This is a genomic window from Nocardia sp. NPDC051929 (assembly GCF_044548645.1).
GTDB lineage: Bacteria > Actinomycetota > Actinomycetes > Mycobacteriales > Mycobacteriaceae > Nocardia > Nocardia sichangensis.
The window spans coordinates 160347-216690 of record NZ_JBIUCG010000002.1 but is presented as its reverse complement, the minus strand read 5'-3'; the positions used below and the strand labels follow the sequence as shown (position 1 = coordinate 216690).

Below are 56344 nucleotides of genomic sequence, written 5' to 3'. Positions count from 1 at the left end.
TTCGGTGGTGGTCTGGTGACCGTCCGCATCGACCGCGTCGTCACCTCCGGCGACTTCTGTCTCGACGGCGGAACCTGGGCGGTGGACAACAACATCTGGCTCGTCGGCGACGACGACGAAGTGGTCGTCATCGATGCGGCCCACGACGCCGATCCGATCGTCGCGGCGGTCGCCGGGCGCACCGTTCGCGCGATCGTGTGCACCCACGGACACAACGATCACGTGACGGTCGCCCCCGAACTGGCCGAGCGCTCGGCGGCGCCGATCCTGCTGCATCCCGGCGACGAGCCGCTGTGGCGCATGACCCACCCGGACACGGCCTACCGGCCGCTCTCGGACGGCGATCGAATCGCGGTGTCGGACAGCGAGCTTCACGTCCTGCACACCCCCGGCCACTCCCCCGGTTCCGTCGCATTGCATCTGCCCGATGCGAAGGTCGTGTTCACGGGCGACACATTGTTCGCCGGTGGACCCGGTGCGACCGGCCGATCGTTCTCCGATTTCGGCACGATCATCGAGTCGATCCGCGAACGCCTGCTGACGCTCCCGGAGGAGACCACGGTCCATACCGGGCACGGCGATTCCACCACCATCGGCGCGGAGAAACCTCTCCTCGCCGACTGGATCGCCCGCGGCCACTGACCGCCGCGGGCGGCACCCGGCGCCGCCCGCGGCGGCACCGCGCGGATCAACCGGGGAACCGGCGATCCAGCTCCAGGTTCAACCGGAGCACCTCGACTCGCGGCTCGCCGAGGAACCCCAGCGTCCGGCCGCTGGTGTGCTCGGCGACCAGCGCCCGCACCTGCTGTTCGGAAATCCCGCGCGCCTTCGCGACCCGGGGCACCTGGATGGCCGCGTACTCCGGCGAGATGTTCGGGTCCAGCCCACTCCCGCTCGCGGTGACGGCATCGGGGGGCACCGCCGGATCGGCGGGCGCGTCGCCGTGGATCGGGACGACTCGTCCGGCGGAATAGTCCCGTCCCGGTTCGGCGCATTCGACTCGGACGCCGCGAAAGGCGGCGACGAATGGCTGCGCCGGGCACGCCTCGTTGACGCTGACGACCTGACCGGGATGCGAAACGTCCCCGTCGGCGTCACGCGGTCCGATCACCGAGAGCACCGCGCCCACACCGCCTTTCGTGCAGAACGGACGACTGCCGTCGACCCCCTCACGGTCGCCGATCTCCTTGCTGCGGGCGCAGATCGTGGTGAGCAGGCTCGCGCGTGCCGGAGTGTCGACGATGTCCTCCGGTCCGAGATTGCTCGCCGCGGTGGACCGAGGATCGTAGCCGTCACCGGCGGCGGAAGGGCGGCTCTGGAAGTACCGCACCAGGGCCGCGCCGTCGGATCCGGTGAACGATTGCCCGATCAGGCCGGATCCCACGGTCGTTCCGTCGACGGCGACCAGCGACCCGTCCGCCTTCTCGTGCAGGCCGGGCAGCTGGGCCACCGCGAAAACGGCCAGCGGGTAGACGATTCCGGTGATCGCCGTGAGCGCGAGCAACGCGCGCAGGGCGGCGAGATGCTGCCGAATCCAGGTTGAAAGGCGCATGTCAGGACATCCCGGGGAGGAACTGGACCACGAGGTCGATGAGTTTGATGCCGAGGAACGGCGCGATGATGCCGCCGAGCCCGTAGACGGTCAGGTTGCGGCTCAACAGTTTCGACGCGTTCGACGGCCGGTAGCGCACACCGCGCAGCGCCAGCGGGATCAGCGCCACGATGACGACCGCGTTGAAGATCACCGCGGACAGGATCGCCGACTGCGGACTGGACAGCCGCATGACGTTGAGCAGGTCCAGGCCGGGAAACAGCGTCACGAACAGGGCGGGGATGATCGCGAAGTACTTGGCGATGTCGTTGGCGATGGAAAACGTCGTCAGCGCGCCACGCGTGATGAGCAGTTGCTTGCCGATCTCGACGATCTCGATCAATTTGGTCGGATCGGAATCCAGATCCACCATGTTGCCCGCCTCTTTGGCGGCCGACGTGCCGGTGTTCATCGCGACGCCCACATCGGCCTGTGCCAGCGCGGGCGCGTCGTTGGTGCCGTCGCCGGTCATCGCGACCAGCCGTCCGCCCTCCTGCTCCCGTTTGATCAGCGCCAGCTTGTCCTCCGGCGTCGCCTCGGCGAGGAAGTCGTCGACCCCCGCCTCGTCCGCGATCGCCTTCGCGGTCAACGGGTTGTCGCCGGTGATCATCACCGTGCGGATGCCCATGCTGCGCATCTCGTCGAACCGCTCGCGCATGCCCTGCTTCACCACATCCTTGAGGTGGATCACGCCGAGCACCCGGGCGGCACCGCCGTCGACCTGGCCGACGACCAGCGGCGTGCCGCCCGCGGCGGAGATGCCGTCGACGGTGGCGCCGAGTTCCGCCGGCACCGAACCACCCTGCGATCGCACCCATTCGGTGACCGCGCTCGCCGCGCCCTTGCGCAGCAGACGGCCCTCGACGTCGACGCCGGACATCCGGGTCTGCGCGGTGAACTCCACCCACCGCGCGTGGCGCAGCTCGCCCGGTGTGCGCTCCCGCAGGCCGTAGGCCTGTTTGGCGTAGACCACGACCGAGCGGCCCTCCGGGGTCTCGTCGGCCAGGCTGGAAAGCTGTGCGGCGTCGGCCAGTTCCGCCTTGCTCACGCCGGGCGCCGGGACGAAGTCCGCCGCCTGGCGGTTGCCGAGCGTGATGGTGCCGGTCTTGTCCAGCAGCAAGGTGTTCACGTCTCCGGCCGCCTCGACGGCCCGCCCGGACATGGCGAGCACATTGCGCTGCACCAGGCGATCCATGCCCGCGATCCCGATCGCCGACAGCAGCGCGCCGATGGTCGTGGGGATCAGGCACACCAGCAACGAGACCAGCACGATGCCGGTGACGCCGTGCGCGTCCAGCGCCACGGTGTCCGGCACGCCCGGATTGTTCGACTTGCTGAAGATCGCCATCGGCTGCAGCGTGACCACCGCGAAGACGAAGATGATGGTCAACGCCGCCAACAGGATGTTCAGCGCGATCTCGTTCGGGGTCTTCTGCCTGCTGGCCCCCTCCACCAGGGCGATCATCTTGTCGATGAAGCTCTGCCCCGGTTCCTGCGTGATCCGGACGATGATCCGGTCCGACAGCACGGTGGTACCGCCGGTCACCGCCGACCGGTCACCGCCGGATTCCCGGATCACCGGAGCGGATTCACCGGTGATCGCCGACTCGTCGACCGAGGCGATGCCTTCGACGACGTCGCCGTCACCGGGGATCACCTGCCCCGCCTCGACCACGACGTGATCACCGCGGCGCAAGTCCGGGGCCGCGACGCGTTCCTCGACCACCCGCGCGCCCGGCGACCACTCGACCAGTCGCCGCGCGACGGTGTCGGTCTTCGCCTTGCGCAGCGTGTCGGCCTGCGCCTTGCCGCGCCCCTCCGCGACGGCCTCGGCCAGGTTCGCGAAGATCACCGTGAGCCACAGCCACACGACGATCGCCCAGGCGAAGAAGGTCGGGTCCGCCAGCGCGAGCACGGTCGACCACACCGCGCCCAGTTCGACGATCAGCATCACCGGGTTGCGCCACAGCGTGCGCGGATCGAGCTTGCGTACCGCGTCCGGCAACGAGGTCAGCAGCATCTTGGGATCGAGCACGCCGTTCGGGACACTCTTGCCCCTCGGCCGCTCGGGCTCGGCCTGTGCCGAGACGTTCTCATCGATCGCGGGACTCGACATGTCAGTGGATTCCTTCGGCGAGCGGCCCGAGCGCCAGCGCGGGCAGGAAGGTGAGCGCGACCAGGATCACCGTCACGCCGACGACCATGCCGACGAACTGCGGACGATGGGTCGGCAGCGTGCCGATCGATGCGGGAGTGGTGCCCTGCCGCGCGAGCGAACCGGCCAGCGCGAGCACGAAGATGATCGGCAGGAAGCGCCCGAAGAGCATGGCCAGGCCCAGCGCGGTGTTGTACCACTCGGTGTTGCCGGTCAGGCCCGCGAAAGCGGAGCCGTTGTTGTTGGCGACCGAGGTGAACGCGTAGAGCACCTCCGACAGTCCGTGCGGCCCGGAGTTGAGCATGCTCGCGCGCTGCCCCGGCATCGCCATCGCGGCGGCCGTGCCGACCAGTACGATCAGCGGGCTGATCAGGAAGTACGACGCGGCGAGCTTGATCTCGCGCGGCGTGATCTTCTTGCCCAGGTACTCCGGGGTGCGACCGACCATGAGGCCCGCGACGAACACCGTGATCACCGCCAGGATCAGCATGCCGTACAGGCCCGACCCGGCGCCGCCCGGCGCGACCTCGCCCAACTGCATGTTGAACATCGTCATCAGACCGCCGAGGCTGGTGTAGGAATCGTGGAAGGAATCGACCGCGCCGGTGGAGGTCAGGGTGGTAGCACCGGCGAAGGTGGCCGAATTCGCCACACCGAAGCGCTGTTCCACGCCCTCCATCGAGGAGCCGATCGCGGTCGGCACCGTGCCGTGGTGCTGGAGCTGGAACAGGTTGGTCAGCGTGACGCTGAGCAGTGCGATCGTCCCCATCACCGCGACGATCGCGTAGCCCTGCTTGCGGCTGCCCACCATCCGGCCGAAGGTGCGCGGCAGCGAAAAGCTGATCACGAGCAGCAGGAAGATCTCCACCCAGTTGGTCCAAGTGGCCGGGTTCTCGAACGGGTGCGCGGAGTTGGCGTTGTAGAAGCCGCCGCCGTTGGTGCCGAGTTCCTTGATCGCCTCTTGGCCGGCGACCGGGCCGCCCGTGATGGTCTGCTCGGTGCCGCCCAGCGTGTGCGCCACCTGGTCGTGCAGATGGAAGTTCTGGATCGCCCCGCCCGCCACCAGCACGAGGGCGAAGACGAAGGCGATCGGCAGCAGGATGCGCAGCGTGCCGCGCACCAGGTCCACCCAGAAGTTGCCGAGGTCACCGGTGTGCCTGCGAGCGAACCCGCGCACCAGCGCCACGGCCACCGCCATGCCGACCGCCGCCGAAACGAAGTTCTGTACGGCGAGCCCGGCCATCTGCACCAGGTGCCCTTGAGTGGATTCACCGGAGTAGTTCTGCCAGTTGGTGTTCGTCACGAAGCTGACCGCGGTGTTCCACGCCAGCGCGGGCGTCATCTCGGTGCCCGGATCGTTCAGGTGCAGGGGCAACCTGCCTTGCACGAGCTGGAAGAAGAAAAGGAAGAGAATGCCGACCGCCGAGAAGGCCAGCACACTGCGCGCGTACACGGGCCACGGCTGCTCGACTTCGGGATGCGCGCCTATCGCGCGATAGACGAGACGTTCGACGCGAGAATGCGCACGTCCCTCGTAGACCCGGTACATGTAGTCGCCCAGCGGCACGTGTACCAGCGCGAGCGCCGAGATCAGGGAGGCCACGAAGGCGATCCCCGCGGTTGTCGTGCTCACTCAGAACCTCTCGGGAAACAGCAGCGCCGCGACCAGGTAGACCGCGACGCCTGCGGCGAGAACGAGACCGATCAGGTTCGCGGTCACAACTTCTCCACCCCGCGCTGGATCAACCCCAGCAGCGCGAACGCCGCCACGGTGAGCGCGGTGAACACCACGACCGACATAGCTCGACAACCTCCATCCGCGCGCCGGGCTTCGGCGCGACAGAGCGAGTGAAGCGCCCCGATGGCGCGTTGGGTCGTTTCCTGACGACTTCTTGACGCCCCGGCACCTGGCATTTGCGGTTCGTTGACGGGCCCGCGATGCCCGCAAGTATGGCGTCAAGGAACACGGGCGGACCGTCAACACACCGTAAAAATCGAGGTCGGCCCGCCTGGCGGCGGTAGAAGTGGAGAGCCGGCCAGGCGGGACGATTCCAGCGCGACCGGCGCCGGGAAGGAAGAGAGGATCGCAATGTCGGCAGTGATCTTTGTCGTCGCATTCGTCTGCTGCGCGCTGGTCATTCGCGCATTCGGCGCTCGTGCGCAGACGCCGCGGCTGCAACCGGTGCGGATCGAGGCCGATGATGTGCGGCGGTGACGTGGGGCAGCGCGCCGGGACGACCCAGGGGTGTTCGGCCGGGGCGGCGCGACGCGCGATGATGAAGGCGTGAAACGCGGTCAGCTGCGTATCTACCTCGGCGCCGCGCCGGGAGTCGGCAAGACCTACGCCATGCTCGGCGAGGCGCACCGGCGACTGGAGCGCGGTCGCGACGTGGTGGCCGCGGTGGTCGAAACACACGGCAGGGAGAAAACCGCGGAATTGCTCGATGGCATCGAACGCATCCCCCCGAAGCTGATCGAATATCGCGGTAGCACGTACCAGGAAGTCGACGTCGAGGCGGTGTTGCGCCGCGCCCCCGCGGTGGTGCTGGTCGACGAGCTGGCGCACACCAACGTGCCCGGCAGCACGCACGAGAAGCGCTGGCAGGACGTGGCGCAGCTGCTCGACGCGGGGATCGACGTGATCTCCACGGTCAACGTGCAGCATCTGGAGAGCCTCAACGACGTCGTCGAGCAGATCACCGGCATCCAGCAGCGCGAAACGGTGCCCGACGCCGTGGTGCGCGGGGCGGATCAGGTGGAGTTGGTCGACATCACGCCGGAAGCATTGCGGCGCAGGCTCTCCCACGGCAACGTGTACGCCGCCGAGCGGATCGACGCCGCGCTGCGCAACTACTTCCGCGCGGGAAACCTCACCGCGCTGCGCGAACTGGCGCTGCTGTGGCTGGCCGATCAGGTCGACGCCGCGCTCGCCAAGTACCGGGCCGATCACAAGATCACCGAACTGTGGGAGGCGCGCGAGCGCGTCGTCGTGGCGGTGACCGGCGGTCCGGAATCGGAGACGATCGTGCGCCGGGCCGGCCGGATCGCCACCAAATCCAGCGCCGACCTGGTGGTCGTGCACGTGGTGCGCGGCGACGGCCTGGCCGGGGTCTCCACCGAGCGGCTGGCCCGGCTGCGCGAGCTGGCGGCCAGCCTGGACGCCTCCCTGCACACCGTCACCGGCGAGGACGTGCCCACCGCCCTGCTCGAGTTCGCCCGAGAGGCGAACGCCACCCAGCTGGTGCTCGGCACCTCCCGTCGCTCGCGGTGGGCGCGCATCTTCGATGAGGGCATCGGCTCCACGGTGGTGCAACGCTCCGGCAAGATCGACGTGCACATGGTGACGCACGAGGAGGCCCACCGCGGATTCCGGTACGCGGCCCTGCATCCGCGCCGCCCGGTGGCGGCGTGGCTCGCCGCCGTCGCCGTACCGGCCCTGGTGTGCGCGCTGAGCGCCGCCTACCTCGACGAGGTGCTGGATCTCGGCGGCATCAGTGCCGTGTTCGTGGTGGGCGTGGTCGCTGTCGCGCTGCTCGGCGGCGTCGTACCCGCCTCCTTCTCGGCGCTGCTGTCGGGCCTGCTGCTGAACTGGTTCTTCGCGCCACCCCGCTACAGCCTGACCATCGCCGAGCCGAACAGCTTCATCACCGTGGTGGTGCTGCTCATCGTCGCCGTCGCGGTGGCCGCGCTGGTCGATCTGGCCGCGAAGCGAACCGCGCAGGCGCGCAAGGCCTCCCGGCAAGCCGAACTGCTGACCATGTTCTCCGGCGCGATCCTGCACGGCGCGGATCTGCCCCGGCTGCTCGAACAGATCAGGGAGGTGTTCGGGCAGCGCGCGGTCGCCCTGGTGTCGGGTGACCAGGTCCTCGCCGAGGTGGGAGTGGGCCCACCGCGGCGGCCCTCCGACGCGGACACCGTGGTCGAGGCGGGCGATGCCGTGCACTGGTTGCTGCTGGCCGGCCGCCCGCTGGCGGCCGCCGACCGTCCGGTGCTGAACGCGGTCACCAACCAGGCCGTCGCTCTGGTCCGGCAGGCTCGCCTGGCCGAGGAGGCCAGCGCCGCCGCGGCCCTGCTGGAGGCCGATCGCCTGCGGCGGGCGTTGCTCTCGGCGGTCGGCCATGACCTGCGCACCCCGCTGGCAGGCGCCAAAGCGGCGGTTTCCAGCCTGCGCAGCGACGACATCGAGTTCTCCCCGGAGGACACCGCCGAACTGCTGGAGACCATCGAGGAGTCGGTGGATCAGCTCACCGCGCTGGTCGGCAATCTGCTCGACTCCTCCCGGCTCGCGGTCGGCGTGGTCACGCCGCAGGTGCGGCGGGTCTACCTGGACGAGGCGGTGCACCGCGCGCTGGTGAGCGTCGGGATGGGTGCGCGCGGGCTGCGACGCGCGGCGATGGACCGGGTGCGGGTCGAGGTCGGCGACGTCTCGGTGCTCGCCGACAGCGGCCTGCTGGAACGGGTGCTGGCCAATCTGATCGACAACGCGCTGCGGCACGCCCCACGCGCGGGCACGGTCCGGGTCACCGCCGAACGCGCGGGCGACCGGGTCGCGATCGCGGTCATCGACACCGGTCCCGGCGTACCGCACGGCACCGAGGAGCAATTGTTCGAGCCTTTCCAGCGGCGCGGCGACCGGGACAACACGACCGGCGTCGGGCTCGGCCTGTCGGTGGTGCGCGGGTTCGTCGAAGCGATGGGCGGCACCGTGCACGCCGAGCCCACACCCGGTGGAGGATTGACCATGCTGGTCGACTTGCCCGGCGGCGAGGCGCCGGACGCGAACGGCACGGGCGTGGCACACGAGACGACGAGCGCGGGTGAGTGAGGTGTCCGCGACGACACAGGAGGCGGCGGTTGTGACGAAGACGCCCGATGCGGTGGCGACGAAGGTGCTCGTGGTCGACGACGAACCGCAGATCGTGCGCGCGTTGCGAATAAATCTCTCGGTCCGCGGCTACGAGGTGATCACCGCGGCGACCGGCAGCGCGGGCCTGCGCGCGGCCGCCGACCGGCATCCGGACGTCGTGATCCTCGATCTCGGCCTGCCCGACATGGACGGCATCGAGGTGCTCGCCGGATTGCGCGGCTGGACCTCGGCGCCGGTGATCGTGCTGTCGGCGCGGACGGATTCCGCCGACAAGGTCGAGGCGCTCGACGCGGGGGCCGACGACTACGTCACCAAACCGTTCGGCATGGACGAACTGCTGGCCCGGCTGCGCGCCGCGGTCCGGCGCGGCGTCACCGATCCCGATGCCTCGGCGCCGGTGGTGACCACCGACTCGTTCACCGTCGACCTGGCCGCCAAGAAGGTCACCAAGCGCGGCGAGACGGTGCACCTGACCCCCACCGAGTGGGGCATGCTCGAAATGCTGGTGCGCAATCGCGGCAAGCTGGTCGGGCGGCGCGAGCTGCTGCGGGAGGTGTGGGGCCCGTCGTACGCCACCGAGACCCATTACCTTCGGGTCTATCTGGCGCAATTGCGCCGCAAACTGGAGGACGATCCGTCACGCCCCAAGCACCTGCTCACCGAGGCGGGCATGGGATACCGGTTCCAGGAGTAATCCCGGCCACGGTCCGCCGACCGCGCGGAATGGCCCGTCCTCGCGCGGCGTTGCCAGGCCCGCGAACTGATTGCGACGACAATGGCAGGATCGAACCCATGGCTGAACAGACCGCTACACCCGTCACCGCCCCCGCGGCGCCGAGCGCGCCGGAGCCGACCACGTTGTGGGTCGAGCGCACCGGGACCAGGGCCTACACCGGCCGCAGCTCCCGCGGCGCCGAGGTCCTGATCGGTTCGCAGGGCGTCCCCGGTGTGTTCACCCCCGGCGAGCTGCTGAAGATCGCGCTCGCCGCCTGCTCCGGCCTCAGCGCGGACTTCCCCCTTTCGCGCAAACTCGGCGACAACTTCGACGCCACCATTCGCGTCTCCGGCGACGCCGACCGGGAGAACGAGGTCTACCCGCAGCTGGACGAGGTGTTCGAACTCGACCTCAGCGACCTCGACGAGGAGGCTCGTGAACGGTTGCTGGTCACCGTGCAGCGCGCGATCGACAAGGTCTGCACCGTGGGGCGGACGTTGAAAGCGGGATCGAAGGTGACGCTGTCGTTCGACATCGAGGCCTGATGGACGAGGCCGTTCGGTTGAGCGCCTGGGTGCACGGACTGGTCCAGGGTGTCGGTTTCCGCTGGTGGACCCGGTCCCGCGCGCTCGAACTGGGACTGGCCGGGCATGCGACGAATGCCAGGGACGGCCGCGTGCACGTGGTCGCCGAAGGTCCGCGACCGGCTTGCGAGCGGTTGCTGGCCCTCTTGCGTTCCGAGGACACACCTGGTCAGGTCAGGTTGGTTGTGGAAAGCTGGGAGCCCGCGCGGGGTGATTTGACCGGTTTCGAGGAGCGGTAGTGGTGGTTCGGGCGACGAGGGGGGCGCAGCGATGAGCACGCGAAATCCGGGGGACGAGCGCCGGGACGAGCCCGAGCGGCCGTCCGGCCCACAGCGCCCGGCCGAGGACCGGCAACCGCCGACGCCGACGCCCCCCGATGAACAGGACAGGTCGGCACCTGCCGCCGGTGGCGCCCACCGATCGACCCCCACGTCCGCATCGGGTGACGCCGATCAGCCCGAAAACGACTGGTCGACGCCCACTTCGGCGCCATCGAGCGGGGCCGGTCCCGGCGATCGGCCGCCCGCCGCGTCCCCTCCTCGCCCCGGCAGTATCCAACGCCAAGAAGCGGGCGTGACCCGCCCCCGCCCGCCCACGGTGGCCGAGGCACGAGCGCGCGACAAGGCGCGCAAGCGCGCCGAGGAAGTCCAGCGCGCGGCCGCCGCGGCCGAGGAGGCCAAGAAGCGCACCCGCAAACGCGTCATGATCGGCGGAGTCGCCATCGTCGGCGTCGCTGCCCTGGTCGGCGGCGGCTATCTGGCCTATCGCGCCTTGGCTGCCCCTGACCGGGTCACGGCCCAGTGCATGAAAATCGAGAACGGCCAAGAAATCGTGGTCGACGACTCTTACTGCGGCGACGGCCGTCCTGGCTTCGTCAACGACACCGGCATCAATCCCGGTTTGATCATCCTCGGCGGCGGGCCGCAGTACCGCTACTACTACGGCGGCACCGGCACGATCGGCAAACCGCCCGTCGGCGGCACCACGATCAAGCCGAAGAGCGCCGAGATCAAGACCAAGAGCGGCACCACCATCCAGCGCGGCGGCCTGGGTAGCAAGAGCGGCGGAGGATCGTAGATGCGGCGTGTACGGGATACGCCCCGGCCGGGCTGGCAGCAGATCATCGAGAGCCAAGGCCTGGTCTACGGTGCCCCGGGGCGGGACGCGAGCGGTCAGCCGCGGCCGTACTGGGACGAGTCGGTGCACTACGAGTTCGAGATGTCGGAGATCCTCGCCTTGGAGGCCGACGTCGAACTCCTGCACTCGATGTGCCTGAACGCGGTGGAGCACATCGTGCTCACCGAGCGGTACGCCGATTTCGGCCTGCCCGAATGGAGTTGGGGCCCGATCGCCGAATCCTGGCGGCGTTCCGATCCGCACGTGTACGGGCGTTTCGACCTGCGCTACGACGCACGGCGTCCGGCGAAACTATTGGAGTACAACGCCGACACGCCGACCTCGCTGCTGGAGGCGGCCATCGTGCAGTGGCACTGGCTGACCGACCGCTACCCCGGCGGCGACCAGTGGAACTCGTTGCACGAGAAGCTGGTCGAGCGGTGGGGCGAGTTGCGTGACGTGCTGCCCACGTCGCAGCTGCACTTCACCTGGTCCGGTGCTGACGCCACCGGCGAGGACAACGTCACCACCGCCTACCTCCAGGAGACCGCGGCCGAGGCCGGTTTCGACACCATCGCGCTGCCGATCGAGGAGATCGGATTCGATTCCGAGCTGGAGCGTTTCGTCGACCTGGCGGAGGCTCCGATGGAGGCGGTCTTCAAGCTCTACCCGTGGGAATGGGTGCTCGATGACGATTTCGGCAAACGCGTCGTGGACAGCCTGCCGGAGACCATGTGGATCGAACCGCTGTGGAAGACGCTGCTGAGCAACAAGGCGATCCTGGCGGTGCTGTGGGAGATGTACCCGGGTCACCCGAATCTGCTGCCCGCCTACCTCGACCAACCCAACGAGCTCACCGAGTACATCCGCAAACCGAAGCTGGGACGCGAGGGCGCCAACATGACGATCGTCGGCGCCGGACTGGAGACCGCGACCGGCGGCGTCTACGGCGAGGAAGGCTACGTGTACCAACTGCTCGATCCGCTCCCGGAATTCGATGACATGCGTCCGGTGCTCGGCGCGTGGATCGTCGGCGACGCCGCGGCGGGGCTGGGTATCCGCGAGACCGCGGGACTGATCACCGACGACGGCTCCGCATTCGTCCCGCATCGCATCGCCACCGACTGAGCATCGTCACCGTCAAGCACGAACCCATCTCGGCCGCATGCCGATCCATCTCGGAAGGATCAAGATGACCGCAGTCGCCCTGGAATCGGGGTACTGGAACTCGCTCGGCGAGGGCGTGGGCGCGATCGTCCTCTATGCCCTCGTCGGCTTGGTGCTCATGCTCGTCGGCTTCTACGCCATCGACCTGACCACGCCGGGCAAGCTGCGCAAGCTGGTGGTGGCGGGCAAGCCGAACGCCGTCATCGTCACCGCGGCGGGCATGATCAGCATGGCGTTCATCGTCGTGCTCGCCATCTTCGCCGTAGGCGGCGGCGGCAAGCTCTCCGAGGGCCTGATCGCCGCCCTGGTGTTCGGCCTGGTCGGCATTGTCGCGCAGGTCATCTCGGTGCGCGTCATCGAACGGGCGCTCGGCATCGACATCGGCGCCGCGCTGCACGCCGACACCTACACCACCGAGGTGCTCGTGGTGGCGGCCGCGCATTTCGCGCTCGGGCTCGTGGTCGCCTTCGCGATCCTGTAGGCGTCGTCACGGCGGTGCGTGGTGTCGGCAGGACGCTCGGTGCCCTGCCGACACCGCGTTCCGGAGTGCGGCCGATGGTTCAGTGCTCGTCGCCGTGGGCGAGACAGTACGCCGCCGCCGCGAGATATTGGCGGCACTCCGGGCCGTGACCGGCGTGCACGCTGCGAATGAACAAGGCGCGATCCATGTCGAGATCCGTCGACGGCTCCGCGGAACAGTCCCGGTACCGGGTCCGCCACAGATCCTGTATGTCCAGCGATGTCTGCATCGTGCACCTCCCGTGCTGCGTATCAGTGCGAGAAGGCTTGCAATGTCCTTATATCGGGGGCATACCCGCTCCCGACCCGCGGCAATCGGTGCGGGTCATCGGGTCACCAACCGCCAGTCGTCGGGCAAGCGCGCCGCGGTGATCTGCGCGCCTTCTGCCTCGAGGTCGACGGTGGTCGCACCGAGCCGCAGCGCGCGCAGCGACACCTTGCCCCACCGCGCGGGCAGCTGCGGTCGAACGGTGAGCGTCCTGGTCGGCGCGTCGGGATCGAGCCCGAGGAACGCGCGCACCAGCAACAGCGGCGCCGCGCTGGCCCACGCCTGTGGCGAGCAGGACGTCGGATACGGCACGGGCGTGGCGAATCGAGACCGAGGGAAGCCGCAGAACAGCTCCGGCAGGCGTCCGTCGAACACCGCGGCCGCGTCCAACAAGCCGGTGGCCAGCCGAGTGGCCAGCTCCACCGCGCCGGGAACGTGCCGGTAGCGCAGCAGCCCCGCCACCGCGATCGCCGTATCGTGCGGCCAGACCGAGCCGCAGTGATAGCTCATCGGATTGTAGGCGCCCATGTTCGACGCCAGCGTGCGCAACCCGAAGCCGGAATCCATCTCCGGGGCCGCCATCCGCGACACCAGCTCCGCCGCGTGCTCGTCGGTGGCGATGCCCGACCAGAGGCAGTGCGCTACATTGCTGGTCAGCGCGTCGACCTGGCGCTTGCCGCCGTCCAGCGCCACGGCATACCAGCCGCGATCGGGCAGCCAGAACTGTTCGGCGAACTTGACGCGCAACTCCGCGGCGCGTTCGCGTAGCTGGCCGGCCAGCCGCAAGTCGTCGAAAGCCTCCGCCAGTTCGGCCCTGGCCAGCAGCGCGGCGTGCACGTACCCTTGCACCTCGCACAGGGCGATGGGCGCTTCGGCGATATGGCCGGTGGCGTCGTTGATTCCGTCGAAGCTGTCCTTCCAGCCCTGGTTGACCAGGCCGCGATCGGTGGCGCGGCGGTACTCGACGAAGCCGTCGCCGTCCCGGTCGCCGTAGTCGGTGATCCAGTGCAGCGCGGCGTCGGCGGCGGGCAGCAGGTGCCGGATCGCCTCCGGGTCGGCGCCCCAGCGATGACATTCGGCCAGCAGCATCACGAACAGCGGTGTGGCGTCGGCAGTTCCGTAGTAGATGTGGCCGCCGAACACCTGTCCGCCCGCGGGGCCGCGGCGCATCTCGTGCATGATGCGGCCGGGTTCCTCCTCGGTGAGCGGATTCACGTCCTGCCCTTGCAGCTCCGCCAACTGTTGCAGCGTGCCCAGCGCGAGATCGATCTCCAGCGGCAGCGCCATCCACGCTGTGAGCAGGCTGTCGCGGCCGAACAGGGTCATGAACCACGGTGCGCCCGCGGCGACGAAAGGCCGCGCGTCGCCGGATTCGTCGTGCATCTGCAAGGCGCCCAAGTCGCTCTCGGTGCGGCGCAGCACCCGGGTGAGCGCCGGATCGGAGGCGGCGATGTCGGTGGCGGTGTCGCGCCACGCCTCGATCTTGCGGCCCGGCGCGCTGACGTTGTAGTGCTCGCCCGGCGAGATCGCCTGGAAACGCTGGTTGCCCACGGTCGGCTGGGCGATGATCTCGGCCTGCCAGCATTCGCCGACCGGCACGATCACCCGCCACAGCAGCGAACCGGGCATCACCTCGGGCTCCACGGTCGCCGAGATCGAGATGCCCCGGCTGCGGTCGGCGTGATCGTGCAGCACCAGTTCCCCGTCGGCGACCGTCACGTCCGCCCGCCCGTGTCCTGCGCGTCCTTCCTTCACCGCGAACAGGTCGACGAAGTCGGCGTCCACATGCAGTTCCAGCAGCACCGCGGTGGGCTCGCGGCCCATGTTCTCCAACGTGATCAGCTCGTGCATGCCGTCGGCCACGATCCGTTCGCGCACCACCAGCAACGTGCTGTCGGCCAGGCCCGCCTGCGGGGGCCTGCGCAACACGAACCTGGCGGCGAACGCCTCCGGACTGAGCACCGAAAGCGACTCGGCGGGTTTGCCGTTCACCAGCAACTCCCAGCGCGACAGCACGCGGGCGTCCCGGAAGAACAAGCCGTGCGGCTTACCCGGTTCGACGTCGCCGAGCCGATTGGACAGGCAGAAGGTGCCGCCTTCCACCAGGGTCACCGAGCCGCACCCCCCGAACCCGGTGGACTCACCGGAGTTCAGGGGGGCGGGGCTCACCGGTACGGAATCGGTCACGCCAAGCCGCTCGCCGCGATCCGGATCGGCGAGGCGGGCGCCGGGTCGTCGAGTGGCGTGGTCACGGCCGCCGCGGTATCGAGCGGCACCGCTCCGGACCGCTTCTTGGAGCGCAGGACCCGGCGATACACCTGCTCGTACCCGAAACCGAGCGTGTCGGAGCCGAACTTGGCCTGCACGTGCGCCCGGCAGGCGTACGGATCCAGCGCCCTGACCTCTTCGATGGCCGCGGGCAATTCGGCGGGATCCTCACAGATCCGGCCGGTTACGCCGTCGACGATCACCTCGGACACCGCCCCGCCGCGCAGCGCGACCACCGGCGTGCCACAGACCATGGATTCGATCATCACCATGCCGAACGGTTCCTCCCAGCGGATCGGGAACAACAGGCAACGCGCGTTCGCAAGCAGCTTACGCTTGGCCGTCGCGTCGGCGAGACCGAACACGTGATCGTTTTCCGTCAGCAGCGGTCGCACCTTCTCCTCGAAATAGGCCTGCTCGGGACGCTCGCTGCACTTGCCGGCCAGCACCAGCGGGATACCCGCGGCATGCGCGGCTTCCAGCGCCAAGTGCGGGGCCTTGCACTCGTTGAACCGCCCGAGGAACAGCGCGTAGTCGTCCTTCTCGACGCGGAACGGCCAATCGTCGACGTGCAGTGCGTTGTGCACCCGTCCGGACCAGTTGAGACCCTGCGCGAGCTCGCGCTGGCGGTCGCTGATCGCCACCAAGGCGACCTCGTCGCCCAGATCCTGGTAGTAGCGGTAGATATCGTCCTCCACCGGCCCGTGGACGGTCAGCACCGTCGGAAGGCCCATGTTCTGGAAGACGGTCGCGTTCAGCGGCCCCGCGAACGTGTGGTCGTGCACCAGGTCCACACCGGAAGTGGCCGCGAGGTTCTCGATCGCGCGGCGCACCCGCAACGCGTGCACGACCTCGGGAAACGGCTCTCCGAGGCGTTCGGGCAGCGCCCGGTCCCACACCGGCACGAACTTGGCCTTCGTCCCCGGCTCCCCCGCGCCCAACAGCGTGACGTCGTGGCCGCGAGCCACCAGCGCGTCGACCAGATCGGCCACCACGGCCTCGACGCCGCCGTATGCCTTGGGCGGGACGTCGAAGTACGGTGGCACGACCATCGCGATGCGAAACGGGCCGCTGGAACGATCTGTCGACAGGTAGTCGGACGACGGCATCTCCAGATCGGACGACGCCTGCGCGGAAATCGGCACGGAAAGCGCGCTCATGACCCTCCTTCCAGGGACAACCAAGTAGCACTCGCATTCACCCAGCACTCGGAGTACCGGGCGCCGAACTGAACTAAGTGGCCCCCGCGGCGGAGGTGAAGACCTAGCTGCACCGCCGTCCATGGGGCTTGGTTGGCCTGGTCACGCGGTCGGCATGATCAGGGGGGCCGAGTGGGAGGTACCTCAGGGGGTGCCGTTCAAACCAAACAGTTCGGGAAAAATCCCCTCCCGCAGCGTTCGTTCGGCTACCGATGGGTAGTCCGGTGGCCCCGCGTTGTCCGCCGGACCATGGGAACGACGTCCGGGGTCACTGATCCGGCAGGCAGCGACCGGGATCGGGCAGGTCGGCACACGGCGCGTTGCCGTGCGCGCGCAGCACCTCTTTGCCGGTCTGATCGGTCAGGAAGTGCAGGAAGCTCGCGGCGAGCGACCCACCGGGCAACTCGCCGTTGCTGTAGGCGTACTCGACGCCCCACAAGGGATAGGCGCGCCGCACGGCGGCGTCCCGGCTCGCGCCGACGCCCTCGATCGCGATGGTCGGCAGTCCGGCTCCGACGGCCTCGGAGAATTCCGAATAGCCGATGGCCCCTGGTATTTCGGCCACCGCTTTGCGCATGTCGGCGGTGACCTGCACCTCGCACTGCGCGGGCGCGGTGACGACCGTGCCCTTCAACGCCGTGCAGCTCACGTGCGGGCGCTCCGGCTGCGTGCCGCCGAGCAGCCTGCGTTCGAAGATGGTGCGCGTGCCCGAGCCTGGTATGCGGTTGACCAGCACCACCGGCAAGTCCGGACCGCCCACCTCGCGCCAGTTGCCGATCCTGCCCCGGAACAGATCCTGGATCTGGGCGGCGGTGAGGTCGCGGACGCCGACGCCGGGATGCGCGATCATGGTGAACAGCGACAACGCCAACGGCCGGTGCACCAGTGTCGGATAGCCGCCGCCCTTCGCACCGTCGGTGACGGCGAGCAACCCGGGATTGCCCGCGCCTTCTTCGGCGAGCCGGTCCAGTCCGCGCTCGGATCCTTCGAAGCCGTAGGTGAAATCGGCGCCGACGCAACTCTTCCGATACTGCTCGGCGGCGTCTTCGATCACCTGGGCGAACGCCGAAGACCCGATCACGGTCAGTTTGCCGGAGGCGCACTCCAGCGGCGTCGGCGACGGCTCCAGTGCGGACACCACCAACTGGACGACGATCACCAGCACCAAGAAGACCGTGAGCGCGACCATCATCAGGGAAACGCCGGTACGGCTGCGGGTCTCGGTGATCCGCCCGCCTTTGATGCCGCCGCGCAACGCCGGCGGCGGGTATTCGCCCACGCCCTCCGAACGCTGCAGGATCGCCAGAATCTTGTAGTGATCGCCGGGGGCGAGCGGCACCTTCGGCAGGTCGATCACGCCGATGTGCCCGCCGGTGTCCTCGCGCACCGCGATGCCGGAATCGGCGTCGAGGTTGTCGGCCAACGCGGGATCGCTGAGTTCGTTCACCGCCATGCCGATCACGCGGCGCTGCGGAAAACGCAGATGCAGGCCGATCCGCGCGGCTTCCGGCGCTTTGTAGTCGTGGCTGTCGATGGTCGTGATGCCGCTGTTCTCGACGCGCACCAGAACGACCGAGATGTCCTTCAGGTCCGGACTGGCGCCGTCGAGTGAGGGGCGCAGTTGCGGGAGCACACCGGGAAACACCGATTCGATCTCACCGGTGACCGGCGTATCCATCTGCACCCGATAGCCCAAGCGCCTTCGGCCGGCGAAGACGAACTCCCACAGGAACGCGCCGATGGGCACCGCGATACCGATGAGCGCGAGTACGATTTCGAGCGGAAAGTCGCCCACCAGTTGATCCCACCCCTAGCGATTCGTGTGACCCTTATTCTGTGCCGCAATAGCCTTCGGACACAGGCGAAGTCGTATTGTTCGGTACAAGTTAACCCGGCGGTCACGCTTGCGCGCGAGTCCACGCCAGCAGATCCGCCAGCGGCCAGGTATTGATCACACGTTCCGCCGCGACGCCGTTCGCGAGCGCGCGCTCGCAACCGTACCCCTGCCAGTCGAGCTGGCCGGGTGCGTGCGCGTCGGTGTCGATCGAGAAGTGACAACCCATCTCAGCGGCCAGGCGCAGCAATCGCGAAGGCGGATCCAGTCGTTCGGGCCTGCTGTTGATCTCCACGGCGGTGCCGTAGGTGCGGCACGCCTCGAACACCACCTCGGCGTCGAACGTCGACTCCGGCCTGGTGCCGCGTCCCCCCGTGACCAGGCGGCCGGTGCAGTGACCGAGCACGTCGACGTTGGGATCGGCGACCGCGTACGCCATGCGCTTGGTCATGGTCGCGCTGTCGTCACGCAGACGCGAGTGCACGCTGGCCACGACCACATCCAACCGGGCGAGCAGATCCGCCTGCTGATCGAGGGTGCCGTCGTCGAGGATGTCCACCTCGATGCCGGTGAGGATGCGGAACGGCGCCATCCGGTCGTTGAGCTCGGCCACCACGTCCAGCTGCCTGCGCAACCGGTCGGCGGACAGGCCGTTGGCCACGGTCAGGCGCGGGGAATGGTCGGTCAGGGCGCAGTATTCGTGCCCGAGCGCCGCCGCGACTCGCATCATCTCCTCGATCGGGCTGCCGCCGTCGGACCAGTTCGAGTGGGTGTGCAGATCGCCGCGCAGCAGCTCGCGCAACGGCTTGCCCGGCGCCCCGATCGGCTGCGCGGCCGCCCGCAACTCGCTCAGGTACCGCGGCACCACGCCCGCGTACGCCTGCTCGATGACGGCGGCGGTCTTGGGCCCGATGCCGGCCAGCTCGGTCCAAGTGCCTGCCGCCCGGCGCGCCTCGCGCTCGTCGGCGGACAACTCCGCGACGACGTCGGCGGCGCGCCGGTAGGCCTTCACCCGGTGGGTCTCCGCCCGGGAGCGCTCCAGCCAGAAGCCGATCTCTCGCAGCGCCGCCTCCGGACCGGGCGCCGCGGCGGCGTCCGGCATCCCGCTCGATTCCTCCTGACCGGGCACCGGGTCAGTGCACCCGGCTGTATTTGACGAAGGCCACCCCGTCCTCGAACACCGTGCTGGTGATCACCCGGAACTTGGCCGGTTCCGGCAGCCGCGACCCGGCGCCGAACAGCGCACGGCCGCTCCCGAGCACGATCGGGTAGAGCTTGAGGAAGATCTGGTCGATCTCCGGCAGCAGCGCCTGCGCCAGTTCCCCGCCGCCGCACAACCAGATACCCAGCCCGCTCTCCCGCTTGAGCGTGCGAACCTTCTCGATCGGGTTCTCCGAGATCAGCTCCACGGCCGCGTCGGGACTCTCGGGCAGGGTGGTCGAGACCACGAATTGCCGCAGATGCGCGTAGGGAGTGGAGGTGCCGGTGCGGACGCCGAAGTCGTGCGTCTTGCGTCCCATCAGCACCGTGTCGAAGTAGCGATTGCGCTCCTCCAACCCGATCGCCTCGCGCACCTTGGTCGGCAGCGTCTCGGGATACTGCGCGTTGATCGAGGGACCGTGGTCGCCGCCGACCGGGAAGAAGTCGACCGAGCCGTCCTCGGTGGCGATGAAACCGTCGATCGTCGACGCGACGTAATAGGTGAGCTTGCGCATGCTTCCCTTCCTCACGGTCGGCTGACATTCCGAACCGCCCTGAGGAAACGGTAGCTCGCCCGCGCTAACGACGACGAGGCTTCGGCTGGCAGCGCGGGCAGGAGTAGGACGAGCGGTTCATGAACCGCTCGCGGATGATCGGCGCACCACACCGGCGACACGGCTCGTGCTCCCGACCGTATACGGCCAGGGAGCGTTCGAAGTAGCCCGACTGGCCGTTGACGTTCACATAGAGCGCGTCGAACGACGTACCGCCCGCGGCGAGCGCTTCGCTCATCACAATGCCGACTTCGGCGAGCAACCCGCGCACCGCGGGTCTGGACAGCCCGGAGGCGGTCCGTCCCCCGTGGATCTCGGCCCGCCACAGCGCCTCGTCGGCGTAGATGTTGCCGATGCCGGAGACCACGCCTTGGTCGAGCAGCACGCGTTTGATCTCACTCTGCTTGCCCCGGATGACGGCGACCACGGATTCGACGTCGAAACGCGGATCCAGCGGATCGCGAGCGATGTGCGCGACCGGCTCGGGCACCAGGGTGCCGTCCACCTCGACCAGCGGCGCGAGCGCCCAGCCGCCGAAGGTGCGCTGGTCGACGAAGCGCAGCTGGGTGCCGTCGCCGAAGGTGGCGCGGATGTGGGCGTGCTTCTCCAGCGGCGCTTCCGCGGGCTGGACCAGCATCTGACCGCTCATGCCGAGATGCACGACGAGCGCCGCCTCCGGATCGTCGAAGGTGAGCCAGAGGAATTTGCCGCGCCGCTCGGCCGACTCGACCTTCAGGCCGGTCAGCCGTGCGGCGAGATCGGCGGCGCCTTCGAGATGGCGGCGCACCGAGCGGGGATGGGTGATCGCCACCGATTCGATCATCCGGCCGACCACGTGCTCGGCGAGCCCGCGCCGCACGACCTCGACCTCGGGAAGTTCGGGCACGTCAGGTTTCGGCGGTCAGCGCCTCGTAGGCGGCCCCCGCGGCCTTCTGCTCGGCTTCCTTCTTCGACCGTCCGACGCCCTGCCCGTAGGCCCGGCCGCCGATCACCGTGGTGGCGGTGAATTCCTTGTCGTGGTCCGGCCCGGTCGAGGTGATCTCGTAGCTGGGCACGCCGAGACCACGCTCGGCGGTGAGTTCCTGCAGGCTCGTCTTCCAGTCCAGGCCCGCGCCCATCCGCGGTCCGCGCTCGAGCAGCTCGGCGAACAGCCGCAGCACCACGGCGCGAGCCACCTCGATGCCGTGCTCCAGATGCACGGCGCCGAGCAACGACTCCATACCGTCGGCGAGGATGCTCTCCTTGTCCCGGCCGCCGGTGAGCTCCTCGCCCTTGCCGAGCAGCAGGTGGGCACCGAGCCCGCCCTCGCCGAGCCCGCGGGCGACCTCCGCCAGCGCGCGCATGTTCACCACGCTCGCGCGCAGTTTGGCCAGCTCACCCTCGGACTTCGAGGGATGCTCGTGATACAGCCGTTCGGTGATGCTCAGCCCGAGCACGGAGTCGCCGAGGAACTCGAGACGCTCGTTCGTCGGCAGACCGCCGTTCTCGTACGCGTACGACCGATGAGTCAGTGCGAGACGCAGCAGATCCGGCTGCACGTCGACGCCCAACGCGGCGAGCAGGCTCGCGTGTTCACCGGACGAGTCGGGTTCGTCGGTCACGTCGCTACGACAGATCGGACGATCAGACCGCCGCCGTGACCTGGCGGCCCTTGTAGGTACCGCAGGACGGGCAGGCGATGTGCGGCAGGGTCTTCTCGCCGCAGGCGCGGTTCGGGCAGGTGATCAGGGTCGGCGCGGTGGCCTTCCACTGGCTGCGCCGCGACCTGGTGTTGGAACGGGACATCCGGCGCTTGGGAACGGCCACGACTACTTCTCCTCTGTCTTAATTGCTCTGCCGGTTCGGCTGATCGGTCTTGCTCAGTGGTCTCGGTCGGCCGCACCCTCGTCGGGGCTGCCGCTGCCGGGCGATTCGGAGGCGAATCTGGCCAGTCCGGCCCAGCGAGGGTCAAGTATCTCATGCCGGTGGTCGGATCCCGCAATCGCCATCCGTACGCCGCATTCCGGGCACAGTCCCGCGCAATCCGGGGTGCACAGCGGTTGCAGCGGCAACTCCAGCCCGACGGCGTCGATCACCACCGGTTCCAGATCGATGAGGTCGTCGTCCATGCGATAGATCTCGTCGTCCTCGGTGGTCTGCTCGGTGGTGCTGTCCGGATAGGCGAACAGCTCGGTCAGCCGCAGGGTGACCGAGTCGGTGAACGGCTCCAGGCAGCGCGAGCACTCACCTTCGATCGGCGCCTCGACCGTCCCGGTGACCAGCACTCCCTCGGACACCGCCTGCAACTGCAGATCCAATTCCACCTGCGCACCCACCGGAACGCCGATCAGATCCAGACCGATCCGCTCCTCGGTGGTGACGGTACGGCGCAGCTCGCGCATGGTCCCCGGCCTGCGGCCGAGGCTGCGGGTGTCCAGCACGAAAGCGGCGTCCGGCGACCGGCGCTTGGCCGATCGGGGACGCGACGCGGAACCGGAACCGGCGGACATCACGGACTCACTCACGATCGAGGGGATACGGGCAACCACTCAACAATACGCGATCACGCGGTTCACGCCCAAACGCGGCCCATCGCGCTCGGGGCCGCTACCTGCGGAATTCCGTGGCGTAGTCGGGTGCGCCCGCCCCACTGCGCAGTTGATGGCGCCCCCGCCCGACCGTGCGCAGCGTGCTGGTCAGCGTCTCCTCGAAATCGGCGAGCCGGGAGTCGACGTAGTGGTCGCACTCCTCGCGCAGGCGATCCGCCTCGGCATGCGCGGCGTCGATCACCCTGGCCGATTCGGCGTGCGCGGCCCGCACCACCTCGGTCTGCGTGACCAGCCGCTCCTGCTCGGCGAGCCCGTCGGCGACGGAGCGGTCGTAGGCGGCCTTGCCCGCATCGATCATCCGCTCCGACTCGGCCCGCGCCCGGCCGGTCACCGCCTCGTATTCGGCGTTGCCGTCGGCCACCACCCGATCGGCCGCCTCCTGAGCGGAGGCCACCAGGTGATCGGCGTGCGCGCTCGCCTCGGCGACCATCCGATCGGCATGCGCCTTGGCGTCGGCGAGGATGCGGTCGGCTTCCTCGCGCGCCGCGCCGATGGTGCGCTCGGCCTGCTCGTTCGCCCCGGTCACGGCGGTCTCGGCCGCGGTCCTGGCATCGGAGACGATCTTGTCGCGATGGTCGAGCACGTCCTGTGCGTCGTCGAGTTCGCCGGGCAGCGCGTCGCGGACGTCGTCGAGTAATTCCAGCACGTCGCCGCGCGGCACGATGCAACTGCGGGTCGGGGGGATGCCGCGCGCCTCTTCGACGATGGCGACCAGTTCATCGAGCGCTTCGAAAACGCGATACATGCTCACTACCCTCCTGCGGACTCACGGCGAAATCTCCGCCGACGCCCAGTGTGCCCCTCGTCACGGCTCGTGCCGAGTCCCTTTCCGGTGTGTCGTGCCAGTGTCTCGCACGCCACAAAATCAAGTGGAGACCTCCTCTCCGCTTCGTGTTACATTTTCTTGGAAGGTCGACCAAGATCTTCAGCACCTACCGCGTTCCCTGGATCGCGGACAAGGAAGCCGGAGGTAAGGACAACCCGCCGTCGAATGTTGACAGGCGCCGACACGTCAGCGATTGCCGAATATGCGCTACGAACGGAACCTGCCAAGAGTCGACGGGGGAAGCATGCGAGCACTCTCGCCGTTGTCCCTGCCGAGGGCTTGTGTTCGATCGGAAAGACGATGACCTTACTGGAACTGCCGCGACCCGGAGGAGTGAGCGCCACCAGCTTCTTCGTGCCGTGGGCCGGCCCCTATCCGGCACTGCCGAGGACCTCGGTGGCGACCGGGCTCGGCCGGCTCGCCCGGTACCTGCGCGGCGATCGAGCCTTCGCTCAGCTGATCCGATTCGCGCTGGTCGGCGGCTCCAGCAATATCGCGTACGTCCTGTTGTTCTTCGCCATGCACGGCGTCGGACCGCTGATCGCCAACGTCGTGGGCTCGATCGTCAGCACCGTGATCGCCAACGAGCTGCACCGTCAGCTCACCTTCCACGCCGCGGAACGGGTCGGCTGGTTCACCGCGCAATGGGAAGGCGGCGGGCTCGCGTTGGTCGGACTCGGCGTCACCACCGCGGGGCTGGCCGCCCTTGGTCTGTGGGCTCCCGGCCTCGGGGACACCGCCCAGGCCGTCGCGATCCTGGCGATCACCGCTGTGGTCGGCGGCATGCGCTTCCTGGCCCTACGTGGTCTGGTGTTCTAGGCTGCCCGCCCGCCTCGCTGCCCGCCTCTCCGAGTATTCAGGCCTTACCAGTAAGTGGGACGTGAGTTGCGTTCAGATCTTGCGTTGGGTGCCGGTGGGGTTTGGGCGTTCCCCGGGAGTTACCCAAATTCTCGCGTGATCAGTGGTTGCTTTGGCGAACCCGACAGGGTGGTGAACCACCCGGTCGGGTCGGCAGGTGTGAAGGCTCCGTGGCTTTTCCGTAGAGGGTCCGTTGTTCGCCACCGCGTCAGCGTTCTAGCAGGTTTGCGATGAAGGCGAGATCACCTGCGGATTCGCGGCCTGGTTGGTCAGTTCTTGCGTTCGGCCAGGCGGTCGAGGAGGCGCTTGTGCACCGAGGGGGGCAGCATGTCGGCGACGTCGCCGCCGTAGGCGGCGACCTCCTTGACCAGTGAGCTGGACAGGAAGCTGAACGACGGGTTGGTGGCTATGAAGAAGGTGTCCACGCCGGAGAGCTTCTTGTTCATCTGCGCCATCTGCAGTTCATAGCCGAAGTCGCCCGCGTCGCGCAGACCCTTCACGATGGCGGTGATGCCCTGCTCGCGGGCGAAGTCCACCAGCAGCCCCTGCCACGACTCCACCCGGACGTTGCCCAGGTGCGCGGTCGACTCGCGCAGCATCTCGATGCGCTCGTCGACGGTGAACATGCCCTGCTTCTTCGGGTTGATCATGACGGTGATGACGACCTCGTCGAACTGGGCCGCCGCCCGGGTGAAAACGTCGAGGTGTCCGTAGGTCACGGGGTCGAACGACCCGGGGCACAGTGCTCCTGCCATGAGGCGACGCTAGCAGGACGCACGCGGCCGGGCACGGGTGGCCGCACGCGCGCCTATTCGTCCGGATCGAACTCCGCCAGCTCGATGCGGGTTTCGCCGTACCGGCGCGACTTGGCCGGGACGAAGCCTGCGGGCCAGGCGGTTTCGGGGGAACGCGCCGAACGCTCCAGCACGACCACCGCCCCTGGGCGCAGCCAACCGCGCTCGGCCAGCGCGCTCAGGTCGGCCAGCACCGCGGCGTTGTCCACCGCGTACGGCGGGTCCGAGAAGACCACGTCGAAGCCGCCCGCCTCGCCCAGTTGCAGCACACTGGCCACCGTCGCGACCCGCAATTCGGCGCCGGGCAGCCCGAGGTCGGCGATATTGCCGCGAACAACGGCCGCCGCCTTCCGGTCGGATTCGACGAGCAAAGCGTGCTCGGCGCCACGCGACAGCGCCTCCAGCCCGAGTGCGCCGGAACCCGCGTACAAGTCGAGGACGCGCGCGCCCGCGAAGTCCAACCGGGCGTCCAACGCGCTGAACAGCGCCTCCCGGACGCGATCGGAGGTCGGGCGGGTGCCGGACGGCGGCACCCGGAGGCGCCGTCCGCCCGCCGCGCCCGCGACGATCCTCGTCATCCGGCGGACGACTCCCGCACCGCCAGTTCGATGAGCAGGTCACCGCCCTCGACCTGCTGCACGGAGCCGATGGCGACGCGGCCGACGATGCCCGCGCGTGGCGCGGTGATCGCGGCTTCCATCTTCATGGCCTCGATGGTGCCGATGGTGTCGCCCGCCGCGACCGAATCGCCTTCGGAGACCGCGAGAGTGACGACACCGGCGAACGGCGCCGCGATGTGGCCTGGGTTGGCCTTGTCGGCTTTCTCCGCCGCGGGGATCTCGCTGGCGATCGATCGGTCACGCACCGAGACCGGCCGCAGCTGCCCGTTCAAGATGCACATCACCGTGCGCATACCGCGCTCGTCGGGCTCGGAGATCGCTTCCAGGCCGATGAGCAAGGTGACTCCCTTCTCCAACTGCACCCGGTGTTCCTCGCCGCGGCGCAGCCCGTAGAAGAACTGGTTGGCCGACAACCCGGAGGTATCGCCGTACTTCTCCCGGTGGGCGAGGAATTCGGCGGTGGGGCCGGGGAACAGCAACCGGTTCAACGTCGCCCGGCGCTCCTCGGAGCTGCCGGACAGGCCCTTCTCGTCCGCGGGCGTCAACGGTGTCTCGGGCTTGGCCGCGCCGCGCCCGGCCAGAGCCTTGGTGCGGAACGGTTCGGGCCAGCCGCCGGCGGGTGTGCCGAGTTCACCGCGCAGGAAACCGATCACCGAATCCGGGATGTCGTAGCGACCCGGGTCGGAGGCGAAATCCTCGACCTCGACACCGGTGCCGACCAACGCCAGCGCCAGGTCACCGACGACCTTCGAGGACGGGGTGACCTTCACCAAGCGGCCGAGCAGCCGGTCGGCGGCGGCGTACTTCGCCTCCACCTCCTCGAACCTGTCACCCAACCCGAGCGCGATGGCCTGCTGACGCAGGTTCGACAACTGCCCGCCGGGGATCTCGTGGGTGTAGACGCGACCGGTGGGTGCGGGCAGCCCGGACTCGAACGGGGCGTACACCTTCCGCAGCGCCTCCCAGTACGGTTCCAGGTCGCACACGTTCTGCAGGTTCAACCCGGTGTCGTACTCGCTGTGCGCCGCCGCGGCGACGATCGCCGAGAGCGCGGGCTGGCTGGTGGTGCCCGCCATCGCGGCGCTCGCCCCGTCCACGGCGTCGGCGCCGGCCTGCCACGCGGCCAGATAAGTGGCCAGCTGCCCGCCCGGGGTGTCGTGGGTGTGCACGTGCACCGGCAGATCGAAATTGCTGCGCAACGCGGTGACCAGTGTGGTCGCGGCCGGGGCGCGCAGCAGACCCGCCATGTCCTTGATCGCGAGCACGTGCGCGCCCGCGTCGACGATCTGCTCGGCCAGCTTCAGGTAGTAGTCCAGGGTGTAGAGCGACTCGTCCGGATTCGACAGATCCCCGGTGTAGCTGATCGCGACCTCCGCGATCGCGGTACCGGTCTCGCGGACCGCATCGATGGCCGGACGCATCTGGTCGACATTGTTGAGCGCGTCGAAGATACGGAAGATGTCGATACCCGTGGCGGTCGCCTCCGAGACGAACGCGCGGGTCACCGCCTCCGGATACGGGGTGTAGCCGACGGTGTTACGGCCGCGCAGCAGCATCTGCAGGCAGATGTTCGGGATCGCCTCGCGCAACGCCGCCAGCCGCTCCCACGGGTCCTCGTACAGGAACCGCAGCCCCACGTCGTAGGTCGCTCCGCCCCACGCCTCGATCGACAGCAACTCCGGAGTCAATCGCGCCACATGCCCCGCCACGCCCAGCAGACCGTTGGTGCGCACCCGGGTGGCCAGCAGCGATTGGTGTGCGTCGCGGAAGGTGGTGTCGGTGACGCCGACCGCCTTCTGCTCACGCAACGCCCGCGCGAAACCCTCCGGACCCAGCCGCAGCAGCCGCTGCCGCGAGCCGTCCGGCGGCGGCACGCTCAGATCGATCGCGGGCAACTTGTCGTGCGGGTACACCGTGGTCGGCCGATCGCCGTGCGGCTTGTTCACCGTGACGTCGGCCAGGTAGTCGAGGATCTTGGTGCCGCGGTCCGCGGACCGGCGCAGGGTCAGCAGCTGCGGACGCTCGTCGATGAACGAGGTGGTGACCCGGCCCGCCTTGAAGTCCGGATCGTCCAGCACCGCCAGCAGGAAGGGAATGTTCGTGGCGACGCCGCGAATCCGGAACTCGGCCAGCGCCCGGCTCGCCCGCGCCACCGCCGTATCGAAGTCACGGCCCCGGCAGGTGAGCTTGACCAGCATGGAGTCGAAGTAGGCGCCGATCTCGGCGCCCAGGTTCGCGCCGCCATCTAGGCGGATGCCCGCGCCGCCGGGTGTGCGGTAGGCGGTGATCCGGCCGGTGTCGGGACGGAATCCGTTGGCCGGGTCCTCGGTGGTGATCCGGCATTGCAAAGCCGCGCCCCGGATGGTCACGGCGTCCTGGCTGAGACCCAATTGCTCGAGCGTCTCCCCCGCCGCGATGCGCAGCTGCGACTGCACCAGGTCCACGTCGGTGATCTCCTCGGTCACCGTGTGCTCCACCTGGATGCGCGGGTTCATCTCGATGAAGACGTGGTTGCCGCGCTCGTCGAGCAGGAACTCCACGGTGCCCGCGCACGAGTAGCCGATCTGCCGGGCGAAGGCGACCGCGTCGGCGCAGATCCGTTCCCGCAGTGCGGGGTCCAGATTGGGTGCCGGTGCCAGCTCGATCACCTTCTGGTGGCGGCGCTGCACCGAGCAGTCCCGCTCGAACAGGTGCATCACGTTCCCGTGCTGATCAGCCAGGATCTGCACCTCGATGTGGCGGGGGTTCACCACCGCCTGTTCCAGGAACACCGTCGGGTCGCCGAACGCCGACTCCGCCTCCCTGGAGGCCGCCTCGATCGACTCGCGCAGCTGTTCGGGCGCGGCGACCCGGCGCATCCCGCGCCCTCCGCCGCCGGCCACCGCCTTCACGAAGATGGGGTATTCCAGCCCCCGTGCCGCGGCCAGCAGCTCCTCCACGTCCGACGACGGTGCGCTCGAACGCAACACCGGCAGCCCGGCAGCCTTGGCCGCCGCGATCGCCCGCGCCTTGTTACCCGCCAGTTCGAGCACCTCGGCCGACGGTCCGATGAAGGTGATGCCCTCGCGGGCGCATGCCGCCGCCAGATCCGGGTTCTCCGACAAGAACCCGTACCCCGGGTAGATCGCGTCCGCGCCCGCCGACTTGGCCGCCTCGATGATCGCCTCGATCGACAGGTAGGCCCGCACCGGATGGCCGGGCTCGCCGATCTGGTACGACTCCGCCGCCTTCAGCCGATGGACCGAATTGCGGTCCTCGTAGGGAAACACGGCGACCGTCCCGATGCCGAGTTCGTAGGCCGCACGGAAGGCGCGGATGGCGATCTCGCCACGGTTGGCAACCAAGACTTTCGAGAACATTGACCCAAGGTACCCGGCCGCGTGAACCGCACCGACACGGAATCCCCCTTCGCAAACCTTTTCACAAGACCGACTAGCACGGTTGCGAAGTTGCGTTCACAGCGCCGACACATGAGCGGTGCGGCAGCAACCGGTGTGCTGTCCCGAGGCCGGGTTCGGTTCGGGTCCGGCGGCGGAGGCCGCCGAGCAGCCGTCCCGGTGGTCGATCCCGGCATCGAGCCGCGCTCCCCTGGCACGAGTTCGCGCTCTCGGACCAGGCGAACCACGCATGCGACGAGTTCGGAAAGGTGAATCCCGGGTGACCCGGCGGTCTGGTAGCCGGTCGAGAGCAGATCCGGGACCGCATGGGCGGCCCGGCCGATAGCCGGAACGGAAGCAGGTGCGGAATCGGTTCGCGATGAGCGGTGCGGGCAAATGCCGGTGTGATCCCTCGCGGTGTGCTCGCTCGGACGCGTCCTATGCTGAGTGGGCAGCTGGTTCACCGCAGCACGACGAGATGGAGCCCCGACGTCGCGCCACGGAGTCGAGCCCGCCGGTACGGCGACGTCACGGCGGGTGAGAGGGAACCCGGTGGGAATCCGGGACTGTCCCGCAGCGGTATGCAGGAACGACCGCCGTCACCAGGCACTGAGTTCAGCGATCCGGAAGGTTCGGCGACTTGGGAAGCGACGGCCAGTAGGTCGGCCATCGGGAGCACTCCGGCGTATGCCGGCCCGCACGGCCGGTGCCCGCGAGTCCGAAGACCTGCCAGCCGTGCCGGGTACGCCGTACCCGGCGGCCACCGCCTCGTGGATTGGGCGTGCGGATCACCAGCTGACGTGTCGGGCTCCGCCGGGAACATCACCGGCATGTCACCGGGTTCTCCGCCTGCCCGTATGGCGATGGCTTTCGTCCTCAGCAATGGAGAAACATCGTGACTGTTGCACAGCAAAAGCCGTTTACCGCGACGGTTCTCGGGCTTCCACGAGTGGGGCCGCGGCGCGAACTGAAGCGGGCCACCGAAGCCTATTGGGCGGGCAAGATCGACGCCGACCAGTTGCACGCCGTGGCGCGCGACCTCCGGCACGCCCAATTCGCCGAATTACGGGCCGCGGGCCTGGACTCCGTTCCGATCGGCACGTTCTCCTACTACGACCAGATGCTCGACACCGCCGAGTTGCTGGGCGCGCTGCCGCCCCGGGTCGCCGGGATCGCGGACCCGCTGGAACGGTATTTCGCCGCCGCGCGCGGCACCGACACGGTCGAGCCCTTGGAGATGACCAAGTGGTTCGACACCAACTACCACTACCTGGTGCCGGAAATCGAGCCGGAGACCGCCTTCTCGCTGCACCCGGAGAAGCTGCTCGCGGAACTGCGGGAAGCGCTGGAACTGGGGGTGCCCGCGCGGCCGGTGGTGATCGGGCCGATCACCTTCCTCAAACTGGCGAAGGCGACCGGCGGCTCGGCGCTCGCCCGGCTGATCGAGCTGCTGCCGCTGTATCGGGAACTGCTGCGCAGGCTCGCCGTCGCCGGTGCCGGATGGGTGCAGATCGACGAGCCGGTGCTGGTCACTGACCTCACGGCGGAGGAAATCGACTTGGTGCAGGTCACCTACGAGGAACTCGCCGACGCCGCCGAGCGCCCGGCGATCCTCGTCGCGACCTACTTCGGGCGACCGGATGCGGCGCTGACGGCGCTGGCGAGCACCGGAATAGAGGGGGTCTCCCTCGATTTCACGGCCGGCGCCGACGTCGCCGCGGTGGCCGCCGTACCCGCGCTGACCGGCAAACTGCTCGTCGCGGGGATCGTCGACGGCCGCAATGTGTGGCGCACCGATCTGGACCGCGCCATGGCCACCCTCGGCGCGTTGCTGGGATCCGCTGCGCACGTGGCGGTTTCGAGTTCCTGCTCGCTGCTGCACGTGCCGTACACGCTGGCCGCGGAAACCGGGTTGGACGAGCGGCTGCGATCCTGGCTGGCGTTCGGTGCGGAGAAGGTGGCCGAGGTGCGCCTGCTCGCCACCGGGCTGAGCCAGGGCACGGAGGCGATCGCCGCCGAGTTGGCCGAGGTGCGGGCGGCGCTGGCGTCGCGGTGGTCGGATCCGCGGCTGAACGATCCGCGCGTGCGAGCCGCGCTCGCCGCGCTCGGGCCCGACGCCGACCGCCGCGCGCCCGCCGAACAACGCCGGGAACTGCAACGGGATCGTCTGCGGCTGCCCGCGCTGCCGACCACGACGATCGGTTCCTACCCGCAGACCTCGGCCATCCGGCTGGCGCGCGCCGCGCTGCGCAAGGGCGAGATCGATCGGGCGGAGTATGTACGCCGGATGCGGGCCGAGATCGCGGATATCATCGCGCTCCAGGAGGAGTTGGGGTTGGACGTGCTGGTGCACGGCGAGCCGGAACGCAACGACATGGTGCAGTACTTCGCCGAGCAACTCGACGGGTTCGCGGCGACCGAGCAAGGTTGGGTGCAGTCCTATGGGACGCGCTGCGTGCGGCCGCCGATCCTGTTCGGGGATGTCGCGCGGCGGGAGCCGATGACCGTCGAGTGGATCGGCTACGCGCAGTCGCTCACCGACAAGCCGGTGAAGGGCATGCTGACCGGCCCGGTGACCATTCTGGCGTGGTCGTTCGTCCGCGACGACCAGCCGTTGGGCGAGTCCGCCCGACAGGTGGCGCTGGCGATCCGGGAGGAGACCGTGGATCTGGAGTCGGCGGGCACCCGGATCATCCAGGTCGACGAGCCCGCCTTGCGGGAACTGCTTCCGCTGCGCGCGGCCGATCATCCCGGGTATCTGGAATGGTCGGTGCGGTCGTTCCGGCTCGCGACCTCCGGGGTGTCCGACGCGACGCAGATCCACACGCATCTGTGCTACTCGGAGTTCGGCGAGGTGATCGACGCGATCGCCGGACTGGACGCCGATGTCACGTCCATAGAGGCGGCGCGCTCACGCATGGAGGTGCTCGACGACCTCAACGCGGCGGGATTCGACCTCGGCGTCGGCCCCGGCGTGTACGACATCCACTCTCCACGGGTGCCCAGCGTTGACGAGATCACCACATCGCTGCGCGCGGCATTGAAAGCCGTTCCGGCCGAGCGTCTTTGGGTGAATCCCGACTGCGGATTGAAGACCAGGGGACGCACCGAGGTGGAAGCCTCGCTCCGCAACATGGTCGCGGCAGCGGCGGCCGTGCGGTAACCCCACCCGTAGATCGCCGATCCGGTGCCCCCTTTACCTGCCGAAGGGGCACCGGATCAACTACGGCCTCAGCCGGATTCGGGTTCCGGCCGAGGCGGCTGCCGCCGCCGTAGGGTGTACCGGTCACACGGTTCTTCCCGCCGCGTGACCGGCAACTCCCGCGCCCGCGTCCGCATCCCTCGTCGCCACGCCGTATGACACCCGGAACAACGCTCCATCGGCTACCCCTCCTCACTAGTCGACTACGACACCGTCTTTCCCCTCTTGCTTACTTTCGACGCACCGATGGCCGGTTCGGTTCCATACGATACGAAAGTTCACTTCACAAATCCGAATGTCATTGCGCCCATGTAGCTTTCATCCCATGCCGACACGCTCGCGACCGATGACGAGCGGGCGAAAATGTACTATGACCTTGTTGTCGCGGCCCTGTCGAAGACGGCCCGGCATCGACTGGAGGAACTCATGACGTCGACCTTCAAGTACGAGTACCAGAGCGACTTCGCCCGCAAGTACGTGGCGCAAGGCCGCGACGAAGGGCGGACCGAAGAAGCGGTTCGGGCCCTTCTCCTTGTGCTGGAAGCGCGCGGGATCGTCGTCGGGCAGAAGACGCGAGCCGAGATCACCGGGTGCACCGATCTCGACCGGCTCGAATCCTGGACGCGCAAGGCCGCCACAGCCGAATCCGAGAACGATCTGTTCGGCTGAGGCCCTACAGTCCGAAGGCGCGGTTGATGGCGACCATGTCGAAGTAGTCACGCCACGTGGTGATGGCGCCGTCGGCGACTTCGAAGAAACCCATGACCGGGAGCGGAGTCTCGCGTCCGGCGGAGCGGAGGATGTCGGTGCGCTCGTTCATCACCACGTTGCCGGAGGCGATCTGGTGGTGGATGTCGAAATCGATGGCGTCGAAGGTGGTCAGGAAACCCGCGATGAAGTCGCGAATGGCGGCGCGGCCGACGATGGGCTCCATCGGGATGTTGTGGTAGACGGCGTCCTCGGCGAAGTACGCGCTGATCCGATCCGGATCCGGGTCGGACCAGCTTCGGCACATCGCACGCACGAGCTCGTCGGGATCGGGCATTCGTCTGCTCACTTCCTGGTGCCGGGGCGGGGATTGGACCCCTCGATTCAACCAAGCAATTGCTCGGCAGGGAAGGGCGTCAGCGACTTCCGGGTCGGTTTCGTTCCAGGCCGCGGGCAACGGCGAATTTCACGCGTTCACAACGACACGGTGGCAAACCTCTCTTCGCACGCTACGCAGATCGAATACATTGCTGGACACCTCGCAAAAGCACATCTTTGTGGGTAATAGCGCGCGTTATTGCGATGATTGCGAATAATCACAGCTACCATCGTGCACGTGCGCAAGATGTATGCGGGCGCCCGGCTTCGGCGGTTGCGTGAAGAGCGGAGAATGACTCAGGCGGCTCTGGCGAAATCGCTGGATCTGTCGCCGAGCTACCTCAATCAGCTCGAGCGGGACCAGCGCCCACTCACCATTCCCGTACTGCTGAAATTGAATTCCACCTTCGACCTGGACGTCCAGTTCTTCGCCGCCGATTCCGACGCGCGGCTCGTATCGGATCTACACGAAGTGCTGGTCGACGCCGCGGGCGGACACACAGCGCCGCTGACCGAGGTGGAGGAGCTGGCGACCCGCCAACCGGAAGTCGCCAGGATCGTCGTCGCCATGCATCGCCGCCTACGCGCCGCCACCGATCAGCTCGACCTGCTGTCCGCGCGGGTGTCCGCGCCCGCGGGCGCGCCCGGGGTGCCCATGCCCTACGAGGACGTACGCGACTTCTTCTACGACCACCACAATCACATTCCGCAACTCGACATCGCCGCCGAGCAACTGTTCGAGAATTCCGGGCTGACCATCGGCTCGCTCGATCGCCAGCTCGCCCGCATCGCCGAGGAACGCGCCGGCGTCACCGTTCTCGTGCGCGGCGACGGCGCCGACCCCACCGTCCCCAAACGCCACTACGACACCGAGACCCGCACGCTCACGCTCGCTCGCCGATTGCGGCCGGGCCAGCGCGCCTTTCAGATCGCCACCACGCTCGGCCTCCTGCTGTACGGGGCCGAGCTGGATGCCGTGCTGGCCGAGAGCCCGTCGCTCAGCGGCGAATCCCGCACGCTGGCGCGGATCGGGCTGGCCAATTACTTCGCGGGCGCGCTGGTGCTGCCCTACAGCCGGTTCCTGCGCTCGGCCGAGGAACTCCGCTACGACATCGACCTGCTCGGCCTGCGTTTCGAGGTCGGGTTCGAGACCGTCTGCCATCGGCTCAGCACCCTGCAACGGCAGGGCCAGCGTGGCGTTCCGTTCTTCTTCGTCCGCACCGACCGGGCGGGCAACATCTCCAAACGTCAGTCCGCCACCGCTTTCCACTTCTCCCGGGTCGGTGGCAGTTGCCCGCTCTGGGTGGTGCACGAGGCCTTCTCCCATCCCGGCCGGATCCTGACCCAAGTGGCCGAGATGCCCGACGGCCGCCGGTATCTATGGATCGCGCGCACCGCGGCGATCGCCCCACACGGGTTCGGCACCGCGGCGAAGAACTTCGCCGTCGGCCTCGGCTGCGATATCGAATACGCCGACCGCTTGGTGTACTCGTCCGGGTTGCAGCTGGACGACCCGGCGGCCTCGGTCCCGATCGGCGCGGGCTGCAAAGTGTGCGAGCGTCCCGCATGTCCGCAGCGCGCCTTCCCGCACATAGGCAGCCCGTTGGCGGTCGCCGAACACACCAGCACCGACCTGCCCTACCCGCGGCTCGGGCGCTGACGACTTCGCTTCCGGCGAGCTCGTGCGGGTCGGCCCGGCGCGGATCGCCCGGAGTCGCTGCGTCGATCTCGAGCACGACCACCGTGAACGGCGCGCCCGCCGAGGAGATCAGTGCGGCCGGGTCGCCGTTCAGCACCGATCTTTCGGCCGCCACTGTGCGCGAACGGCGACGTGGCCGCCGCACGTGCGCGCCCGGAGTCCGACGTCTCCCGTCCACACCGCCGGTGCGATCAAGACTTGGCCAGATACTCCAGCCGCTCGGAGTCCACCGCCGCGTGCATCATCCCCGCCAGCCCGGGATGCCCGCGCAGCCCCGGGTCGGACGCCACCACCGCGCGGGCGAACTCCTGCGCCGCGGTGATCACCTCGAGATCGTCCAGCAGTGACAGCAGGCGCAGCGAGCGGGCGGTGCCGGATTGGGCGGCGCCCAGCACGTCGCCCTCGCGCCGGGTCCGCAGATCGAGCACCGCGAGTTCGAAGCCGTCGGTGGTGGCGGCGACCGCGTCCAGACGCGCCATGGCCGACCCGCCCGGCGCGGCATCCGTGATCAGCAGGCACAAACCGGGGTGCTCGCCCCGCCCGATCCGGCCGCGCAGCTGATGCAATTGGCTGACGCCGAACCGGTCGGCGTCGACGATCACCATCACCGTCGCGTTGGGCACGTCCACACCGACCTCGACCACGGTGGTGCACACCAGAACGTCCACCGATCCGTCGTTGAACGCCCGCATCACCTGGTCTTTTTCGTCGGCGGGCAGTCTGCCGTGCAGCAAGCCGACCCGCACGCCGGACAGCGGGCCCGCGCGCAGCGTCTCGAACACGTCCAGCACGGCCTGGGTGGTCGGGCCGTCCTTCTCGCCGTCGCCGTTCTTCGCCCGCCCGTTGCGGGATTTGCCCGCGGCCTCCTCGTCGTCGCCGATGCGCGAACACACCACGTACGCCTGGCGCCCGGCGGCGACCTCCTCCACGATCCGCTCCCAGGCGCGATCCACCCAGTTCGGGTGCTGCCTGCGCGGCACCACCCTGGAGACGATCGGCGAGCGGCCTCTCGGCAGTTCGGTCAGCGTGGAGGTCTCCAGATCGCCGAGCGTGGTCATGGCGATGGTGCGCGGGATCGGGGTCGCGGTCATCACCAGCAGATGCGGACTGGCGCCCGCTTTCGCCTTGGCGCGCAGGGCATCCCGCTGCTCGACACCGAAGCGATGCTGCTCGTCGACCACCACCATGCCGAGGTCGAAGAACTCGACGTTGTCCTGGATCAGCGCGTGCGTGCCGATCACGATGCCCGCCTCACCGGTCACCGCTTCCAGCAACGCCGCCTTCTTGGCCGAGGCCGACATCGACCCGGTCACCAGCACCACTCGGGTGGCGTGGTCGGCCGCGCCCAGCTCGCCCGCGGCGCCCAGGTCACCGAGCATGCCGCGCAGCGACCGATAGTGCTGCGCGGCGAGCACCTCCGTCGGGGCGAGCAGCGCGCACTGCAGTCCCGCGTCCACCACCTGCAGCATGGCGTGCAGGGCGACGATCGTCTTGCCGGAGCCCACCTCGCCTTGCAGCAACCGGTGCATCGGCTGTTCACGGGCCAGGTCGGCGGAGATCTCCGCGACGACCTGCTGCTGCCCCGCGGTGAGTTCGAACGGAAGTCGCTGCTCGAACGCCGCGGCGATACCGTCCGGCCGCGGAGCACAAGCGCGCGCCCTGCGCCCGGACACCTCATGCCTGCGCTCGGCCAAGACCAATTGCAAGGCCAGCGCCTCGTCGAAACGCAGCCGGTCCTTGGCTCGATCGATATCGTCCTTGCGTTCGGGCAGGTGGATCAGGCGCAGCGCGTCGGACAGGTTCGGCAGCGCGCGTTCGGCGCGCACGTCTTCCGGTACGGGATCGTCGAGGGGATCGAGCTGGTCGAGCACCTGACGCACGCAGGCGAGCACGTCCCAGCTCTGCACCTTCGCGGTCGCCGGGTAGACCGGGACGAACTCGCGTTCCATGAACGAGGTGTCCACTCCCCCCGCGCCTTTCGCGCTCTCCGCGAGGCCGCGCAGGTCTCCGCCGCCGCGCACCCTGGTCAGCGCGCCGACCGAATCGTCATCGCCCTCGGTTTCCGGCAGGATCAAGTAGCCGGGATGGCTGAGGTTCCACTGGCCGGGACGCCAGTAGTTCACCGTGCCCGACATCATCGCGCGCAACCCTTCGCGGACCACGTACTTCACCTTGTCGCCGTTAAAGAAGGTGACGTCCACGCCGCGCCCGGAGCCGGTGTCGAGGACCACCTTCAGCAGGGAACCGCGGCGGTTGCGCATCGGCCGCAGCTCGGCCTTCGTGATCCGGCCGATGACGGTGATGTGCGAACCGTCTTCCGGCGCTTCCTCGGTGAGCGGCTGCCCCTGCGTCGCGTATCGCAGGGGGTAGTGCCGCAGCAGATCCTCGACGGTCCGCATGTCGAAAGCGTCCGCGAGCGAGTCCGCTGCCTTCGCGCCGAGGATGTGGTCGAGCCGATCACTCAGTGCCGCCATGCCTACTCCACTCCGATCTGCACCGAATCGCCCTGCTGCCCACCGGAATACACGATCACCTCGACGCCGGGAAAGTTCTGCGCGATATGCGCCGCCAGTTCGTCGCCGAGGCCATCCGGCGCCGCCGCGCCCATCAGCAGGGTGACCAGCTCGCCGCCGAAGGCGAGCAGCCGGTCCAGCAGCGTCCGCCCGGCGGCGGGCACATCGCGCTCGATCACGACGACGTCGTGCCCGGCCAGACCGAGCCCATCGCCCGGTTCGCAAGTGCCGACCATGGTGAGCGCGCGCTCGGTCGCCGCGCGCAGCGATCCCCAGCGCGTGGTGGCGGCCGCCTCGGACATGGCGAAGGCGTCGTCCACCGCGATCCGCCCGCGGTCGTGCACGGCCAAGGCCGCCAGTCCTTGCACCATCGACGCGCTCGGCAACAGCAGCACGTCCCGGTGGGCGTCACGCGCGGCGACACCGACGGCGACCAATTCGTGCGCAGGCAGCGCGCCGTTGGGCAGCACCAGTACCTCTCGGTTCGGCATACGCCGGATCGCGGCCAGCAGAGTTGCCGCGGTGACGGGCTCGCCTGCCAGCACCACCGCGCCCGCGTCCTCGAACAGCGTCGCCGCGCCCGCACCCGCGACCACCGCCAGAATCCCGCGGTCGGCCGGAGCTACGCTCGGGCCGAGCGCACCGGCCACCACCTGGGTCGAATCGGCGGGCGGAACCGATCCCGCGATGCCTTCGCCTCGGGCAGGCCCGGTCCGGGACGCATCGCCATCGGACAGTTCGCCGGGGTTCGCGCGCGTGGCGCGATCAGCCGCGCCGAGGCCGCTCGACACCTCGGATATGTCCGCGTGCGAAGCGAAAGCGACGTTCTCGACGCGGATCCGGCTGAGCATGCCCGCCGCGATGCCCGCTTCCACCGCCGCACCCGCATCGGCGCAGTGCACGTGCGCCGACCAGGATCCGCTTCCGTCGCCGACGACGACGACCGAGTCGCCGAGTTCGCCGAGACGGGCGCGCAACGCGGCCACTTTCCGCTCGTCGGAGTCGGCCAGCAAATACATCACCTCGTACTGCGGTTCGGCCTCGCCGGCGGGCGCCGAACGGTCGGCCGCCGCGGGCCGCGGGTACTCCGGCCGCGTCGGCGCCTCGCCTCGGGTCACGGTGACCAAGCTGTCCAGCAGCACGACCAACCCTCGGGCTCCCGCGTCGACGACACCGGCCCGACGCAGCACGCCCAATTGGAACGGGGTATCGCCGAGCGCTTTGGCCGCGCCGTCGGCCGCCGCGAGTGCCACATCCGCCAATTCCTGGTCGGGGCATGCCGCGGCCGCCGCGGTCGCGCAGTCGAGCACGGTGAGGATCGTCCCTTCGATCGGCACGCTCAGTGCCTCACGGACCAGTTCGGAGGCCCTGGCCAGCGCGGCGCGCAGGCTGTCGGCCGTGAACGGACCGCCGTGCACCGTGTCCGCGACGCCGCGCAGTACCTGCGACAGGATGATCCCGGAATTGCCGCGGGCGCCGACCGTCGCGCCGTGCGCCATCGCGACGGCGACGGCACGGGCGGCGCTCCCGTCCGCCCGCGCGGCCGCCTCCCCCGCCTCCACCGCGGCACGCATCGTGGCCAGCAGATTGGTGCCGGTATCCGCGTCCGGGACAGGGAACACATTGAGCGCGTTGATCTCCTCGCGCCGATGCTCCAGGCCGGCGAGACAGGTACGGCCCCAGCGCAGCAATGCCGTGCCGTCCATCACGTCTCGCGCTCCGGACACCGTCACCTCACTCCCTTCCGCCACCTGCGCACCACCACCGCCCGCCAGGTTAGCGGGCGGTCCCGACAGGCGACCGGTAAGACCGCGTCATTAGAATGGATATGCCCGGCGACCGATCCGGCACTCGTTCACGGGGACCGGTTTGGTGGATCGAAGGCAGCACAGCTACCCTTGCAGGGTTGCCTCGCGCGGCCGTCACCGGTCTGCGCTGGTCGGCTCTCCGCTGACAGGGCACTCGACATTGCACGAGGATGCGCCGCACCGCGAAAGCGGCGGTCCCCACCATTGACATGAAGGAGTTCGCGACTATGGCTGCCGTCTGCGACGTCTGCGCCAAGGGCCCCGGCTTCGGGAAGTCGGTCTCGCACTCGCACCGGCGCACCAACCGTCGTTGGAACCCGAACATCCAGACCGTTCGCGCGCAGGTCGCCCCGGGCAACACCCGCCGGATGAACGTGTGCACCTCTTGCCTGAAGGCGGGCAAGGTCGCCCGCGGCTGATCCGCCCTCGGGCTGACCGGCCTCGTCGGTACACGCCCCGGCACCCGTATCGGGTGGTCCGGGGCGTTGTCATGAGTGCGGGCCGCGCATGGCCGCTGTGACCGAGCATCCGTGGCGGGTTCAGCCGCTGACCGCCGAGTACGTCTACAGCCTCGCCGAATGCCACATCGCCTGCTGGCGCGAGGCGTACCGGGGGCTGGTGCCCGCGCACGTGCTCGACGCCTTCGATATCGGACGACGGGCCGAGCAGTGGGAGCGCGACCGGCTGCGCTATCCGGGCCGCACGCACGTCGCGGTCGTAGATGACGTGGTGATCGGATTTTCCAGCGCGGGCCCGCCCGGCGACCCGGACGCGGTGATCCCGATCGAACTGCACGCGCTCTACGTGCGTTCCTCCTGGCACGGCAGCGGGGTCGCCGACGACCTGATCCGCGCCGCGCTCGATCCGGCCGCTCCGTGCTCGCTGTGGGTGTTCGAGCAGAATGCGCGCGCCAACGCGTTCTACCGGCGGCATGGGTTCGTGCTCGACGGCACGCGCAAGGTCGAACCGTTCACCGCCGCGATCGAGGTGCGCATGGTGCGCACGCCGACGACGCACGCCGAGTCGGTGTCGGACGACGGCCGCTAGAGGTAACCTCGCCCTCGCTCCGGTTGCCGTGCGGACTACCGAGGGACTGCGTCCGGCCGCGCCCGTTAAGGTGCAGATCATGACCACCAGCGAGCAAACCGGCTACGTAACGACCGTCGACGGCGTCCTCCAGATCACCATCGCCACCTCCGCCAACGGCACGTCCATGGACTTCGCGGGCATCAACGCGGGCACCGCCGCACTGGGTTCGCTGGGGTCCGAGGTGGGCGCGGTGCTGCTGCGCGGCACCGGCGCGAACTTCTGCGCCGGCGGCGACGTGCGCGGCTTCGCCGCGGCGCAGGACCGCTCCGCGCACATCCGCGGTCTGGCCACCGATCTGCACGATTTCGTCCGCGCGCTGGACGCGACCGCGGTGCCGGTGGTCGCGGCGGTGCAGGGCTGGGCCGCGGGCGCGGGCATGAGCCTGGTCTGCCTGGCCGACATAGCCCTCGGCGGGCCCGGCACCAAACTGCGCCCGGCCTATCCCGGCATCGGACTGAGCCCCGACGGGGGCATGTCCTGGACGCTGCCGCGCATCGTGGGGCAGGGGCGGGCGCGCGAAATCCTGCTCACCGACGCCGTCATCGACGCCGACGAGGCAGTGCGCCTCGGCGTGCTGAGCAGGCTGGTCCCCGACGGCGAGATCGCCGAGGAGGCGCAGCGCCTCGCACGCACTCTGGCCACCGGACCGCGTTCTACCCACGCGAGCATCAAGTCGCTGTTGCGGCAGTCGGGCACCGCGACGCTGAGCGATCAACTCGACAGCGAGCGCGACGGTATCGCCGCTGCCGCGGGCTCCGCCGCCGGACGGGAGGGCGTCGACGCGTTCGTCGCGAAACGCAAACCCGACTACGCCGGACTCGCCTGAATCACTCCCGGGTGGAGAGCACGAATTTCGCCACCGCGTCGGTGAACGAGTCGTTGTCGTCACCGGCTGCGGTGTGCGCCGCGCCGCCGATCTCGACCAGCTGGGCGTGCGGCACCAGCCGCTGGAACGCTTCGGCTCCTTCGGCGCTGACCACGTCCGAGCGCATGCCGCGCACCAGCAGCACCGGGATGCGCAGCGCCCGCGCCGCGTCCTCCATCGGCTCGATCATCGCGGACGGGTCCTCGACCCGATCACTGAGCATGTCCGGATCCCAGTGCCAGTACCAGCGGCCGTCGCGCTCACGCAGATTGCGCAGCAGTCCTTCGGGGCTCTTCGGCCGCGGGCGGTGCGGCAGGTATTCGGCGACCGCGTCGGCGGCCTGTTCGAGGCTGTCGAAGCCGTCGCGATGTTTGCCCAGGAAGTCGATAACCCGGGCGACGCCTTCCGGCTCGGGCCTGGTCACGATGTCGACGAGCACCAAGGCGCTGATCGCATCCCCGCCGGGCCGCGCGGTGGCGAGCAGACCGGTGATTCCCCCCATGCTGGCCCCGACGACCACCGCGGGCTCGCCCAGCTGTTCGAGCACGAGCAGCAGGTCGTCCACCATGGTCTGGCGCCGATAGTCACGATCCGGCGCCCACTCGCTGTCGCCGTGGCCGCGGGCGTCCACCGTGACCACCCGCATTCCCGACGCGCCGAGCCGGGCTCCGGTCTTCTTCCACGAATGGCGGGTTTGCCCGCCACCGTGCAGGAAGACGACGAGCGGGCCGTCGACCGGGCCGAACTGATCGGCGGCCAGCTCGATTCCGCCCGAACCGCGCAGCCGGAGCCGGGACGGTTCGAGAAGATAGTTCGCATTACTCACGATCCGTAGGATCGCACAAACGCCGGGACGCGCTGGCGCGAACCCGGCGTTTCGAGTGTTCAGCAGGCGAGGTTGCCCGCGAAGAACAGGCACGCGATCTTGGCGTTGAACGACGCGGAGATGGTGGAGGAACCGCTGGAGGTGTATTCCTCGGCGACCGGGGCCGTGGTGGTCTCCGTGGCCGGCTCGAGCCGCAGCGGAGCCGCGCTCGCGACGGCGGCGCCACTGCTCAGAGCGGCGCAGAAGGCCAGGGTCGCGGTGGTACCGCGCAGCGCGCCCCGGACGGTGTTGTTGTGCATGGAACAGCTCCTCACTCGTTAACTCGGTCGATCACACACAGACGCCCAACTCAGGGCAGGCGCCAGTCAACCGGTTCGGCCCCCAGTTCGTCGAGCAGTTCGTTCACTCGCGAGAAGGGGCGGGAACCGAAGAACCCGCGGGACGCCGACAGCGGCGACGGATGCGCGGACTCGATGTAGGGCACCTCGGACTCGGTCAGCAACGGCTTCAGCGTCGCCGCGTCGCGGCCCCACAGGATCGCGACCAACGGCTCGTCCCTGGCGACCAAGGCGCGGATCGCCTGCTCGGTGACCGCCTCCCACCCCTTGCCGCGGTGCGAGGCAGGCTTGCCGGGCGACACGGTGAGCACTCGGTTCAACATCAGCACACCCTGGTCCGACCACGGGCTCAGATCGCCACAGGACGGCGTCGGGTGACCGAGATCCTTGCTGTATTCGGCGAAGATATTGGCCAGGCTGCGCGGGATCGGCGAAACATCCGGCGCCACGGAGAAACTCAGCCCCATCGGGTGACCGGGCGTCGGATACGGATCCTGGCCGACGACCAGCACGCGCACCGCGTCGAACGGACGCTGGAAGGCCCGCAGCACGTTGTCACCGGACGGTAGATAGCCACGGCCTTCCGCGTTCTCGGCACGAAGGAAATCGCCCATGGCGGTAATCCGATCCGCCACCGGCTCGAGTGCCTTCGCCCATCCCGGATCCATGATTTCCGACAGTGGTTTCGCGCCCATGACCGCACAACTTAGCGTGACCGGCCGTCGCATGACGAGTCCGCCCCACGGAACGATTCCCACCCGACGTCGCCGGTCTGCGCCACACCGTCGACGGTGAGCCCGCGACCGGCCAGAACCCGCCCGATCGCGACCCATCCAGGGGGAAGCGCACCGTCCGGCGCCCAGGTGCCCGCGAAGGCATGGTCCTCTCCGCCGGTCAGGATCCATTGCGCCGCATCGGCATCCAGCCGGGCGGCGATCGGTTCCAGCGCAGGGTCGCGCAGGGCGGCCGAATCCAGATCGATGGCCACGCCCGAGGCCGACGCGATGTGCCCCAGATCCGCGAGCAGTCCGTCGGACACGTCGGTCAGCGCGTGCAGGCCGACGTCGGACGCTTCGGTTCCGAAGTCCTCGTCGAGCGTGACCGGTGCGGACGACTCGGTAGCCGAGGTCCCGAGGGAGCCGGGCGCTCCCGAATCGAGGCGTGCGGTCGCGGGATCTCCGGCAGTTACCTCGGATGTGGTTTCGGTTCGGGACGAGACGGGCTGCACCTCAGACGGATTCGGTCCTCCGCGTCGCCCGCGCCGCAGCGCGCTCAATACGAGCGCGTACGGCGGCTGCGGAACGCGATGCGCGGCAAGCGCTTCCACGAACTCCGGTCCGGTCGCTCCGGCGGTGAAGGCGGCCAGTCCCGCGGCCGACCAGCCGAGGCGGCCCGCTACCGCGACGACATCGCCCACGCGGGCACCCGCTCGGGTGACCGGCGCGCCGCGGCGCGGATCACCGAAGGCGGTGACGGAGACGACCAGTTCGCGGCTGCGGACCAGATCGCCGCCCGCGATGGACGCGCCCGCCCTGGCGGCCTCGGCCCACATGCCGTCCGCGAGTCCGTCGATCACCTCGAGCGGGGTCTCGGCCGGGCAGCCGAGCGCGACGACGAACGCGGTCGGCGTCGCCCCCATGGCGACCACGTCGGCGGCGTTCTGCGCGATCGCCTTGCGGCCGACGTCCTCGGGGCTGGACCAGTCCAGCCGGAAGTGCCGGTCCTGCACGAGCATGTCGGTGGTCACCACGAAACGGCCGTCCGGCGCCGCGACCAGCGCCGCGTCGTCACCGGGGCCGAGCAGCACACCCGGCGCCTGGACGCGACCCGCGTTGATGCGCTCGATCAGCGCGAACTCGCCCAGTTCACGCACTGTCCTCGGGGCACTGCTGGCGCTGATGACCGATCCTCTCCGGCGCGCTGCTTGCTGGAATGAGCCCGACGGTACCCTTTCGGGGGCACTCGAGTACCAACGGCCCTGCGGCGCGGCAGCGACGACGCGCGTAGCGGAAAGGATCGGTGAACATGGCGGCGGATTCGTCGGACCGCGATTCGGCGGAGCCCGAGCACGAACGCACCGATGCCACGGATCCCGGGAGCGCCCCGAAGGAACCGGCGGCGACGGACAATGCGTCCGATCGCCCACAAGCCGCCGACTCGGACGCGCGGACCACTCCTTCCTTGTCGAAGAGCGAGGACAGCGCGAAAGCGGATACCGATACCGGTGAGCCGGACAGCCGCCCCGCGTCGTCCCCGGCACACCAGTACCCGCCCGCGCTCATCGCGACCGCCGTGGCGCTTCCGGTCGTGCTGGTCGTCGCGGTGCTCGTCGCCGCCGTACTCGCGCACCGCGCGCCCGTCGAGCGCGAACCGCTGGTGCTCGGCCCTGTCCCGGCTCCGGCTGCGGAGGGCCCGGCGTGCGCCGCCCTGCTGCCCGCCTTACCCGCGGAGCTGGGTGATTTCACGAAATCGACGCTGGTCGAGCCCGCTCCGCCCGCCACACGCGCATGGCAGCGCGCCGACGGCGGCGACGCCATCGTGCTGCGCTGCGGGCTGGATCGCCCGTTGGAATTCAATCGCGCCTCGCCGCTGCAGATCGTGAACGGCGTGCAGTGGTTCGAGGTCCGCGACCAGGCCGCCAAGGCGAGCACGTGGTTCGCCGTCGACCGTGGGACCTACGTCGCCCTCACCGTCCCTGACGGCTCCGGTCCGACACCGCTGCAAGAAGTCTCCGACACCATCACCGCCAACCTCCCGGCCCAGCCGATCGACCCGGGACCGCTGCCCAACTGACTCCGAGTAGTCGCGCGCCGATCACCTGGGGCGCACCCGACGACGGCAGGCCCTAACGCAACCCGGTGCCGCGAACGAGCGCGGTCTCGATGAGCGTGGAGACGAGTGCGGCATAGTCGATGCCGGTGGCCTCCCACATGCGCGGATACATGGAAATGGCGGTGAATCCCGGCATCGTGTTGATCTCGTTGATGACCGGCCCCTGCTCGGTGACGAAGAAATCGACCCGCGCCAGTCCCTGGCAGTCGAGAGCCTGGAAGGCACGCACGGCCAATTCCCGGATCCGGTCGGACACCTCGTCGTCCAGTTTCGCGGGAACGTCGAATTCGCAGACGTCGTCGAGGTACTTCGTGTCGAAGTCGTAGAACGCGGGTCCGTCGACGGTGACGCCGGTCTCCGGCATCCGGATCTCCGCCACCACGCTCGCCGCGACCCGGCCGTCCGGGTATTCCAGGACCCCGCACTCCACCTCACGCCCGACAATGCCCGCTTCGACGATCACCTTCGGATCATGCGCGCGCGCCACGGCGATGGCCGCGTCCAGCTCGTTCCAGTCGGTGACCCGGGTGATGCCGATCGATGAGCCGCCACGGGCCGGTTTGACGAACACGGGCAGACCCAGGCGCAGCCGGTCTTCCTCGGTGACCGTCGCGGTGCCGGGCCGCAACACCACCTGCGTGCCGATCGGCAGCCCCTCCGCCGCGAGCAGTTTCTTGGTGAACTCCTTGTCCATGCCCGCGGCGCTGGCCAGCACGCCGGGGCCGACGTAGGGAATTCCGGCGAGTTCCAGCATCCCTTGCAGGGTGCCGTCCTCGCCGAACGGTCCGTGCAGGATCGGGAACACCACATCGACCGAGCCGAGCGCCGCGCCGGGATCGTCGAGCGCGATCAGCGCCCCGGGGCGGCTGGGGTCCGCGGCCAGGGTCAATGCCGTGCCGGTGGCGTCCACCGACGGCAGTGCGCGATCGTGGATGCCGAGCGCGGCCACCTCCGAACCGCCGAGCACCCAGCGGCCTTCCGTGGTGATGCCGATCGGCACGACCTCGTACTTCTCCTGATCCAGGTGGCGAAGCACGCTACCGGCCGATACGCAGGACACGGCGTGCTCGTTACTGCGCCCGCCGAACACCACAGCCACCCTGATCCGGTTCGTCATGCCCCGAACCGTACCCGTTTCGATGCGCACTCCCACCGCTGACCGTCCCGGACACTCCCGCCGGGGCGGAGCGGGCTCACTCGGGCTTCATCCGCCGCCCGAGCAGGTTGCCGACGGCTTCGCGCACGGAGAGCCCTTCGTGACAGACCTGATGCACCGCGGTGGTCAGCGGCATCTCGACGCCGTGCCGCTCGGCCAGCGCACGCACCGATGTGCAGGACTTCACACCCTCGGCGACCTGGCCATGAGTGGCCGACTGGGCGGCGTCCATGGATCCGCCCGCGCCGAGCACGCGCCCGAACGACCGGTTGCGCGACAACGGGGAGGTACAGGTGGCGACCAGGTCTCCGACGCCGGCCAGACCCGCGAGCGTCACCGGCTCCGCGCCGAGGGCCACCCCGAGCCGGATGATCTCGGCGAGACCGCGGGTGATCAGGCTGGCGATCGAGTTGTCGCCGAGCCCCATTCCCGACGCGATGCCGCAGGCGAGCGCGATGACGTTCTTGCAAGCGCCGCCGATCTCGCAGCCGACCACGTCGGTGTTGGTGTAGGGACGGAAGTATCCGGTCGCGCAGGCGTGCTGCACCGCCACCGCGCGATCGTTGTCCGAGCAGGCGACCACGGTCGCGGCAGGCTGGCCCACCGCGATCTCGCGCGCCAGGTTCGGTCCGGAAAGCACCGCGATCCGGCTCGGATCGGCCCCGGTGACCTCCTCGATCACCTGGCTCATCCGCAGCAGCGTCCTGGTCTCGATGCCTTTCGCCAGACTCAGCAGCGTGGCGTCGCCGGGGATCAACCCCTTCCACTCCGCGAGGTTGGCCCGCAGCGACTGCGACGGCACCGCCAGCACGACGATGTCCGCTCCGTCCAGCGCCACCGCCGGGTCGTGGGTGGCCGCGACCGGCGGCAGCGGAATATCCGACAGGTAATCGGGATTGCGATGTTCGGAGGCCAGCGTCGCGGCGACCTCGGGCCGCCGGGCCCAGATCGTGACCTCGGTTCCCGCGTCCGCCAACACCTTCGCGAACGCGGTGCCCCACGATCCCGCGCCCAGCACTGCCGCCCTCGTCATCAGCCCAATATGCCATGGAAGGATTGCTCGCATGCGCCCGCACGCCGTGCATGCCGTGATCGCGGTCAAGAGCCTCGATCAGGCCAAGAGCCGACTGGCCGACCGGCTGCGCCCGGAGCACCGGGCCCGGTTGGTGTTGGCCATGCTCGCCGACACCGTGACCGCCACCGCGGCGGTCGGCGAGGTCGTATCGGTCACCGTGGTCACGCCCGACCCCGCCGTCGCGGACCTGGCCCGCACGTTGGGCGCGGAAGTCCATCCGGAACCGCGTCAGCGGCACGCCGACGGGCTGAACACCGCGCTCGCCGCCACCGCCGCCGCGTTGCGCGGCGCGCACGGCCCGATCGATCTGCTCGCTTTGCAGGCGGATCTGCCCGCGCTGCGCCCGGAAGAACTGTCGGACATGCTCGCCGCCGCCCCGCGCGGGTTGCGCTCGATCGTGATCGATCACGAGGGCAGCGGCACCGCCGCGCTCGTGGTTCGCGACCCGGTCGCCGCGCTCGATCCCCGTTTCGGTCCCGGGTCGGCACGCAGCCATATCGACGCGGGCGCGGTCGATCTCACCGGGGACTGGCCGGGCCTGCGCTTGGACGTCGACACCCCCGCCGATCTGGACCGCGCGGTGGCACTCGGGGCCGGAAACGCGACGCGTGCTGTCCTGCACGACATCGGCTGGCCGGGCGGCGTTCACGAACACGTTCCACACGTGTGCTAGCCGGTCGCCGTGGTGGCGTGAGACACATGACGATCACGGTCGCGGGATGCACACGACCTCTCCGGTAGGGGATGATCGGTGACGTGAGCGATACGGAAACCGTCAAGCAGCAGCCGTTGCTTCCCACGCCACCCCCAGCGGCGACACCCTTGTCCGCCGACTCGTCGGCGGCGCGGTTGCCACGCGATCGCTACCTCAATCGCGAATTGAGCTGGCTGGACTTCAACGCCCGCGTGCTCGCCCTCGCCGAGGACGAGTCGCTGCCGTTGCTGGAGCGTGCGAAGTTCCTGGCGATCTTCGCGTCCAATCTCGACGAGTTCTACATGGTGCGGGTGGCCGGGCTGAAACGCCGCGCCGAGACCGGCCTGCTGGTGCGCTCGGCTGACGGTCGCTCCCCCGGCGAGCAGTTGGAACTGATCGCCGCGCGCACCCAGGAGATCGCGGTGCGGCATGCCCGCGTCTTCCTCGACAGCGTGCTGCCCGCGTTGACCGCCGAGGGCATCGCGATCATCGACTGGAGCGATCTGGACGAGGACGAACGCAGTCGCCTTTCGGGTTACTTCCAGGATCAGGTCTTCCCGGTCCTCACCCCGCTCGCGGTCGATCCGGCGCACCCCTTCCCCTACATCAGCGGGCTGAGTCTCAACCTCGCGGTGACGGTAAAGGATTCCGCGACCGGCGGCGAGCACTTCGCCCGCGTCAAGGTCCCCGACAACGTCGACCGGTTCGTCCGTGTGCGCCGCACCGACTCCGGCTCCCCGATCGCGGCTTTCCTGCCGATGGAAGCGCTCATCGCCGCGCACTTGGACCTGTTGTTCCCCGGCATGGAGGTGGTCGAGCACCACTCGTTCCGGATCACCCGCAACGCGGACTTCGAAGTCGACGAGGATCGCGACGAGGACCTGCTCCAGGCGCTGGAGCGGGAACTGGCCCGGCGGCGGTTCGGTTCGCCGGTGCGACTAGAGGTGTCCGACGATATGACCGAGCACATGCTCGATCTGCTCCTCCGCGAGTTGGACGTCGACCCCGACGACGTCATCCAGGTGCCCGGCCTGCTCGACCTGTCCTGCCTCTGGCAGGTGTACGGCGTCGACCGGCCGAATCTGAAGGACACTCCGTACGTTCCCGCGACCCCGCCCGCGTTCGGCGAGCGCGAGACGCCGCGCAACGTCTTCGCCGCGCTGCGCGAGGGTGACGTGCTGGTGCACCATCCGTACGACTCGTTCTCCACCAGCGTGCAGCGGTTCATCGAACAGGCCGCCGCCGACCCGCAGGTGCTCGCCATCAAGCAGACGCTGTACCGCACCTCCGGTGACTCCCCGATCGTCAACGCGCTCATCGACGCCGCCGAGGCGGGCAAGCAGGTGGTCGCCCTGGTCGAGATCAAGGCGCGCTTCGACGAGCAGGCGAACATCAAATGGGCCCGCGCGCTGGAACAGGCCGGCGTGCACGTGGTGTACGGCCTCATCGGCCTGAAGACCCACTGCAAGACCTGCCTGGTGGTGCGCCGCGAGGGCGCCACCATCCGGCGCTACTGCCACATCGGCACCGGCAACTACAACCCGAAGACCGCGCGCCTCTACGAGGACGTCGGATTGCTCACCGCCGCACCCGAAATCGGCGCCGACCTGACCGACCTGTTCAATTCGCTGACCGGTTACTCGCGGAAAGAGAACTACCGCAATCTGCTCGTCGCCCCGCATAGCGTGCGCTCCGGCATCATCGAGCGCATCCAGCGCGAGACCGATCTGGCGGGTGAGGGTAAGGACGCCCGAATCCGGCTGAAGGCCAACGCCATCGTCGACGAGGAGGTCATCGACGCGCTGTACCGGGCCTCCCAGGCGGGCGTGCCGGTACAGATCGTGGTGCGCGGCATCTGCGGCCTGCGCCCCGGTGTGCCCGGGATGAGCGAGAACGTCGAGGTCCGCTCGATCCTCGGCCGGTTCCTGGAGCATTCCCGCATCCTGCACTTCCAGGCGCAGGACGAGTACTGGATCGGTAGCGCCGACATGATGCACCGCAACCTCGATCGCCGGGTCGAGGTGATGGCGCAGGTGAAGGATCCGCGGTTGACCGAACAACTCGGCGGAGTCTTCGACTCGGCTCTATCGCCGACCACGCGCTGCTGGGTGCTGCAACCGGACGGCACGTGGCAGGCGTCGCCGGGCGTGTCCGGCGACGGGGACAAGATCAGAGACCATCAGGAGTTCTTGATGCGGCTGCGGAGGCCAGATCAGCAGTGAACGCCAAAACGGGGTTCGAACAAGAGGGGGGCCCGTTCTGGGATCCCCGCGTCACCGCCAATATCCACGCCGCCGGAGCGGTGCTGTGGCGCGAGTCGTCCTCGGGTGCGATCGAGATCGCGATCGTCCACCGCCCCAAGTACGAGGACTGGTCGCTGCCGAAGGGCAAACTCGACCCGGGCGAGACCCCGGTGCTGGCCGCGGTCCGCGAAGTACGGGAGGAAACCGGGCTGGAGAGCAGGCTCGGCCGCTACCTCGGCCACGTGACCTACCCGATCCCCGGCCACCGCAAGCTGAAGCGGGTCGACTATTGGGCCGCCGAACAGGTGGGCGGTGAGTTCACCGTCAACTCCGAGGTGGACGTGCTCAGCTGGCATCCGCTGGATCGGGTGATGGACCAACTGTCGTATCCGATGGACCGGCAGGTGGTGCGCGCCTTCACCCGGCTGCCCGCGCGCACCGACACTCTGCTGTTGGTGCGGCATGCCAAAGCAGGCCGCAGGGACCGCTTCAACGGTCCCGACGAGCAGCGTCCGCTCGACCGCGAGGGCGAGGCGCAGGCACAGGCGCTCACGCCGAACCTCTTGGCGTTCGGCGCATCTGAGGTCTATTCGGCTCCACCACTGCGTTGCGTGCAGTCCGTGGCGCCGTTGGCGGAGAAACTCGGTGTCGAAATCATCGAGGAGCCATTGCTTTCCGAGACCGGGTACGCCGAAAACCCGGACGCCGCCCGGGAACGTTTTCGAGCCCTGGTGTCGGACAAAGCCATTCGTGTCGTCTGCAGTCAGGGCAAGGTGATCCCCGATCTGCTGGGATGGCTGGCCGAACGCGATGGAGTCGCGCTGCCGTCGGCGCGCAATCGCAAGGGCAGTGTGTGGGTGCTGTCGTTCGTCGGCCATCGCTTGGTGGCCGCCGACCATCTGGATCGATCGCTGTCAGCCTACGTGGTGCGGTCGGATTAGACCTGCAGCTCCCGCGTCACCGCGCGGGTCGGCGGGCGCCGAGTGGCGGCCACGGCCGTGAGGTCTCGGCAGGCGGACAGCCGAAAACGGCCCCGGGTGTCTCCCGGGGCCGTCTCGACGTTGAGGCGAATGGGCCCAGTCGTGGGGCCACGCATTCAGCGCCGATCCGGCGGTGGCTCGAGATCAGCGGGTTCCGCGAGTCGAGGCCTTCTTGGCCGCGGTCTTCTTCGCGGTGGTCTTCTTGGCGGCAGCGGTGGTGGTCTTCTTGGCCGCCGTGGCCTTGGTGGCCGTCTTCTTGGCCGGAGCCTTCTTCGCGACCGCGGTCTTCTTCGCGGGCGCCTTCTTCGCAGCGGTCTTCGTAGCGGTCGTCTTGCGCGCGGTGGTCTTCGCCGGAGCCTTGGCGGCGGCCTTGCGGGCCGTCGTCTTGGCGGGCGCCTTGGTCGGCGTCGACTTCTTGGCGGCGGTCTTCTTGGCCGCCGTCTTCTTCGCCGCCGCCTTCTTCGCCGACACCGGCGCATTCACCCCGCGCTTGACGGCGGGCCCGGTCGCGGCCAGTTTCTGCTTACCCGCGATCACCGCCTTGAACTGAGCGCCGGGACGGAACGCGGGCACCGAAGTGGGCTTGACCTTCACGGTTTCGCCGGTACGCGGGTTCCGCGCGACGCGAGCCGCACGCTTACGCTGTTCGAACACACCGAATCCGGTGATAGTGACGCTCTGACCCTTGTGCACCGCGCGCACGATGGTGTCGACCACATGCTCGACTGCCGCGGTGGCCGTGCGCCTGTCCGTACCCAACTTTTCGGTCAGAACGTCGATCAGTTCCGCCTTGTTCATTGAATCCTCCGCAGACTAATGGCCCGTCGTCGGACCGACTAGGTACCACGGTAAACCCACTTTGGGCAAGAGTCTATGTGCCACGCCAAAATTCATGTGGTTTAGCACACGTCCAGCTACCGCAACTCCGGCTGTCCAGCTAACCGGCGGGGGTGATTACGTCTGCGAAATATGTGCAGGCAGGGTAGTGGGTTTCCATGTTGGCCTTGCCTTTTCGAACCGGGCGATCGCGTCCTCCCGGCGCAGCGTCAGGCCGATGTCATCCAATCCTTCCAGCAGACGCCACCTGGTGTAGTCATCAATATCGAACGGCAACACGACGGTTCCGGCCGTCACCGTGCGCGCCTCGAGGTCCACAACCAATTCCAAGCCGGGCTGTTCCTCGAGCAACTTCCAGAGCATTTCGACATCGTTCTGTGACATCTGAGCGGCGACCAGACCGCCCTTGCCCGCATTGCCGCGGAAGATGTCGGCGAACCGGGATGAGATGACCACCCGAAAGCCGTAGTCCGACAGCGCCCAAACGGCGTGCTCACGCGACGATCCCGTACCGAAATCCGGACCCGCCACCAAGACACTACCCCTGTTGTAAGGCGCGATGTTCAGAATGAAGTCGGGATCGGTGCGCCATGCGGCGAACAACCCGTCCTCGAATCCGGTCCGCGTCACCCGCTTGAGGTAGACCGCCGGGATGATCTGATCGGTATCGACATTGGAGCGGCGCAGCGGCACCCCGATGCCCTTGTGCACAGTGAAGGCTTCCATAACGAATCTCCTGGGTTTGATTGAGGGAATCGGGGCCGGTCAGTCCAGATCCGCAGGCGATGACAGAGTTCCACGGACCGCCGTCGCGGCCGCTACGAGGGGAGAAACGAGGTGCGTACGGCCGCCTTTGCCCTGCCTGCCCTCGAAGTTGCGGTTCGAGGTGGACGCGCAACGCTGGCCCGGCTCGAGCTGGTCCGGATTCATTCCCAGGCACATTGAGCAGCCGGCTTGCCGCCATTCGGCGCCCGCCGCAGTGAAAATCTCCCCGAGTCCTTCTTTTTCCGCCTGTGCGCGAACCCGCATCGAGCCCGGTACAACCAGCATTCGCACGCCGTCGGCGACATGACGTCCCTTCAAAATCCCGGCCACCGCACGCAAATCTTCAATGCGTCCGTTGGTGCACGAGCCGACGAATACGGTGTCGATCGGCACTTGTCGAAGCGGAGTACCCGGCTCCAAGTCCATGTAACGCAGAGCTTTCTCCGCGGACTCGCGAGCCACCTCGTCGGCGATGGCGACGGGGTCGGGCACCGCCTCGCCCAGCGGGGCGCCTTGACCCGGGTTGGTGCCCCAGGTGACGAACGGAGTCAGCTCGGAGGCGTCGATGTGCACCTCGGCGTCGAAAACAGCGCCCTCGTCGGTCTTCAGCGCCTCCCAGGCGGCCACCGCGGCGTCCCAATCGGCTCCCTGCGGCGCGTGCGGCCGTCCTTTGAGGAATTCGTAGGTGGTCTCGTCCGGCGCGATCATGCCTGCCCGCGCGCCCGCTTCGATGGACATGTTGCAGATCGTCATTCGGGCCTCCATCGACATGGCCCGGATGGCCTCGCCGCGGTACTCCAGGACGTAGCCCTGTCCGCCGCCGGTGCCGATCTTCGCGATGACGGCCAGGATCAGGTCCTTGCTCGTCACGCCGGGCGGCATGGCGCCGTCCACCGTGATCGCCATCGTCTTGAACGGGCGCAGCGAGAGGGTCTGGGTGGCAAGCACATGCTCCACCTCGGAGGTGCCGATGCCCATCGCCAGCGCCCCGAACGCGCCGTGCGTCGAGGTGTGGCTGTCGCCGCAGACCACGGTCGTGCCCGGCTGGGTCAGGCCCAGCTGCGGCCCGACCACGTGCACGATGCCCTGGTCCAGGTCGCCCATCGGGTGCAGCCGCACACCGAATTCCGCGCAGTTGCGCCGCAGCGTCTCCACCTGGGTACGCGAAATCGGGTCGGCGATCGGCTTGTCGATATCGATCGTCGGAACGTTGTGGTCCTCGGTCGCGATCGTGAGATCGGGCCGTCGCACCGGCCTGCCCGCCGCGCGCAGTCCGTCGAAGGCCTGCGGGCTGGTCACCTCGTGGACGAGATGCAGGTCGATGTAGATCAGGTCCGGTTCGCGCGAGGCACCCTCGCCCTCCCCGCGAGCGACGACGTGCTGGTCCCATACCTTCTCGGCCAGCGTGCGCGGTTCGGCCATTGTCGATCACCTTTCGGACGAAGCAGCCGTTCCGCGATCTGGACTCCGACGCGGCGACGGTTGCACAAGTTGGGATAGCTGCGCCTGGTCCGAACGCTGAGAGGAAGGATCCGTGGAGGTGGATTTCTCAACATCCGAGACGCTAGTATCGTTCTATGAGACAGCATAGCGGCATCGGCGTCCTCGACAAAGCAGTGGCGGTCCTGTACGCCGTAGCCGAGCATCCCTCGGGTCTCAACGAGCTGTGCGCGCGCACCGGTCTACCCCGCGCCACCGCACACCGTCTCGCCGTCGGCTTGGAAGTGCATCGCCTGCTCGCGCGCGACAGCAACGGCACCTGGCGGCCGGGGCCGGCCCTCGCCGAGCTCGCGACCAGCGCGAACGATCCACTGCTCGAGGCCGCGTCGGCCATCCTCCCCCGGCTGCGCGAGATCACCGGCGAGAGCGTCCAGCTGTACTGCCGCGACGGCAACGCCCGCGTCTGCGTCGCGGCGCTGGAACCTCCCGTGGGACTGCGCGACACCGTGCCGATCGGGGCGCGGCTGCCGCTCACCGCGGGGTCGGCGGCCAAAGTACTGCTGGCGTGGGCCGACCCGGAACTACAGCGCACCATCCTGGCCGACGCGGTGTTCGGCGAACGCGCGCTGGCCGAGGTGCGCAAGCGCGGGTGGGCGCAGAGCGCGGCCGAGCGTGCGGCAGGCGTGGCCAGCGTCTCCGCGCCGGTGCGCGACGCGGGCGGCGCCGTGGTCGCGGCCGTGTCGGTGTCGGGACCGATCGATCGGATGGGCCGCAGGCCGGGCGCGCGGTGGGCGGCGGATCTGGTCGCGGCGGCCGAGGCGCTGCACAAGCGCCTGTAACCTGTTTCAGTCCGGACTCTCTAGAGTTGCCCCATGGGAGTCAATCAACGGGCACAGATCGTGATGTCCGACACCGAGATCACCGAGTTCCTGCAGCGCAGCCGGATCGCGACGCTGGCGACCATCGGACCGAAGGGCACGCCGCACCTGACCGCGATGTGGTACGCGCTCATCGACGGCGAGATCTGGTTCGAGACCAAGGCCAAATCGCAGAAGGCGGTGAACCTGCGCCGCGATCCTCGGGTCACCTGCATGGTCGAGGCGGGCGACACCTACGACCAACTCCGGGGCGTCTCGATCGAGGGCCGCGCCGAGATCATCGATGACGCCGAGAAACTCTTCGCCGTCGGCGTGAGCGTATGGGAGCGCTACACCGGCCCCTACAACGAGGAATTGCGCCCGATGGTCGAAGCCATGCTGAACAAGCGGGTCGCCGTGCGCGTCGTGCCGGAGCGCACGCGCAGCTGGGATCATCGCAAGCTCGGCCTTCCGGCGATGCCGCTGGGCGGCAGTACCGCGCAGACACTCGACTGACCGGCCCGAACGCGATCGGGCCGCGCGACGCGCGCGAAATCCAACTGACACAACCGCCTCGCACGGGCTAGCGTCGGGTGTTCGACAGCAATCGGCCGGGCACCGCCGCCCGCGAGGACGCGGCGCGCGGCCGCGACGACGAGGAGCAGCGATGGCGGATTCGGGTAAGTCCAACGGCGCCGACGAGGTGAAGCGCAAGTTCCGGGAAGCACTGGAGCGCAAGAACCAGCAGAACGCCCGCGCGGCCGACCACCTCGACGGACGGTCGAAGGCGTCCTCGGCGCACTCCGCGGTCGGCCACAAGCGGGAATTCCGGCGCAAGAGCGGATAGTCCGCACAGTCGGCGAAAGCCCTCCAGCAAGATCGCTGGAGGGCCTTTCTTTTGCCGCTCTCCCCCGCGACCGGCGCGGCCCGGCGGCCGAT

Annotated in this window: 54 protein-coding genes and 1 riboswitch (1 of these 55 running past the window's edge); of the genes, 24 read left to right on the top strand and 30 right to left on the bottom strand. The window is 68.9% G+C overall.

From position 1 onward, the window contains the following. Both ACIHAX_RS03130 and ACIHAX_RS03125 read left to right on the top strand, forming a co-directional pair. Positions 1 to 19 carry the 3' end of an S-(hydroxymethyl)mycothiol dehydrogenase gene (locus tag ACIHAX_RS03130; protein WP_397275538.1) on the top strand. The gene continues 1067 nt to the left of window position 1, outside the view, so 19 of the gene's 1086 nt are visible here — the last part of the coding sequence; its start codon lies off the left edge, out of view; the stop codon is at positions 17 to 19. Next, positions 13 to 642, top strand: a complete 630-nt coding sequence (locus ACIHAX_RS03125; RefSeq protein WP_397275729.1) for an MBL fold metallo-hydrolase — start codon at positions 13 to 15, stop codon at positions 640 to 642. The genes ACIHAX_RS03130 and ACIHAX_RS03125 overlap by 7 nt, the downstream gene beginning before the upstream one ends. Positions 643 to 688: 46 nt before the next feature. On the opposite strand, the gene ACIHAX_RS03120 is transcribed toward ACIHAX_RS03125, so the two are convergent. The 4 genes from ACIHAX_RS03120 to kdpF are packed head-to-tail and all read right to left on the bottom strand — an operon-like array spanning position 689 to position 5466. Beyond that, entirely contained in the window at positions 689 to 1552 is an 864-nt protein-coding gene (locus ACIHAX_RS03120; RefSeq protein WP_397275536.1) for a potassium-transporting ATPase subunit C, read from the bottom strand. A gap of 1 nt (position 1553) precedes the next feature. Further along, complete coding sequence (gene kdpB, locus ACIHAX_RS03115) at positions 1554 to 3707, bottom strand: potassium-transporting ATPase subunit KdpB (protein ID WP_397275534.1); 2154 nt, start codon at positions 3705 to 3707, stop codon at positions 1554 to 1556. A 1-nt stretch (position 3708) separates the two neighbouring features. Next, positions 3709 to 5379, bottom strand: coding sequence for a potassium-transporting ATPase subunit KdpA (gene kdpA / locus ACIHAX_RS03110; protein ID WP_397275532.1), 1671 nt, complete (start codon positions 5377 to 5379; stop codon positions 3709 to 3711). Beyond that, on the bottom strand, positions 5380 to 5466 hold the full coding sequence (kdpF, locus tag ACIHAX_RS03105) for a K(+)-transporting ATPase subunit F (protein ID WP_195128160.1): 87 nt from the start codon (positions 5464 to 5466) through the stop codon (positions 5380 to 5382). Positions 5467 to 5835: 369 nt separating this feature from the next. On the opposite strand from kdpF, the gene ACIHAX_RS03100 reads away from it, so the two are divergent. From ACIHAX_RS03100 to ACIHAX_RS03065, 8 genes are all read left to right on the top strand, one after another. Continuing rightward, a complete protein-coding gene (locus ACIHAX_RS03100; protein WP_364427268.1) occupies positions 5836 to 5961 on the top strand; it encodes a hypothetical protein in 126 nt (41 codons plus the stop codon). 69 nt (positions 5962 to 6030) lie between these two features. After that, entirely contained in the window at positions 6031 to 8571 is a 2541-nt protein-coding gene (locus tag ACIHAX_RS03095) for a sensor histidine kinase KdpD (RefSeq protein ID WP_355069852.1), read from the top strand. A 31-nt stretch (positions 8572 to 8602) separates the two neighbouring features. After that, entirely contained in the window at positions 8603 to 9307 is a 705-nt protein-coding gene (locus ACIHAX_RS03090; RefSeq protein ID WP_355069850.1) for a response regulator, read from the top strand. Between the two features lie 98 nt (positions 9308 to 9405). Beyond that, entirely contained in the window at positions 9406 to 9873 is a 468-nt protein-coding gene (locus tag ACIHAX_RS03085; protein ID WP_356961262.1) for an OsmC family protein, read from the top strand. After that, entirely contained in the window at positions 9873 to 10151 is a 279-nt protein-coding gene (locus tag ACIHAX_RS03080) for an acylphosphatase (RefSeq protein ID WP_355069847.1), read from the top strand. The genes ACIHAX_RS03085 and ACIHAX_RS03080 overlap by 1 nt, the downstream gene beginning before the upstream one ends. Before the next feature lie 334 nt (positions 10152 to 10485). Next, entirely contained in the window at positions 10486 to 10989 is a 504-nt protein-coding gene (locus tag ACIHAX_RS03075) for a hypothetical protein (protein WP_355069846.1), read from the top strand. Next, the gene (locus tag ACIHAX_RS03070; RefSeq protein WP_355069844.1) at positions 10990 to 12156 is read left to right on the top strand and encodes a glutathionylspermidine synthase family protein; all 1167 of its coding nucleotides are present in this window, start codon (positions 10990 to 10992) and stop codon (positions 12154 to 12156) included. It begins immediately after the preceding gene. Between the two features lie 64 nt (positions 12157 to 12220). Further along, a complete protein-coding gene (locus ACIHAX_RS03065) occupies positions 12221 to 12676 on the top strand; it encodes a DUF350 domain-containing protein (protein ID WP_355069843.1) in 456 nt (151 codons plus the stop codon). A gap of 79 nt (positions 12677 to 12755) precedes the next feature. Here the strand turns inward: ACIHAX_RS03065 and ACIHAX_RS03060 are convergent, their stop codons facing one another. The 11 genes from ACIHAX_RS03060 to ACIHAX_RS03010 form a co-directional block, all read right to left on the bottom strand. Continuing rightward, positions 12756 to 12944 carry a hypothetical protein gene (locus tag ACIHAX_RS03060; protein ID WP_039799555.1) on the bottom strand — a complete coding sequence of 63 codons (189 nt, stop codon included), beginning with the start codon at positions 12942 to 12944 and terminating at the stop codon, positions 12756 to 12758. Positions 12945 to 13039: 95 nt separating this feature from the next. Then, complete coding sequence (locus ACIHAX_RS03055) at positions 13040 to 15169, bottom strand: glycogen debranching N-terminal domain-containing protein (RefSeq protein WP_379251500.1); 2130 nt, start codon at positions 15167 to 15169, stop codon at positions 13040 to 13042. Beyond that, positions 15166 to 16359, bottom strand: coding sequence for a glycosyltransferase family 4 protein (locus tag ACIHAX_RS03050; protein ID WP_355070981.1), 1194 nt, complete (start codon positions 16357 to 16359; stop codon positions 15166 to 15168). Before ACIHAX_RS03050 ends, ACIHAX_RS03055 begins: the two co-directional genes overlap by 4 nt. 358 nt (positions 16360 to 16717) lie before the next feature. Beyond that, positions 16718 to 18244 carry a substrate-binding domain-containing protein gene (locus ACIHAX_RS03045; protein ID WP_355069841.1) on the bottom strand — a complete coding sequence of 509 codons (1527 nt, stop codon included), beginning with the start codon at positions 18242 to 18244 and terminating at the stop codon, positions 16718 to 16720. Between the two features lie 103 nt (positions 18245 to 18347). Beyond that, positions 18348 to 19385, bottom strand: coding sequence for a PHP domain-containing protein (locus ACIHAX_RS03040; RefSeq protein ID WP_355070980.1), 1038 nt, complete (start codon positions 19383 to 19385; stop codon positions 18348 to 18350). Between the two features lie 31 nt (positions 19386 to 19416). Further along, a complete protein-coding gene (locus tag ACIHAX_RS03035; protein ID WP_397275527.1) occupies positions 19417 to 19998 on the bottom strand; it encodes a dihydrofolate reductase family protein in 582 nt (193 codons plus the stop codon). A 64-nt stretch (positions 19999 to 20062) separates the two neighbouring features. After that, positions 20063 to 20923 (bottom strand): bifunctional DNA-formamidopyrimidine glycosylase/DNA-(apurinic or apyrimidinic site) lyase, encoded by an 861-nt coding sequence (mutM, locus tag ACIHAX_RS03030; protein WP_355069838.1) that lies wholly within the window; start codon positions 20921 to 20923, stop codon positions 20063 to 20065. A 1-nt stretch (position 20924) separates the two neighbouring features. Further along, positions 20925 to 21638 carry a ribonuclease III gene (gene rnc, locus ACIHAX_RS03025; RefSeq protein WP_355069836.1) on the bottom strand — a complete coding sequence of 238 codons (714 nt, stop codon included), beginning with the start codon at positions 21636 to 21638 and terminating at the stop codon, positions 20925 to 20927. A 22-nt stretch (positions 21639 to 21660) separates the two neighbouring features. Continuing rightward, on the bottom strand, positions 21661 to 21843 hold the full coding sequence (gene rpmF / locus ACIHAX_RS03020) for a 50S ribosomal protein L32 (protein WP_014987105.1): 183 nt from the start codon (positions 21841 to 21843) through the stop codon (positions 21661 to 21663). A gap of 53 nt (positions 21844 to 21896) precedes the next feature. Continuing rightward, positions 21897 to 22526 (bottom strand): DUF177 domain-containing protein, encoded by a 630-nt coding sequence (locus tag ACIHAX_RS03015; protein ID WP_355070978.1) that lies wholly within the window; start codon positions 22524 to 22526, stop codon positions 21897 to 21899. Between the two features lie 97 nt (positions 22527 to 22623). Beyond that, complete coding sequence (locus ACIHAX_RS03010; RefSeq protein ID WP_356962422.1) at positions 22624 to 23370, bottom strand: DivIVA domain-containing protein; 747 nt, start codon at positions 23368 to 23370, stop codon at positions 22624 to 22626. Between the two features lie 381 nt (positions 23371 to 23751). Here ACIHAX_RS03010 and ACIHAX_RS03005 point away from each other — a divergent pair, with 381 nt between their 5' ends. Continuing rightward, a complete protein-coding gene (locus ACIHAX_RS03005; RefSeq protein ID WP_355069834.1) occupies positions 23752 to 24270 on the top strand; it encodes a GtrA family protein in 519 nt (172 codons plus the stop codon). 308 nt (positions 24271 to 24578) lie between these two features. Here the strand turns inward: ACIHAX_RS03005 and coaD are convergent, their stop codons facing one another. The 3 genes from coaD to ACIHAX_RS02990 are packed head-to-tail and all read right to left on the bottom strand — an operon-like array spanning position 24579 to position 29082. Further along, positions 24579 to 25064, bottom strand: a complete 486-nt coding sequence (gene coaD / locus ACIHAX_RS03000) for a pantetheine-phosphate adenylyltransferase (protein WP_356961254.1) — start codon at positions 25062 to 25064, stop codon at positions 24579 to 24581. A gap of 53 nt (positions 25065 to 25117) precedes the next feature. Continuing rightward, positions 25118 to 25681 carry a 16S rRNA (guanine(966)-N(2))-methyltransferase RsmD gene (rsmD, locus tag ACIHAX_RS02995; RefSeq protein ID WP_355069831.1) on the bottom strand — a complete coding sequence of 188 codons (564 nt, stop codon included), beginning with the start codon at positions 25679 to 25681 and terminating at the stop codon, positions 25118 to 25120. Further along, positions 25678 to 29082, bottom strand: a complete 3405-nt coding sequence (locus ACIHAX_RS02990; RefSeq protein ID WP_397275523.1) for a pyruvate carboxylase — start codon at positions 29080 to 29082, stop codon at positions 25678 to 25680. The genes rsmD and ACIHAX_RS02990 overlap by 4 nt, the downstream gene beginning before the upstream one ends. Before the next feature lie 516 nt (positions 29083 to 29598). Beyond that, a riboswitch (cobalamin riboswitch) is annotated at positions 29599 to 29849 on the top strand. Between the two features lie 143 nt (positions 29850 to 29992). Here ACIHAX_RS02990 and metE point away from each other — a divergent pair. Both metE and ACIHAX_RS02980 read left to right on the top strand, forming a co-directional pair. After that, positions 29993 to 32263, top strand: a complete 2271-nt coding sequence (gene metE, locus ACIHAX_RS02985; RefSeq protein ID WP_397275726.1) for a 5-methyltetrahydropteroyltriglutamate--homocysteine S-methyltransferase — start codon at positions 29993 to 29995, stop codon at positions 32261 to 32263. A 465-nt stretch (positions 32264 to 32728) separates the two neighbouring features. After that, entirely contained in the window at positions 32729 to 32971 is a 243-nt protein-coding gene (locus ACIHAX_RS02980; protein ID WP_397076623.1) for a hypothetical protein, read from the top strand. Between the two features lie 4 nt (positions 32972 to 32975). Here ACIHAX_RS02980 and ACIHAX_RS02975 read toward each other — a convergent pair whose 3' ends face one another. Then, positions 32976 to 33347, bottom strand: a complete 372-nt coding sequence (locus ACIHAX_RS02975) for a nuclear transport factor 2 family protein (RefSeq protein WP_356961249.1) — start codon at positions 33345 to 33347, stop codon at positions 32976 to 32978. 279 nt (positions 33348 to 33626) lie between these two features. Here ACIHAX_RS02975 and ACIHAX_RS02970 point away from each other — a divergent pair, with 279 nt between their 5' ends. Further along, entirely contained in the window at positions 33627 to 35048 is a 1422-nt protein-coding gene (locus ACIHAX_RS02970; RefSeq protein WP_355069823.1) for a short-chain fatty acyl-CoA regulator family protein, read from the top strand. Between the two features lie 230 nt (positions 35049 to 35278). Here ACIHAX_RS02970 and recG read toward each other — a convergent pair whose 3' ends face one another. After that, positions 35279 to 37561, bottom strand: a complete 2283-nt coding sequence (gene recG, locus ACIHAX_RS02965; protein WP_397275520.1) for an ATP-dependent DNA helicase RecG — start codon at positions 37559 to 37561, stop codon at positions 35279 to 35281. A 2-nt stretch (positions 37562 to 37563) separates the two neighbouring features. Continuing rightward, the gene (locus tag ACIHAX_RS02960) at positions 37564 to 39306 is read right to left on the bottom strand and encodes a DAK2 domain-containing protein (protein WP_397275724.1); all 1743 of its coding nucleotides are present in this window, start codon (positions 39304 to 39306) and stop codon (positions 37564 to 37566) included. Positions 39307 to 39635: 329 nt separating this feature from the next. Here ACIHAX_RS02960 and rpmB point away from each other — a divergent pair, with 329 nt between their 5' ends. The 3 genes from rpmB to ACIHAX_RS02945 all read left to right on the top strand — a co-directional run bounded on the left by rpmB (position 39636) and on the right by ACIHAX_RS02945 (position 41323). Then, complete coding sequence (rpmB, locus tag ACIHAX_RS02955; RefSeq protein WP_039799620.1) at positions 39636 to 39827, top strand: 50S ribosomal protein L28; 192 nt, start codon at positions 39636 to 39638, stop codon at positions 39825 to 39827. An 88-nt stretch (positions 39828 to 39915) separates the two neighbouring features. Further along, complete coding sequence (locus tag ACIHAX_RS02950) at positions 39916 to 40455, top strand: GNAT family N-acetyltransferase (RefSeq protein WP_397275518.1); 540 nt, start codon at positions 39916 to 39918, stop codon at positions 40453 to 40455. Positions 40456 to 40534: 79 nt separating this feature from the next. Next, positions 40535 to 41323, top strand: coding sequence for an enoyl-CoA hydratase-related protein (locus ACIHAX_RS02945; protein ID WP_364427308.1), 789 nt, complete (start codon positions 40535 to 40537; stop codon positions 41321 to 41323). 1 nt (position 41324) lies between these two features. Here the strand turns inward: ACIHAX_RS02945 and ACIHAX_RS02940 are convergent, their stop codons facing one another. Genes ACIHAX_RS02940 through thiL form a run of 4 tightly spaced genes read right to left on the bottom strand, consistent with a single transcriptional unit; the run spans position 41325 to position 44399 of the window. Then, positions 41325 to 42188, bottom strand: coding sequence for an alpha/beta hydrolase (locus ACIHAX_RS02940; protein ID WP_355069816.1), 864 nt, complete (start codon positions 42186 to 42188; stop codon positions 41325 to 41327). Positions 42189 to 42247: 59 nt separating this feature from the next. Continuing rightward, the gene (locus ACIHAX_RS02935) at positions 42248 to 42487 is read right to left on the bottom strand and encodes a hypothetical protein (protein ID WP_355069814.1); all 240 of its coding nucleotides are present in this window, start codon (positions 42485 to 42487) and stop codon (positions 42248 to 42250) included. 50 nt (positions 42488 to 42537) lie between these two features. After that, complete coding sequence (locus ACIHAX_RS02930) at positions 42538 to 43221, bottom strand: uracil-DNA glycosylase (RefSeq protein WP_355070973.1); 684 nt, start codon at positions 43219 to 43221, stop codon at positions 42538 to 42540. 11 nt (positions 43222 to 43232) lie between these two features. Then, entirely contained in the window at positions 43233 to 44399 is a 1167-nt protein-coding gene (gene thiL / locus ACIHAX_RS02925; protein WP_397275515.1) for a thiamine-phosphate kinase, read from the bottom strand. A 152-nt stretch (positions 44400 to 44551) separates the two neighbouring features. Between thiL and ACIHAX_RS02920 the strand changes: the two genes are divergently transcribed. Next, positions 44552 to 45319 (top strand): DUF3515 domain-containing protein, encoded by a 768-nt coding sequence (locus ACIHAX_RS02920; protein WP_355069811.1) that lies wholly within the window; start codon positions 44552 to 44554, stop codon positions 45317 to 45319. A gap of 52 nt (positions 45320 to 45371) precedes the next feature. Here ACIHAX_RS02920 and ACIHAX_RS02915 read toward each other — a convergent pair whose 3' ends face one another. Beyond that, positions 45372 to 46475, bottom strand: coding sequence for a D-alanine--D-alanine ligase family protein (locus ACIHAX_RS02915; RefSeq protein WP_355069809.1), 1104 nt, complete (start codon positions 46473 to 46475; stop codon positions 45372 to 45374). A 76-nt stretch (positions 46476 to 46551) separates the two neighbouring features. Next, positions 46552 to 47547 carry an NAD(P)H-dependent glycerol-3-phosphate dehydrogenase gene (locus ACIHAX_RS02910; protein WP_364427320.1) on the bottom strand — a complete coding sequence of 332 codons (996 nt, stop codon included), beginning with the start codon at positions 47545 to 47547 and terminating at the stop codon, positions 46552 to 46554. A 31-nt stretch (positions 47548 to 47578) separates the two neighbouring features. On the opposite strand from ACIHAX_RS02910, the gene cofC reads away from it, so the two are divergent. The 3 genes from cofC to ACIHAX_RS02895 all read left to right on the top strand — a co-directional run bounded on the left by cofC (position 47579) and on the right by ACIHAX_RS02895 (position 51467). After that, positions 47579 to 48262, top strand: coding sequence for a 2-phospho-L-lactate guanylyltransferase (cofC, locus tag ACIHAX_RS02905; RefSeq protein WP_355069806.1), 684 nt, complete (start codon positions 47579 to 47581; stop codon positions 48260 to 48262). A gap of 71 nt (positions 48263 to 48333) precedes the next feature. Beyond that, positions 48334 to 50505, top strand: coding sequence for an RNA degradosome polyphosphate kinase (locus ACIHAX_RS02900; RefSeq protein WP_355069805.1), 2172 nt, complete (start codon positions 48334 to 48336; stop codon positions 50503 to 50505). Further along, the gene (locus ACIHAX_RS02895; RefSeq protein ID WP_397275511.1) at positions 50502 to 51467 is read left to right on the top strand and encodes an NUDIX domain-containing protein; all 966 of its coding nucleotides are present in this window, start codon (positions 50502 to 50504) and stop codon (positions 51465 to 51467) included. Before ACIHAX_RS02900 ends, ACIHAX_RS02895 begins: the two co-directional genes overlap by 4 nt. Before the next feature lie 183 nt (positions 51468 to 51650). Here the strand turns inward: ACIHAX_RS02895 and ACIHAX_RS02890 are convergent, their stop codons facing one another. The 3 genes from ACIHAX_RS02890 to leuC form a co-directional block, all read right to left on the bottom strand. After that, positions 51651 to 52304 (bottom strand): HU family DNA-binding protein, encoded by a 654-nt coding sequence (locus ACIHAX_RS02890; RefSeq protein ID WP_039799597.1) that lies wholly within the window; start codon positions 52302 to 52304, stop codon positions 51651 to 51653. A 156-nt stretch (positions 52305 to 52460) separates the two neighbouring features. Next, on the bottom strand, positions 52461 to 53069 hold the full coding sequence (gene leuD, locus ACIHAX_RS02885; RefSeq protein WP_356961237.1) for a 3-isopropylmalate dehydratase small subunit: 609 nt from the start codon (positions 53067 to 53069) through the stop codon (positions 52461 to 52463). Positions 53070 to 53108: 39 nt separating this feature from the next. Next, the gene (gene leuC, locus ACIHAX_RS02880; RefSeq protein WP_397275509.1) at positions 53109 to 54530 is read right to left on the bottom strand and encodes a 3-isopropylmalate dehydratase large subunit; all 1422 of its coding nucleotides are present in this window, start codon (positions 54528 to 54530) and stop codon (positions 53109 to 53111) included. A 155-nt stretch (positions 54531 to 54685) separates the two neighbouring features. Here leuC and ACIHAX_RS02875 point away from each other — a divergent pair, with 155 nt between their 5' ends. From ACIHAX_RS02875 to ACIHAX_RS02865, 3 genes are all read left to right on the top strand, one after another. Continuing rightward, positions 54686 to 55387: an IclR family transcriptional regulator gene (locus ACIHAX_RS02875; RefSeq protein WP_355069799.1), complete on the top strand. Its 702-nt coding sequence runs from the start codon at positions 54686 to 54688 to the stop codon at positions 55385 to 55387. 33 nt (positions 55388 to 55420) lie between these two features. Continuing rightward, a complete protein-coding gene (locus ACIHAX_RS02870; protein WP_397275507.1) occupies positions 55421 to 55921 on the top strand; it encodes a PPOX class F420-dependent oxidoreductase in 501 nt (166 codons plus the stop codon). A gap of 151 nt (positions 55922 to 56072) precedes the next feature. Next, a complete protein-coding gene (locus tag ACIHAX_RS02865) occupies positions 56073 to 56252 on the top strand; it encodes a DUF5302 domain-containing protein (protein ID WP_355069796.1) in 180 nt (59 codons plus the stop codon). The last annotated feature ends 92 nt before the right edge of the window (positions 56253 to 56344 follow it).

Bases quoted from the DNA above. Each gene is read 5' to 3' on its own strand.
- ACIHAX_RS03120 (WP_397275536.1), bottom strand. From the start codon at position 1,552: ATGCGCCTTTCAACCTGGATTCGGCAGCATCTCGCCGCCCTGCGCGCG.
- kdpB (WP_397275534.1), bottom strand. From the start codon at position 3,707: ATGTCGAGTCCCGCGATCGATGAGAACGTCTCGGCACAGGCCGAGCCC.
- ACIHAX_RS03100 (WP_364427268.1), top strand. From the start codon at position 5,836: ATGTCGGCAGTGATCTTTGTCGTCGCATTCGTCTGCTGCGCGCTGGTC.
- ACIHAX_RS03085 (WP_356961262.1), top strand. From the start codon at position 9,406: ATGGCTGAACAGACCGCTACACCCGTCACCGCCCCCGCGGCGCCGAGC.
- ACIHAX_RS03080 (WP_355069847.1), top strand. From the start codon at position 9,873: ATGGACGAGGCCGTTCGGTTGAGCGCCTGGGTGCACGGACTGGTCCAG.
- ACIHAX_RS03070 (WP_355069844.1), top strand. From the start codon at position 10,990: ATGCGGCGTGTACGGGATACGCCCCGGCCGGGCTGGCAGCAGATCATC.
- ACIHAX_RS03065 (WP_355069843.1), top strand. From the start codon at position 12,221: ATGACCGCAGTCGCCCTGGAATCGGGGTACTGGAACTCGCTCGGCGAG.
- ACIHAX_RS03060 (WP_039799555.1), bottom strand. From the start codon at position 12,944: ATGCAGACATCGCTGGACATACAGGATCTGTGGCGGACCCGGTACCGG.
- ACIHAX_RS03050 (WP_355070981.1), bottom strand. From the start codon at position 16,359: ATGCCGTCGTCCGACTACCTGTCGACAGATCGTTCCAGCGGCCCGTTT.
- ACIHAX_RS03040 (WP_355070980.1), bottom strand. From the start codon at position 19,385: ATGCCGGACGCCGCCGCGGCGCCCGGTCCGGAGGCGGCGCTGCGAGAG.
- ACIHAX_RS03035 (WP_397275527.1), bottom strand. From the start codon at position 19,998: ATGCGCAAGCTCACCTATTACGTCGCGTCGACGATCGACGGTTTCATC.
- ACIHAX_RS03015 (WP_355070978.1), bottom strand. From the start codon at position 22,526: ATGTCCGCCGGTTCCGGTTCCGCGTCGCGTCCCCGATCGGCCAAGCGC.
- ACIHAX_RS03010 (WP_356962422.1), bottom strand. From the start codon at position 23,370: ATGTATCGCGTTTTCGAAGCGCTCGATGAACTGGTCGCCATCGTCGAA.
- ACIHAX_RS03005 (WP_355069834.1), top strand. From the start codon at position 23,752: ATGACCTTACTGGAACTGCCGCGACCCGGAGGAGTGAGCGCCACCAGC.
- coaD (WP_356961254.1), bottom strand. From the start codon at position 25,064: ATGGCAGGAGCACTGTGCCCCGGGTCGTTCGACCCCGTGACCTACGGA.
- rsmD (WP_355069831.1), bottom strand. From the start codon at position 25,681: ATGACGAGGATCGTCGCGGGCGCGGCGGGCGGACGGCGCCTCCGGGTG.
- ACIHAX_RS02990 (WP_397275523.1), bottom strand. From the start codon at position 29,082: ATGTTCTCGAAAGTCTTGGTTGCCAACCGTGGCGAGATCGCCATCCGC.
- ACIHAX_RS02980 (WP_397076623.1), top strand. From the start codon at position 32,729: ATGACGTCGACCTTCAAGTACGAGTACCAGAGCGACTTCGCCCGCAAG.
- ACIHAX_RS02975 (WP_356961249.1), bottom strand. From the start codon at position 33,347: ATGCCCGATCCCGACGAGCTCGTGCGTGCGATGTGCCGAAGCTGGTCC.
- recG (WP_397275520.1), bottom strand. From the start codon at position 37,561: ATGGCGGCACTGAGTGATCGGCTCGACCACATCCTCGGCGCGAAGGCA.
- ACIHAX_RS02960 (WP_397275724.1), bottom strand. From the start codon at position 39,306: ATGGACGGCACGGCATTGCTGCGCTGGGGCCGTACCTGTCTCGCCGGC.
- rpmB (WP_039799620.1), top strand. From the start codon at position 39,636: ATGGCTGCCGTCTGCGACGTCTGCGCCAAGGGCCCCGGCTTCGGGAAG.
- ACIHAX_RS02950 (WP_397275518.1), top strand. From the start codon at position 39,916: ATGGCCGCTGTGACCGAGCATCCGTGGCGGGTTCAGCCGCTGACCGCC.
- ACIHAX_RS02945 (WP_364427308.1), top strand. From the start codon at position 40,535: ATGACCACCAGCGAGCAAACCGGCTACGTAACGACCGTCGACGGCGTC.
- ACIHAX_RS02935 (WP_355069814.1), bottom strand. From the start codon at position 42,487: ATGCACAACAACACCGTCCGGGGCGCGCTGCGCGGTACCACCGCGACC.
- ACIHAX_RS02930 (WP_355070973.1), bottom strand. From the start codon at position 43,221: ATGGGCGCGAAACCACTGTCGGAAATCATGGATCCGGGATGGGCGAAG.
- ACIHAX_RS02920 (WP_355069811.1), top strand. From the start codon at position 44,552: ATGGCGGCGGATTCGTCGGACCGCGATTCGGCGGAGCCCGAGCACGAA.
- ACIHAX_RS02915 (WP_355069809.1), bottom strand. From the start codon at position 46,475: ATGACGAACCGGATCAGGGTGGCTGTGGTGTTCGGCGGGCGCAGTAAC.
- ACIHAX_RS02910 (WP_364427320.1), bottom strand. From the start codon at position 47,547: ATGACGAGGGCGGCAGTGCTGGGCGCGGGATCGTGGGGCACCGCGTTC.
- cofC (WP_355069806.1), top strand. From the start codon at position 47,579: ATGCGCCCGCACGCCGTGCATGCCGTGATCGCGGTCAAGAGCCTCGAT.
- ACIHAX_RS02900 (WP_355069805.1), top strand. From the start codon at position 48,334: ATGATCGGTGACGTGAGCGATACGGAAACCGTCAAGCAGCAGCCGTTG.
- ACIHAX_RS02890 (WP_039799597.1), bottom strand. From the start codon at position 52,304: ATGAACAAGGCGGAACTGATCGACGTTCTGACCGAAAAGTTGGGTACG.
- leuD (WP_356961237.1), bottom strand. From the start codon at position 53,069: ATGGAAGCCTTCACTGTGCACAAGGGCATCGGGGTGCCGCTGCGCCGC.
- leuC (WP_397275509.1), bottom strand. From the start codon at position 54,530: ATGGCCGAACCGCGCACGCTGGCCGAGAAGGTATGGGACCAGCACGTC.
- ACIHAX_RS02875 (WP_355069799.1), top strand. From the start codon at position 54,686: ATGAGACAGCATAGCGGCATCGGCGTCCTCGACAAAGCAGTGGCGGTC.
- ACIHAX_RS02870 (WP_397275507.1), top strand. From the start codon at position 55,421: ATGGGAGTCAATCAACGGGCACAGATCGTGATGTCCGACACCGAGATC.
- ACIHAX_RS02865 (WP_355069796.1), top strand. From the start codon at position 56,073: ATGGCGGATTCGGGTAAGTCCAACGGCGCCGACGAGGTGAAGCGCAAG.